Origin of the sequence: Streptomyces sp. TLI_146, from assembly GCF_002846415.1 — a bacterium.
Lineage (GTDB): Bacteria > Actinomycetota > Actinomycetes > Streptomycetales > Streptomycetaceae > Streptomyces.
The window spans coordinates 7,656,357-7,712,654 of record NZ_PJMX01000001.1; the positions used below are offsets into that span (position 1 = coordinate 7,656,357).

Consider the following 56,298-nt stretch of genomic DNA (forward strand, 5'->3'; position numbering starts at 1 on the left):
CTCCGGCCGACGACCGTGCGGCCGCGTTCACCCAGCAGGCCAAGCGCACCGATGGCGCGCTCGCTCAGCTACGCCTCGGCGACAAGAACACCGTCGCGGACGAGGGCGACCTTCCGGGCGGCGCGGCCGACCGGCTGCGGCAGTTCGTGTCCCGTGCCCAGCAACTGCCGGCCCTGCGGGCGAGTGCCCTCGGTCGCAAGGCGGGCTGGGACACCGTCTACCAGCAGTACACCGACACCATCGCGCTCGCCTCCGACGTAACCGGTGCGCTCACCGGCCTCAAGGACGGCTCACTCGGCTCCGACGCGCGCGTGGTTCACGAGTTCAGCCGCGCGGCGGAGATGCTGGCCCGTGAGGATGCCCTGCTCAGTTCGGCGCAGCTCGCGCGCACGTTCAGTTTTGCCCATCACACCGCGTTCGCCGGTGCTGTCGACTCGCGCCGCACCCTCACCGACGCCGCCACAGCCGACCTCAGCGGCGCGGAACACGATGCCTGGCGCACTCTGAGCGGGCAGCCCGCGTACACCGCGCTCCGCGCCGCCGAGGACAAGGTGCTGGCCGCGGCGCCCGGACGCGACGCGGCCCAGGCCGTACCGGAGGCTTCCTGGGACGACGCGCTCACCGCGGTTCAGAAGGGCATGCGCGACATCGAGTCCGGTGCCGCGCGCGATGTCGTGGGCCGCGCCGATCCGTTCGCCCGAGGCCTGCTCACCCCGGCCGGGTCGGCCGTCCTGTTCGGACTGGTGGCCGTGGCCGCCTCCCTGGTCATCTCCGTCCGGATCGGCCGGGGCCTCGTCGTCGAGCTGGTCAGCCTGCGCAATACGGCCCTGGAGATCGCGCGGCGCAAACTCCCGGCCGCCATGGGCCGGTTGAGGGCGGGCGAAGACTTGGACGTCGAGGCCGAGGCGCCGCAGGGCCCGGTGTCCGAGGACGAGATCGGCCAGGTCGGGGAGGCGCTCGGCACCGTCCATCGGGCGGCGCTGGCCGCCGCCGTGGAACGCGCCGAACTCGCCAGCGGCATCTCGGGGGTCTTCGTCAACCTCGCCCGCCGCAGTCAGGTCCTCGTCCACCGGCAGCTCAACCTTCTCGACAGCATGGAACGCCGTGCCGAGGACCCGGGGGAGCTTGGCGACCTGTTCCGCCTCGACCATCTCACCACCCGGATGCGCCGCCACGCGGAGAGCCTGATCATCCTGTCCGGGGCCGCCCCCGGGCGTGCCTGGAGCGTGCCCGTCCCGCTCACCAGCGTCGTACGGGCGGCGGTGTCCGAAGTCGAGGACTACGCGCGCGTAGAGGTACGCCAGCTTCCCGAAGCGGCTGTCACCGGAGGCGCGGTCGCCGACCTCACCCATCTGCTGGCCGAACTCGTCGAGAACGCCGCGCAGTTCTCGCCGCCCCACACCAAGGTGCGTGTCAGCGGCGAACCCGTCGGCAACGGCTACGCCCTGGAGATCGAGGATCGGGGGCTTGGCATGGGCAGAGAGAGCCTCGACGAGGCGAACCACCGGATCGAGCACTCCGAAGCCGTTCACCTCTTCGACACTGACCGCCTCGGCCTCTTCGTGGTGAGCCGGCTCGCCGCACGGCACGGCATCAAGGTCCAGCTGCGTACCTCGCCGTACGGCGGCACCACTGCCGTCGTCCTTCTGCCGACGGGGCTGCTGGACAGTGCCATCACCGCCGTCGCCCGACAGACAACGCGCTCCGGGCTCGACACGGAGCGGGTACCCCTTGCCAGGTCCGCCGAGCGTGATGGCAGGGCGCCCACTGCCGTGCGAGGGAAAGGACGCAGACCGCTCGCCCCGGCGCCAGGCCTTCGGCCCGAACCGGCAGACGACGATCACCTGGAGAGCCCCAGCCGGACCGAGTCCACCGCGTCGATCGCGGTGCGCCCCACCCTCGTCGCCCCGGTCGAAACTCCATCCACGCGCGCGACGACCGCGCCCGCGACGGTGCCGACATCACCGCCCGGTGTGGCCACGCTGCGTCAGCGGGCCCGGACTGTCGCCCCCGACAGCGCTCATGGCGACGGACTTCCGCGCCGCGTACGCCAGGCGAGTCTTGCCCCCCAGCTGCGCGAGGCCCCCGCCGAGCAACCGCCGACTGAGGAATCCGCCGACACGCGCACCCCGGAGCAGGTCCGGGACCGCATGACGGCCTACATGGGCGGCTGGGCCCGTGGAGGCGCCTCCCATGCCGGCGCGGCCCAGGACACAGCCATTCGCGTCCCTGAGGCCGACGCTGACACCGACCGCACCACCAGCGGCCCTTCCGCCGCCGAAGACGCCTGCGGTGGCGACCAACCGAGCGAAGGAGACCACGCATGATCGACCACCAGAGGCTCGACTCCCCGCTCCGCGCCGGGGAAGTCGACTGGCTGCTCGACGACCTGGTCCTGCGGGTCGGAGAGGTCCGGCACGCCGTCGTCCTGTCCAACGACGGACTGGCTGTCGGCTCGTCCAACGGCCTCAGCCGTGAGGATGCCGAGCATCTCGCGGCCGTCGCCTCGGGGTTCCACAGTCTCGCCAAGGGAGCCGGACGCCACTTCCACACCGGAGGTGTGCGACAGACGATGGTCGAGATGGACGAAGGTTTCCTCTTCGTCGCCGCGGCGGGGGACGGCTCCTGCCTCGCCGTGCTGAGCACCCTCACCTCGGACATCGGCCTCATCGCCTACGAGATGGCCCGCCTCGTCAGGCGTGTCGGCGAGCATCTGCACACCCCACCCCGGCACACCGCGCGGCCCCCGGCCGCTGGTTGACCGGACGACAAGGGACGTCACACCCCATGACCGAGCACGAGGAGGCCGCCCCGGCGCCGGCGGGAAGCCGCTGGTACGACGCCGACGCGGGTCCGCTCGTCCGCCCCTACGCCATGACGGGCGGCCGCACCGAGCCGGCCGCCGGCGGCATCCGGCTCGACTTCATCGCCCTGGTCTCGATGGCCGCCGACGCCCCGGGCCTCGCCGAGGAGTCGTTGCTGGGGCCCGAACACCGGTCCCTGCTCACCCTGTGCCGGACGGAGACCCAGTCGGTCGCCGAGCTGGCCGCCGACGCGGATCTGCCGGTCGGGGTCGTCCGGGTCCTCATCGGCGACCTCCTCGAAGCCGGGCACATCAGCGTGCACCGGCCCGTACCGCCCGCGCAGTTGCCCGACGAGAAGATCCTGAGAGAAGTGATCGATGGCCTCCGAGCACTCTGACCCCACTCCCGCCCTCGCGCTGAAAATACTGGTCGCGGGCGGATTCGGGGTCGGCAAGACCACCCTCGTCGGCGCCGTGAGCGAGATCCGGCCCCTGCGCACCGAAGAACTGCTCAGCGAGGCGGGCGAGAGTGTCGACGACACCGACGGCGTCGACCACAAGACGACCACCACGGTGGCCATGGACTTCGGCCGCATCACCATCCGGTCGGGGCTGTCGCTCTACCTGTTCGGCACCCCTGGGCAGGACCGCTTCTGGTTCCTGTGGGACGAGTTGTCGCAAGGCACGCTCGGCGCCGTCGTCCTGGCCGACACCCGCCGCCTTGAGGACTGCTTCCCCGCCGTCGACTACTTCGAGCACCGCCGCATTCCGTTCGTCGTCGCCGTCAACTGCTTCGCGGGCTCGCGCGCCTTCGGCGCCCACGAGGTCTCCCAGGCCCTTGACCTCGACCAGGGCACGCCCGTCGTCCTGTGCGACGCCCGCGACCGCGACTCCGGAAAGGAGGTCCTGATCCGCTTGGTCGAGTACGCCGGGCGCTTTCACACCGCCCGGCTGCTCGACTCAGTGGGCTGAGCGCTGCCGCTGCCCCCCGGAGGCCCTGCTTGCCCCCACGCGAACCATGGGTAAGGCTTGCCGCAGACCTGGGGGGAAACGGGGAACGCATGAGTGGGGTGAGGCTGTAATGGCACTGAACAAGGAACTCGACTGGCTGCTCGACGACCTGACCAAGCGGGTCGAGCACGTGCGGCACGCCATCGTCCTGTCCAACGACGGTCTGGTCACCGGCGCCAGCGCCGACCTGCCCCGCGAGGACGCGGAACACCTCGCCGCGGTGTCCTCGGGGCTGCACAGCCTGGCCAAGGGGTCAGGCCGCCACTTCCGGGCCGGCCGGGTGCGCCAGACGATGGTCGAGTTCGACGAGGCGGTGCTCTTCGTCACGGCTGCGGGCGACGGGAGCTGCTTGTGCGTGCTGGGCACCGCCGAGGCCGACATCGGCCAGATCGCGTACGAGATGACGCTGCTGGTCAATCGTGTCGGTGAGCACCTCGGCGTCGCGGCACGGCGGCCCGGCCCGCCGGTTTCCGGCCTCTGACCAGCGGTTCTCCGGCGAAGACGGTCCGATCGGCGAAAGTTATCCACAGGCCGAGCGGGATGTCTGAACGGAGGGTTACGGTCGTCACCGAGAGTATTCGCAACTCGCGGGGGAGGACCTCATGACCACCACGACCACGGCCGAAGTGACCGGAAAGACAGTCGCCTTGGGCCGGGCTGCCCAGCAACTCGAGCTGAAACGAGGAGAATTCGACCTCGCTGTGCAGCTCGGCCATGTCCGCACCGTGCGGGAAGACCTAGGTGCGCGCCCACGGGTCGCACAGGAGGAGATCGAGCGGATCCGCTCGGCCGAGGGCTTCCCGGAGGCCCTGCGTGAACGAGTCCGCGTGGTGGGTACGGCGGAGGCATCGCAACTGCTCGACGTGCCTGCCCACCGTTTCACGCGGCTCGCCCGAGGCGGCCACTTCACGCCGGTGAAGTGCTACCTCAACCGCTACAGGGCCGTCGTCTGGCTCTACCTCGCCGAAGAGCTGACCGACCTGGCCCTTCGGTATCCGGAGCTGCTCAACGACCGTCAGCTGCCCAAGGAGACGCTCGTCCGGCTGGGCGCGGGCGAGGACCGGCGCCCGCGCAACTGGCGCGGTCGGCGCGCCGCCATGCTGCTGCAGCAGACCGACGACCCCTGGGAGCGAGCCGCGGGCATCGCCTCCGCACTCGACGCCGCGCATCTGGCGGAGGTGGTCACGGACCCGTACGAGCGGGCGTATCTGAGCCGGCTCCGACCCGAACCGGCCCGGGTCGGCCCGGATTCGCCCGCCGTCCGGGAGATCATCGAGCGGCTGCAACTGGCCCAGGACCCTGACGAGGTCCTGTGGTACCGCATGGATCTCGCGCAGCACCTGAGCATCGCCCGCTCGGCCCGTCCGGCACCGAGGCCGGAGTGGGAACGCCCCGCGATCGGTGCGACGGCGACTGCGAGCGCGCTCCGGGCCCACGTGCCTGCGCCGGCTCCCTCTCTCGGGTCGTTTGGGCCCACGCCGAACGAACTCAGGCAGAGTGCCGCCGAGGGCAGGGAACTCGGGCCGGTCGTGGTCGAGCGGGCGGAGCGGGGGGACGGCCACGGAAGGCTGAGGCGCGGTCTGGCACGCTTCCGTCGGCCCAGGACGGCCACCCGCTCGTCCACCACCGCGCCCTGACGCCGGTGACAGCGATGACAAGGACAGGATTCCTCAGCGCGATCGGAGCTGCTGTCGGATCAGCTCTGCATCGAATGGTGTGCGGTGGCCGGAGGCCGTCGTCCGCGCCGCCCGTGTCCGCGCCTGCGTGTGCGGTCCCGCTGCGGCCACACCAGTACGTACGTCGTGGAGATGACCACGAACGCGAGACGTATCAGGCCGCGTGCCGAGTCGTCCGGGACGACGAAGACGCTGCCGTACAGGGCGATCAGCGCGAGCCAGCTCCACCATGGCACCAGCCGGCGCTGCCCGATCACGTCCCACAGGAGTGTGCCCAGCAGGACGGACGCCGTGTAGTACGTGTAGACGCTCGGGTCCAGGACGATGCGGGCGTTGGCGCCGAGCAGCACCACGGCCGTCCAGCGTTTGCGCCAGACCGCGATACCGCCGAGCGCGAGGCTCAGTGCTGCCTGCGCGGGCCGGTCCCAGCCGGGGGTCTCGGCGTCGCCGACGCCCAGCCAGCGCAGCGCGGAGGCGGGCTGGTTGGGTATCGCGAATCCGGTGGCGGCGAAACTGTCCGCGTTGCCGATGAAGAACGGCAGCCAGGCCAGGGCGACGAGCCCGGCGCACCACAGTCCGGCCCGCAGCCACGACTGTCGGGGAAGCGCGAAGAGCAGCATGGCGAAGCCCAGCGCGGTCGGTTTGGAGTCCATGGCCAGGGCGAGCCAGATGCCCGTTCCGGCCGCGTTGCCGCGGGTGACCGCCCGCACGGCGAGGGTTGTGAAGAACAGCGCCAGCACATCGTCGAGATGGCCGAACCGGACCGAGACCTCGATCCACATCGGGATGAAGGCCAGTCCCGCGATGAGGACGCGCTGGCGCAGCCGCTGATGGTTGGTGCCCGTGCCCAGGAAGTGCCAGGCGGCGCTGCGGCCGACCAGCACCACGATCACCAGGCCGAGCACCGACATCAGCGCCGCGGCGAGGAACTGCCCGGTCGAGTCGGGGAACGGGTTGAACAGCCCGGCGATCAGGAAGCTGACCGGCCCCATCTGGAGCTCGGGATGGTGGGCGTACAAGTTGAGCCCGCCGGTGCCGTCGCCGGACGGCCCCTGGTAGATCAGCTCCCCGCCTGTGCGCAGATAGTGCCAGGAGAAGCCGCCGTTCGGCTCCACCACGGCGAACCAGAGAGCGGTCCATGCGGTGAGCAGCACGAGGTGCATCCGCTGGCTGATGGCCGGCACGTCTGTTCAGCTCCTGTTTCCCCGCCGGGTACGTCGACAGCTCGCAGGGGCCTGCGGAGCCCGGCAGGGAAGACGGGAGTCCGGTGCGACTCGTTCATCGGGGCACGCAATTGTGCTTCCGCCCACACCCGAAGCGTGCGGAACGGGTCATCCCACACTGATCACTTTTGCGATGCTCGGTACGCCGTCTGTATTCAGGGCGAACAGCAGGTACGTGCCGGGGAGTGCGACTCCGGGGTCGCTCGGGATGGAGAGGTCGTAGGCGCCTTCGCCGCTCTGCCGGAAGGTCAGTGGCACCCGGCGCTGGTCGTTGTCGACGGAGTGGGTCGCCGCACCGGTGCGTACCAGGGCGAAGGCGCCGACGGGCGACCCGGTGGTGACCGGCAGCGTCGAGCCGAGCGCCACATGGGCGGGCGGGGTACTGGTGATCACGGGCCGGGGTCGCTCGCTGCCGTCCGGGTTCAGCAGATAGGGCGGGGTGAAGACCGCACCGTCCAGGTGGTTGGTCGCGCAGTCGCCGCAGAGCCCGCCGCCGCCCGAGAAGATCCGTCCGTCGGGCAGCAGGTTCGCGGTGCTGTGGTAGTTGCGGGGCACCGCCATCGTGGCGAGGGGTGTGAAGCGGCCGGTGGCCGGGTCCCAGATCTCCGGGGTCATGACCGACTTGGCGTCGCTGAACGGAACCGGGGTCTCCTGGCCGCCGAAGACCGCGACCTTTCCATCGGGCAGTACGACGCTGTTGCTGAACGCGCGGGCGGCGGCCATGTCTCCGGTGCGGGTGGCCGTGGGCCGACCGCCGCCGTTGAGGTCGACCGTGTAGGCACGGCGGGTGGCAGGGGTGTCCTGGTAGGCGGGCGCGCCGCCCAGGGTGAGCAGCTTGCCTATGTCGTACGAGACAGCGTTGCCGTTCATCGCGTCCGCGCTGTCGGCCCGTGGGCCGGCGGGGGTGATGCTGCCGTTGCCGTCGGTGGTGATCCAGTTCATCTGCTTGCTGGGGCCGAGTTGGAGGACGCGCCCCTGGGAGGTGGCGTGCAGCCACATGTGGTTGTCGGCGCGGTAGGCGCCCTTGGGGTCGGCGGTCATGGCGCCCTCGACCCGCACGCCCGGGAGTCTGCGCCAGGTGTGGGCGGCGGCCGACCACACTTCGCCGTCCCTGGGGCCGTCCCCGCCGCTCCAGGAGCCGCCGAGGACGAACGCGTCGCCGTTGGAGAGAAGCGTCATCGCCTGGTAGCCGCGGGCGATGTTCATGTCGGCCGTCGAGGACCAGGTGTCCGTGCGGGGGTCATAGATGCTCGCACGGGTCGCGTTGCTGCCGCCCGTGACCAGCACCCGCCCGTCGGAGAGCAGGGCTATGCCGGGGCAGAACATGTCGTGGCCCGTGTTGTCCACGCGGCGCTGGGTCACTCGGCCGGTGGTGAGGTCCATGACGGCGGTCTGGGTGTAGCCGTTGCTGCCGCCGTACCGGTCGACGGCGTACGCCGACCAGGCCAGCAGTTTGTTGCCGGGCAGGACGGCCGTGGCGACGGGCACCAGGGGGAACCCGGTGACCGGTCCCCAGGAGCCCGACACGGAGGGGTCACCGGGGCCGCTGAGCCGGATCTCGGCGGCGGAGCTCCAGGGGCCGCGCTGCCCCGCCTCGCTGAGGGCGACGAGTCGTACGTACCGCGCGGAGACGGTGCGGGTGAAGAGGGCGGTCTTGACGGTCGCGTCGTCCTTCCAGTGGCCGCTCGCGACCGGCGCGTCGAACGAGGTCCCGTCGAGGCTGGTGGAGACGGCATAGGTGCCGATGCGGCCGTTCACGCCGGTCTGGCGCGGCTGATAGGTGAGTGCGGAGACGGCGGTCGTGCGGTGCATGTCGATGACGAGGGCGTGCGGGAGCCGTACGGTCTTCGGCGACCATCTGCTGTGCCAGAGGGTGGTGGGGTCACCGTCCAGGACGTTGGCGGCGAGGCCGTTCGCCTGGGCCCTCTCCTCGTCGGTCGCGGAGACCGTCCAGCCGTCGACCGGCAGGAGGGCGGTGAACGGCGCCGCGAGGCCGGGGTCACCCAGGAGGCGGACGTCGGCTGCGGAGGCGAGGGGCGCGGGCGAGGAACTGGAGGATATTCGCTCCGTTCCGGCAGCCCAGCCGTTGTGACCGGCGGCCGGTGTCGTAGCCGAAAGCCGCACATAACGGGTGCCCTCGGCGGCGAAGTTGAGGGTCTTGGCGGTGGTGTCGTCGGCCAGGGTTCCGGTGGCGACGGGTGGGGTCCAGTGCCGCCCGTCCGTGCTGAGACGGATGGCGTACTCGGTGACGCGGCTGCCGCCGCCGGTCCTGCGCGGCTGGTAGACGAGCGCGGAGACGACGTCGGTCCGGTGCATGTCGATGGTGAGGGAGTTGCCGCTCGCCGTGACGCTCCAGCCGGCCCCGGACAGGACGGGGGCGGTGGGGCGCATGGCGTCGGCGGGTGTCACTCCGTGGTGGGGAGACATCGGAGACGCGTTGGGGTCGATCACAGGGGAGGCATGGCGGCCGGGGACGGCCGCGTCGCTGGGGGTGACCAGCGGCAGCAGTGCGGCGGTCGTCGTCGCCGTGGCGAGGAGGACGAGTGCACGTGGTCTGAGGCGGGTGAGACGGAACGATGTACGCGAGAACCTGAATGTCACCCGAGCCCCCCGGCTGAGATGTGGTGGCAATGTTCCGGCTGAACCTAGGACATGTGGGAGCCATGTCAAGGTCACCGGCCGGAAATGTCCCGGTACCGGCCGCCGCCGGGCACGCGCTCAGCGCTCGCGCTGTCCCGCCGGTGGGACACCGGTCGGCAGTCGCCCGTAGCTGGGGCCGCTGCCGACCGGATCCTCTCGCACGCCGGACGTGTGAGGCCGAGGCGGTTGAACGCGATGCCGTGCACCGTGAACGGGCCCGGGTTCCGGTGAGCCCTGTCGAGCAGTCGGGTTCATCCCCGGCATCAGCCCGCCTGCTCTCGACAGGCCCTAGCGGGCCGCCTCGTATGCCGCCACGCCTGCTCGGCGGCCGGCGAGGGCCAGCAAGGCGACGCCCGTCAGGGTTGCGGCGACGAGTACGGTTGCCCCGGTCCACGCGGCGTAGCCCACCGCGTCCGTGAAGGCCGCGCCCGGGTTCTTGGCGCCTGCTGCCAGCTGGTCCGTGAAGCGGGAGGTCATCAGGGTGCCCAGGATGCTGGTGCCCAGGACCGCGCCGACCTGGCGGGCCGCGTTGACCGTGCCGCTCGCCTCGCCCTCGCGGCCGCGCGGCACATGGCTGACGCCGAGTGCGGTGGAGGGCGCGTTGGCCAGTCCGCAGCCGAGGCCGAAGACGACGAGGGCGGCGGCGTACCCGGTGAAGGTGTCGCCCGGTTCGACGGTGGCGAACAGTGCCGCACCGAGGGCGGCCAGGAGGAGTCCCGAGATGATGAGCGGCCGGGGGCCCCACTTGCGTACGAGGATGCCTGCCGCCACCGAGGCGACGATGAACGTGCCGAACTCCGCCAGGAGTTGGACGCCCACCTCCAGGGCGCTCAGCCCGCGTACCTGTTGCAGCCACAGGACTTGCAGCAACGAGATGCCGACGAAGCCGAAGAGGACGGTGGCCGCGAGCAGGAGGGAGGCACTGTAGGACGGGTCGCGCATCAGGCGCAGATCGACCATGGGGTGGTCGCGGCGCAACTCGACGGCGACGAAGGCGCCGAGGAGGACGACTGCTCCGGCGAGGGAGGAGAGTGCGCGGGCGGAGGCGTAGCCGTGGTGGCCGCCGTCGATCAACCAGTAGATGAGCAGGGCGAGTCCGGCCGTGCCGAGTACCTGCCCGGCCCAGTCGGGTCGGCCTCCGGGGACGCGTGACTCCTCCACTCGGGTCAGCGCCACGAGGACGGCCAGGGCGGCGAGTGCGAGGTTCAGCCAGAAGGCCGCGTGCCAGGTCCACCAGCGCAGGGCGAGTCCGGCTGTGACCGGGCCGATGGCCAGGCCGAGCCCCGAGGTGGCGGCCCAGGCGGAGATGGCTCCGGCGCGGCGGCGCGGGTCGGGGAAGGCATGGCTGACCAGCGCGAGCGAGCTCGGCGTGATGAGCGCCCCGCCGAGGCCCGCGAGGGCCTGCCCGGCCAGAACCGTCGGCAGGTTGGACGCGAGGACCAGGACCAGTCCTCCCGCGCCCATCGCGACGGCACCGGCGAGGAAGATCCTTCTGCGGCCCCACCGGTCCGAGAGGGAACCAGCGCCGAGGACGAAGGAGGCGACGACGAGGGTGTACATGCTGGGCACCCAGACCAGGTCGGCGGGGGCGATGCCCAGGTCGTCCTGGACGTCGCTGAGGGTGCCGATGGTCTGGGTGGTCTGGAGGAAAACGGTGAACAGGCCGAGGCAGGCGGCCACGAGGACGGCCATGGGGCTGCCTTTGGAGCGGAGTTCAGCGCGCGGCATGCGGCACCCCCGAGAGCGCGGCCTTGACCTGGCGGGTGATCTCGTCGGCGAGCACTTCTTCCCGGCCGGCCTCGACCGCGTCGAGAACCTGGTGGGCGACGTCGACGGGGCTCGTCTTCGGCTGGTCGACACCCGCCGCCATGTCGGTGTCGATGAAGGCGGCATGTACGGCGACGGTCAACGTGCCCTGTGGGCGCAGCTCTTCGCGTATCGCGTTGGTCATCGACAGCGCGGCCGCCTTGGAGACACCGTACGAACCGATCTGCGGGAGGGTGTGCCAGGACAGTACGGAGAGCATGTTGACCACGGCGCCGCCACCGTTCCGGGCGAGTACGGGGGCGAAGGCGCGGCACATCGCGAGAGTGCCGAACAGGTTGGTCTCCAGTTCCGCCCTCGCCCCTTCGAGTGAGTCCGCACCGATCAGGGAACTGCCGCTCAGAACCCCCGCGTTGTTGAGGAGAAGGGAGGTGTCGGAGCAGAGTTCGGCGGCCGCGGCGACTTGTGCGGGATCGGTGATGTCGAGCGCGACCGGGGTGAGACCCGGGTCGGTCACCGTGCGCGGATCGCGCGCCGCCGCGTAGACGGTCTTGGCGCCCCGCTCCAGCAGGGCGAGGGCGAACGCACGCCCCAGCCCTCGGTTGGCGCCGGTCACGAGCGCCGTGGTGTTGCGCATGCGTGTCTTCCTTCGGGAGTTGTGGAAGGCCGCCCGGCTCGAAGCCGGGTGAGTAGGAAATCTGGACTCACCCTAGCGGAGTGCGTTGGATATTCAAATGGACGGGGGATGGGTGTGGGGATGGGTGCGGGGATTGGTGTGTGGGTGGGGCGACTGATGCGGGCGAGAAATGCGGGGGGGGAGGAAGGGTGAGGGGTGAGGGGCGGTCGATGAAGTGGTGTGCGGTGGCGGGGGTCAGGGCGCCGCCTCGACCTCCAGGTGGCGGCGGCGGCGCGCGCCCCGGTATTCCAGCGCCTCCCAGCCCAACGGCCGCAATGCGTCCGCACATTGGCGCAGCGCCTCGGGTTCCTCCTGGACGGCGCCGCTCCCGGCCGGGCCCAGCCACTCCACACGGACGACCCCGGGCTGGTCGGCCGGGCTCACGCGGTAGCCCGTCGCGGTTCGCTGTCCGGCGGCGTCCGTGGCCGACGGTGGAATGCCCGCGGCTTCCAGTGCCAGAGCGACCGCGCGCACCATCTGGTTCCGCTCCCAGGCTGCGGGCAGGGAGAGCGGATCGGGGTGCGCGGCGTTCATCAGGCGCCGGATCTGTCGCAGCCCCTCGAAGGCGACCCGTACCGCCGCCTCCCGCTGGGCGGGTGGGTCCGTCGGCGCGGGTCCGTCGCCGGTCGCCGCCTCGAAAGCCGCTGCCGTGGGCCGCTCGTTGTGCTCATGGGGAGGCGTCACCGTAATCCCTTCTCCGGGGCGGGCGGGGAGGGTAAGTGTCGCCGACCTTGCGGGGGAGTGAGGCCGAGGCCTGTGGCGGGCTGGGATGGTTTGGTGAGCAAAGTTTGCGCCATGTGAGACAAATTTGTATCATTCGAGACGTGAAAGGATCGCCATGCTGAAAGATGAAGCACTGCTCGACGCGGCGGCGCGTGTCCTCGCGGACAATCGCGGTGCTTCGCTGGTCCAGGTCGCCACCGGGATCGGCATCAGCCGCGCGACGCTGAGCAGGCGCTATCCGACCCGGGAAGCGCTGATCAGAGCCGTCGCGGCGCGGGCCATCGACGTCATCGACGAGCGGCTGGCCGCCACCGATCTGCCCGACGACGCGGACGCGGCGGCGTTCGATGCCTCACTCGAACGGCTGATCGCGGATCTCGCGCCCGCCGTGGACCTGTACGGCTTCACCGCCCACGACGGCCTCGTCCTCGCGGATCCCGTCTTCCGGGCCGGCCTTGAGCGCCACGACCAGCGCGCCCTGCGCTTCGTGACCCTGGGGCAGCGGCTCGGGCGTCTCCGCGGCGACCTGCCGCCGTACTGGATCTGGTACATGCTGTGGGGGCTGCTCGACGCGGCCGCCGAGGGCGTCCGTGACGGTCACCTCGGGCACCGCGAGATCCGCCGCCTGGTCGGCACCGTGTTCCGCCACGGCGCGGAACCGCCGGACGCCTCGTCCTGACAACAACGTCCTATTCGTACTGCCTGGGCGACACGTCCTGGGCCCCTACGGACCCCGAGTACACCGCTTCGAACGGAACCCCCATGTACGCCCCTGTCTCCCGGCCCGCGGCCGACCTCACCGAGCGCCTGGATCCCCGGCGTTGGATCGTCCTGACGATCCTCTCCGGGAGCCTTCTGCTGATCGCGATGGACACCACCATCCTCAACGTGGCCTTTCCGTCGCTGGTGGCGGACCTCCAGCCTGGTTCGGTCCAACAGCTGTGGATCATCGACGTCTATGCCCTGGCCCTCTCCGGCCTGCTCGTCACCGCCGGTGGCCTCGGTGACCGCTGGGGGCGCAAGCGCCTGCTTCTGCTCGGCTTCGGGATCTTCGCGCTCGCGTCGCTGCTGGCCGTGTTCGCCACCGAGGCCTGGCACGTCATCGGCGCGCGGGCGCTGCTCGGCGTCGGCGGCGCCGCGATCATGCCGTCCACCCTGTCGATCCTGCGGGACGTCTTCACGGACGTGCGTGAGAGGGCGTTCGCGTACGCCGTGTGGGCCGCGGTCCTCGGTGGCGGTATGGCCCTCGGGCCGATCATCGGCGGTCTGCTCGTCCAGGACCACGGCTGGCAGTCGGCGTTCCTGGTCAACATCCCCGTCGCCGCGCTGGTGATCGGGTTCGGCCTGCGATTCCTGCCCGAGTCGCGCTCCGCGCGGAGCGGCAAGTGGGACTGGTGGGGTGTGGGGCAGTCGATCGTCGGCATGCTCGCCCTCGCGGGCGGGATCAAGCAGCTCGGCAAGAGCGGTGTCGACGACCCGATGCCGTGGATCCTGCTGGCCGTCGCGGCGGTCGCCCTGACCGTGTTCGTACGCCGTCAGCTCCGCCTGGAGGTTCCCCTCCTCCAGGTCCGGCTCTTCGCCAACCGGTCCTTCAGCCTGGCCGCCACCGCCATCTTCCTGGGCATGGTCGGCATGGGCGCGGTGCTCTTCCTGGTGACGCAGTGGTTCCAGTACGCGCAGGGGTATACGCCGCTGCAGGCCGGTCTGCGGCTGCTGCCCGCGCCGCTCGGCCTGATCGTCACCTCGATGACCACGCCCGCGCTGATGCAGCGCTTTCCCATCCGGCATGTGATGGGCGCCGGACTGGTCGCGATGGCGGCGGGGCTCGCACTGCCCTGGGTCGTCCAGCAGTTCGCGGAGGTGGGCTACCCGGCCTTCGCCGTCGCCCTCGCGGTGCTCGGCCTCGGCGTCGGCGTGGCCACCACGGTGGCGTCCGTGACGCTGATGGCCGCGGCGCCCACGGACGACGTCGGCGGCGCGGCGGCGATCGAGGAGACCTGCTACGAACTGGGCGCCGCCATGGGCGTGGCCATCCTCGGCAGCCTCGCCACCGTCCTCTACACGGCCAACCTCCCGTCGCTCGACCTGACCGGGCAGGCCGCCGACAAGGTGTGCGACTCCGTCGGCGAGGCGGCGCACGTGGCCGACGAGATAGGCGGCCCGGCCGGCAAGGCGCTGCTCGACACCGTCTCGCACGCCTACAGCACGGCCGTGACCCCGGCCTTCCTGGTCGGCGCGGGCCTCGCGCTCGCCGCCGCCGCGATGGTGTGGGCGTGGATACCGAGGGACCTGCGTCCGACGGAGAACGCGCACTGAGGCGCACGAGCCCTGCCCGGCTCCCACCCCCTGCCCCGGCCCGGCTCCCGCTCCCGGCCCGCGGCGCCCCCCGGCCCGGTCAGTCGCCGAGGCCGGGCCGGAGGCCGTCCAGCTTGTCGGGGTTGACCTGGAAGCGCAGCTGGTGGATGCGCCCGTCCAGCAGGTCGAAGGTGAGCGCGCCCAGCGGGTGGCCGTCCACGCTGAAGAGCAGGCCCTGCTCGCCGTTGAGCGACGCGGTCCGGATCTCCAGGGGTTCGAGGTGGGGCTTGGCGAGGACGCCGACCATCCACCGCGCCACCTTGTCGGCGGTGTGCAGGGGACGACGGGCGGCGGTCACCTTGCCGCCGCCGTCCGACCAGGCGGTCACGTCGGGGGCGAGCAGTTCCATCACGGCGTTGAGGTCGCCGCCCTGGCAGGCGGCGATGAAACGCCGGGTGACCAGGGAGCGCTGCTCCGCGTCGGTGTCGTACCGGGGGCGGCGCGCCTGGACGTGCGCCCGTGCGCGGTGGGCGATCTGACGGATCGTCGGTTCGGGGCGTTCGACGACCTCGGCAATCTCGGCGTGGCTGTAGCCGAAGACCTCGCGCAGCAGGAACACGGCCCGTTCGACGGGGCTGAGGGTTTCCAGGACGACCAGCATCGCCATGGAGACGGTGTCGGCCAACTCCGCCTCCTCGGCGATGTCGGGGGTGGTGAGCCAGGGTTCGGGCAGCCAGGGGCCGACGTACGCCTCGCGGGTGACGGCGGCCGAAGTGAGCCGGTTCAGCGCCAGGTTGGTGACCGTGCGCACCAGATACGCCTTGGGGTGCCGCACCTCGCTCCGGTCGCTCTCGGACCACTTGAGCCAGGCGTCCTGGAGGATGTCCTCGGCGTCGCTGACGCTGCCGAGCATGCGGTAGGCGGTGGCGAACAGCAGCCGCCGGTGCTCGGTGAACGGGTCGGGGGCAGCGTCGTCGCCGGTCGTACTGATCATGGCGGCCAGGCTGTCAGACGCCCAGGGAGCGGGCAAGCGAGCGCACGCCTTCCACGCTGTCGGCCTGGCCCGGCTTCCAGCCCAGCTCCTCCTTGGCCTTGCTGCTGTCCAGGCGCAGATTGGTCGCCATGACGGTGTGCGCGAGCGGGGCGGGCTTGAGCAGCCACAGCGGCACCCGCAGCGGAGCCGGTGCGCCGAACGCCTCGGCGACGCGCGGACATGGCTGCCGAAGCCGGTCGGCAGGTCGTCCGCGATGTTGTACGCCTGCGAGGGGCGGCCGTGCTCGACGGCGGCCGCGACCGCGCGGCCAGCGTCGTCCACGTTCACCCACGCCAGCTCCCGGCCGTGGTCGGCGACGACCGGCAGCCTGCGCTTGCGCAGCATGGTGAGGACCGTCGTGTCGGTGACGTCCTTGCCGTAGAAGAGGCCGAAGCGCAGGCTCACCGCGTCGATCCCGTCGGCGGTGAAGGCCAGTTCCTCCTTGGCGCGCATCGCGCCGACGTGCTGCTCCAGCCAGGGGTTGGTCCCGGCCGGGCCGAACGGTGTGCCGTCCTCGGTGAGCGGCCGGTCGCCGTGGTCGCCGTATCCGTAGCCGAACATCATGTTCTCCAGGACGATCCGGCGGGCGCCGGTGGCGCGGGCGGCGGCCAGCAGGTTGGCCGTGCCCCGCACCCGCAGGGCGTTGGTGCCCGCCATCTCCTGGTGGCGGATCAGGGACGTGCCCTGGAGGGCGGTGGCCGCATGGATGACGACGTCGAACGCCATCCCGTCGACCGCGCGCAGCACCGCGTCCCCGTCCAGCAGGTCCGCCCGTACGGCGTTGGACGCGCCGCGCCCGAGTCCGGCCACCTCGTGTCCCGCGGCCGTCAGCTCCCGCACGGCCCGCCGCCCCAGCACCCCGCTCGCCCCTGCCAGCAGAATCCTCATCGCGCTTGCCTCCGTCTCGCGTCTCCGCTGTGGTGACGTCCATGGGACAGCCGGGGGAGCGTGGCCGTGACAGCCCTGAATGTGACCTACATCATACCTTTCAGGTGGTCGATGCCGATCTTGTCGGTGGTGTCCGGATCGCCGCCGAGCCGGTGGACGAGGACCCAGGCGCCGTCCGGCAGGGCGCCGGCGAAGACGGAGGCGTCCTTGGTGGCCCCGTTGTGCCAGATCAGGCGCCCGGCCCGCTGCCAGGACGGGGCGGGCTCGCCCAGCCGGTGTTCGACGAGCAGCGAGGTGACCAGCCGGGAGGCCGCGACCGGGGTGGCCCACAGGCCCCCGGCCGGGAGGATCGCACCGGTCATCGTCCACGGTCTGACGGGACGGCCGAAGACTCCGCGCGCGACCAGGCGCCGCCGCGGCGCCGGGGCGGAGGTGACGTCGGTGATGTCGAGCGGGCTCAGGACGTACTCGTCGAGCAGCTGCTCGTACGGGGCGCCGCCCGCGGCCGCCAGTGCCGAACCCAGTACCGCGTAGCCGAAGTTGGAGTACTCCTCGTCCTTTCCCGGCGGCGCGGTGGTCAGGGTGTCGAGGCGCCGGACGAGCGCGTCGAGCGCTTCGGCGTCGAACGGGGCGTACGGATCACGGCGGTTGAGGCCCGGAGGCAGCCGGGGCAGGCCGGAGGTGTGGGTGGCCAGGTGCCGCAGGGTGATGCCGGTGCCCGCCGGTACGGGCAGGAACCGCTCCAGGGGATCGTCGGGATCGAGCGCGCCGGCGACGGCGAGGCGGACCAGCAGCGTGCCGGTCAGGGGTTTCGTCAACGAACCGATCTGGACGAACAGTTCGGGGTCATGGCCGTGCTCCACCCGCGGCGGGGCGGAGCTGCTGAGGACGCAGAGGGGTACGGGGCGCACCCTTCCATGATCACCGATGCGGGTGAGCGGGTGCGCCGCGGGCCCGCCCCGACGGAGGGGAGCGGGCCCGCGCACCACTGCCCGGCGTCAGCCGCGGGGCAGCGTCAGGCTCTGGACCTGGGGAAGCGCGGTCCAGTCGTTGGAGGCGATGGTCGCGTGGGACTTCGCGAGCAGGGCGATACGGGCCTGGGCGTCGGCCGGAGGCGGGTTCTTGCTGTCCAGGGTAGGTGCGACGCTGTGGGCGTCGGTCATCACCAGCAGATAGTGGCGGGCGTCGTACCAGGCGGTGTCGATGGTGCCGTTGAGATACGTGGCGGCGTCACCGTCGAACAGGACGAACCACGGGCGCAGCGAGGCGTCCGCGTAGCGGGTGCGGGGGTCGCCCGGCTGAGCCCCGTGGACCGTGGGGAAGATCTGGGCCTGGGCGGTGCGCCCGGCGGTGTGCAGATCGCGGAGGTATGTCGCGTACTCCTTGTCCGTCCACAGGGTGTCGGTCGGATTGCCCTCCTCGACCGTGCCCGGGATGATCTCCAGGATCACCTTTCCGGCGAGCTGCGCGCGCGTCGGCCAGTTCCCGGCCGTGGCCGCCTCGTCGAGCGTGGCGTACTGGCCGCCGCCCGGCTTGGCCAGCAGATCGGCCGGGCGGAAGACGGCCGACCCGAGGTGGGCGCTGATCGCCTGGTCCAACTGGGCCGGGCCGAGGCCGAAGCGGGACTGGAACCCCGCCTTCATCTCCAGCTTGATCATGAGCGGCCCGTGCCCGGGGTGGGCCGCGAGCCAGACCCGTACGTCGTCCAGGCAGCTCTCCAGGTTCTTGTTGGCGCTGCCGGAGTAGAGCTGTGCGGGCGTGCTCGCGTTGACGCAGTTGTTGCTGTTGCCCAGGGGGTTGGAGTGACTGACCTTCCACTCCTTGGTGATGAAGTCGTCCCATACATCGAGCTCGATCATGGAGGTGCCGGTGTCGAGCGCCTGTGCCAGATACGGGAAGGCGGCCGGGTCGTAGGTGTTGTGCAGGCCCGACGAGGTGGCGCCGGACAGCGGCAGGTCCTCGGACCCGGCGGCGGAGGCGGCGCCGGTGCCGCCGCCCGCGCCGACGAGCGCCAGGCCGACGGCGACGGCGCCGGCCAGCGCGGTGCGCAGGCGGGGAACGCGGCGTCTGGGCAACGGTTCTGACAGCGGCTCTGACATGGGGACCTCCTGTGGGGGGACGACTCTCGTCGGACGGTGACAGCAGAGTGTGAATCGACGAAGTCATGACAAGCAACAGAAGCTGCATTCCGGGGGTCTCCGTGTCTCCGTGTCTGCGCAGAAACGAGCGTCAGCGGAAGGGGATTGGGCGAAGCCCCCGCTGCCCGTCGGCTCCTCGCCCCTTTTCGGCCGTTCCGGCCGCCACGGTTGTTTCCCGTGACCGGATTACGCTCTGGCCGCCCCGTGATCCGCACAGCAGGATGCTGCGGACGGTGGGCCGGGGCAGTGCCGTGACCATCGGCCCCAAGGCGCCCCATGACACCGCACGTCCCTCAACCGGCTGGGAGGCCGAGGCAATGACCCGTACGGCATTCCGCACCGCATCACGCTCCAGACGCGGACGCGCGCTCCTCGGCGTGGCCACGGCCTGTGCCGCCTTCGCGCTCGCCCTTGTCGGCGCGCAACCCGGCTCGGCCGCCTCCGCGTCCGCTTCCGACGGGCCCACCCTCAAGGTCGACCGGAGCACCGGCATCCGCGACGGCGACATCGTCAGCTTCCGGATCACCGGTGGGCCACCCAAGGAGTACGTCTGGGTCGAGCAGTGCGTGGCGGCCTCCGGCGGGGGAACGGCCTGCGACGAGAACACCGCGCGCCAGTTCCGCGTCTACCCCGACGGCACCTACCAGGCCTCGCCCAAGAAGCTCTACACGCGCCTGGCCACCCCCGCGGGCCCGGCCGACTGCCGGACCGCCACCGCCGCGAACCGGTGCCTGCTGGCGCTCACCGACAACGCGGGCACCGTGCTCACCACCGTGCCCCTGCGCTTCCTGCCGCTCGCCCCGCTCGAAGCGCCGCCGACCCTGCGCGCCACGCCGAACAGCGAGTTGACGGACGGGCAGACTGTCCACCTCGGTGGGCAGCGGTACGAGCCGCAGTACCACATCCCGATCCTGGAGTGCCTGGCCGGAGCGACCGACACGTTCGCCTGCCGCCCGGGCGGCCGCCCGCCCGCCACCACCGACCAGGGCCGGATCGACCAGGACACCACCCTCTCGGCCGCCTTCACGACGATCGACGGGCGCGCGGTCGACTGCCGCGAGGCCACCTGCGAGCTGGTCGCGTTCGCCTCCCGCTACCACGGCCCATTGACGGTCCGCACCCCGATCAGCTTCGTTCCGGTGCCGTCCGCGGCGCACTGACGCCTCCGCACGCGACGGGCCGGACACGTACGTGTCCGGCCCGCCAGGAGGTACGGGTGGGCGTCAGCCGTTGATCGAGAAGACGACCCGTATACCGGTGGTGGAGTTGATGCGCTCGTTGATGCCCCAGATCCGTCCCGTGTCCGGCGAGTAGCCGAGGTTCTGGGTGAGGACCGGGGAGGTGGTGTACACGTGCGGGGCGTCGTCGGGCAGGGCCCGGTGGATGCACGAGTAGTCGATGGCGTCGCCGGAGCCGCCGCCGGTGCCGGTGGGGCAGGTGCCGCTCATGTACCAGTACTGGCCGTTGGTCGCGGCGCCCTGCATCGCCCAGACCGGGGACGAGTAGCCGACGGTGGCGTGGCTGACGCCGTGGCCGGAGGGGTCGGTGGTGGCGGGGAGCGCGGTGAGGTAGTTCAGGGGCCAGCGCACGACGCGGCCGCCCGCGCCGCCGGGCTTGTACTCGGCGGAGACCAGGCCGTCCTGGCCGGTGCGGTCCAGGCTCAGCGAGTTCAGGCAGGGCGTGGTGCCGGTGGCCACCACGCAGGCGGTGTTGTCGTCGGCGGTGGTGCGGTAGCGGCCGATCATCGGCAGCGCGTAGGTGCTCCAGCGTGCCGAGGACGTCGTGCCGCTGATGCCGACCGACTCCTGGCTGGAGTTGACCTTCCAGATGTGCTGGAGGTCGTACACCTGGAGCCAGCGGCCGTTGGCGACGAAGACCTTGTTGCCGTACCAGACCACGCCGTCGGCGTGGGTGCCCTGGACGGCCCGGAAGTTCCCGTCGCCGCCTGCCTGGGTGCCGGTCGGCTCGACGAGCAGCAGATGGTTGTACGTGATCTTGCCGTTGTCGGCGTTGACCAGGCTGACGCGGGCGAACTCGTTCGCCACCGGGTTCGCCCCGCCCAGGCCCCGGCTGAAGTGCCAGGAGGCCAGGAACGCCTTGTGGCCGTCCACCAGGCCGCCCGGCTGGGCGTCGTACGAGCCGGTCAGGCCCTGCGGTGTCCAGCCGCCCGCGTCGGTGTACGAGTTGGACGTGTCGTCCGCCTTGTCCCAGCAGAAGCCCGAGGGGCTGAGACTCGACGCCAGGCCGGTGGTGTGGCACAGCCCGTTGATGCCGGTGCGGCCGCCCGAGGTGAGCACGCTCGTGGCGTTCACCTGGGCGACCGCACCCTTGGCCTCCACCGCCTTGATCGCCTCGTCGTAGACGTCGAAGGTGTTCTGGCGCTGCCCGCCGAAGTCCGCGACCGGGTCGAGGGCGAACTGGCCGACGACGGCGCTGTCGATCGAGCCGAACGGCGTGGCCGCCTGGGCGGGCCCGGCCGTCACCAGGGTTGCGGCGACGGCGGCGAACCCGGCGGCCAGGGCGGTGAGCCCCGTTTTCCATGATCTTGTCATGGGCAGGAAGGGTATGCCTCAGAGTGGCGGGCGCACATCCCGGGCCGGGGACGTGAAGTGATATATGGGGCCTTGTTCCGCGTGCGGGAAGGTCAGCAGGGTGATTTCCACCGTGCGGTGGTGCTGGTCGCGCACCTCGCGGTGGATCTCCAGCTGCGGGACGCCGTCGGAGCGGTCGTCGCCGGGGGCCATGGTGAGCTGCTCGTTGTGCTCCAGGCTGAGCCCCGCGTCCGCCGCCCATGCGTAGAGGCGGCGCAGATCGCTGTGGGTGTGGTGGGACAGCGTCCGCTCGTAGCGGGCAAGCAGCGGGATCTGGGCGATGAGGCTGGGGGAGAGGTAGCTGACCGCGTGCTGGATCACCCTGTCGCCGGCCGAGGCCGTGTAGTAGTGGACGAGGGTGCGGGCGCCGGACCGCAGGCCCAGCCTGCTCGCGTACGTCGCCGGGGCGGCCTCCCAGACGAGCCGGGTGGCGGCGGCGATGCCCGCCCGGGGGCTGAGTGCGCCCAGCGGGAACTGCGCCTCCGGAGGCGCCTGGAGCAGCCGTGCGTGCGCCTCGCCGGGGCGGTCGCCGCGGACGAAGGAGCCGCGCTTCTCGGTGCTGATGAGCCCCTCCTGCCGCAGGACGTCCAGGGCCTGGCGGATCGTCTGGCGGTTGCTGCGGTAGTGCTCGGCGAGCATCCGCTCGGCGGGCAGTCGGTGTCCGGGGGCCGAAGTGCCGGACTCGATCGTGGACTTGAGGTCGTGGGCGATCTCCAGGTACCGGGGAACGGGGGGCAGGGAATGACCATGTGTGCCGGGCATGTGTCTCCCTAGAGTGATCACTGCGGGTGTCTGGGCGGTTCTGTGGAGCGACTGCCTTTGTATCATTGGTCTAGACCGCCAAAGCGATCCGGAGCCTGTTCCTTGGCGAGATTGCAACACGCGGGCAAGGGGGCGCGCGGGTCACGCGGCCAGGAATGGCCGGAGCGCGTCGTTCGCGTCCGGAAATCCGCCCGGGTGTGCTCGTGCCGTGGACGCGTGCGCCGGGTGGCCGGAGGCGGGCGCGTCCGCCCCGTCGGGGACGCCCTGTGGGGCGCCGCCGACGGGGTCGTGGACCTCGCTCCGCGCGGCCGCGGGTCTTGTGCCGGGTGAACGGGGGGTGGCCGGGCGGCGGGGTGCGGGGGTCTTCCCGCAGGGCGACAGGCTGGGCGTGTGCGTGCGGAGCTGCCCGAACGGAGCGCCGTCCGCGCGGAGTTCGCCTCCGAGCCGTGCATATGGGTCCCGCATGGCGCGCACCCTTCCGATCGCCGTCACCGCCTCGCAGCCCCATAGTGGCAGGCGCGCCCCGTGCTCATGGGCCCGAGGCGCAGGTATCGGTCTGGAGGTCCTCCACCAGTGCGAACAGTCTTGCCTCGTTGCCCGCGAGGCCCGCCGCCCGCAGGGACTCCTCCGCCTCGGCCATCGGCCCGGCGAGCAGCGCCAGGGCGCGCGGGGCCGTGGCCGGGTCGGCGAGCACGGCCTGGGCGGTGCGCAGCAGCCGGACGTACGCCTTGGCGGCCGTCCGCTCCGGTTCGGTCATCTCGGCTTCTCCTCGTGTCCTTCGGATCCTTCAACAAGGTGTCGGACCGTCAAGCATCTCTCGCGGCACTGACAATGAGGGTCGCGCGGCGCGCGGGCGGGCAGGCCGCCCCTCCGTTCCGTGCGGCGCGAGTTCACCTATCCCGTCGCAGGTTCAAAGATTCCCCATGGTCTAGTCCAAGTCGTTGACGCGCCCCGGACACGGCTCGATTCTGCTGGGAACCCATCCCCCCGGGGGTCCCCTCGGGACTCCGGGGAACTCCCCCCACCCAGGAGACCTGGACATGAAGCGTCTTCGCGCTCTCCTCTGCGGTGCCGCCACCGCCGCGCTCGCCACGGCGGGCCTCTCGGCCTTCGTCGCGGGCCAGGCGTCCGGGGCGCCGGCCGCCGCAGCCGCGCTGAGCAACCGGTGGTACGCGGCGGCGCCGTATCTGATGCCGCTGGACAACAACCCGCCCGACGCGGGGGCCATCATGGACGCCACCGGCCTCAAGGCGTTCCAGCTCGCGTTCGTCCTCGCCCCCAACGGCGGCGGATGCGGCCCCACTTGGGGCGGTACGGCGCCCGTCTCCTCCGACACGGCGGTCGCCTCCGTCATCGCCTCCATCAGGGCCAAGGGCGGCGACGTGTCCGTCTCTGTCGGCGGCTACGGCGGCACCAAGCTCGGCCAGACCTGCTCCGACGCGTCGAGCACCGCGGCCGCGTACCAGCAGGTCATCACCAAGTACCAGCTGAAGGCGATCGACTTCGACCTGGAGGAGCCCGAGTACGAGAACGGCACGGCCATCGCCCATGAGATCGGCGCCGCCAAGATCCTCCAGCAGAACAACCCCGGCCTCTACGTCTCGGTGACCACGGCCGGAACCGCCGACGGCACCGGCTGGTTCGGCAAGCAGATGCTCAACGAGGCCAAGGCGCAGGGCTTTGTGCCCGACAACTTCTCGATCATGCCGTTCGACGGGGGCTTCAACGGCGCGGCCGCCCAGACGAGCGCGCTGACCAACTTCAACTCCATCCTCCGGTCGACGTTCGGCTGGAGCGCGGCGACCGCCTACGCCCACGAGGGCTTCTCCGGGATGAACGGCCGCAGCGACACCGGCGAGTACTTCCGCCAGGCCGACTTCCAGACCGTCCTCGACTACGCCACCGGCCACGGCATGGACCGCTTCACCTTCTGGTCGCTCAACCGCGACCGGCAGTGCTCGCCACCCGACAACAACGGCACCACCTCCGGCACATGCAGCAGCGTGGCCCAGGCCGACTGGGACTTCGCCAAGTACGCGGTGCGGTTCGCCGGTGCCACGCCGCCCACAGACCCGCCCACCACGCCTCCCACGACGCCGCCCGGAAGCTGCTCGGTGGCGGCGTGGAGCAGCGCCGCGATCTACACCTCGGGCAACGAGGTCTCCCACAAGGGCCACAAGTGGAAGGCCAAGTGGTGGACCCGGAACGAGGAGCCCGGGACCACCGGCGAGTGGGGTGTATGGCTGGACGAAGGGGCGTGCTGAGTCGCTCCGAGGAGCCCGTGTGTCCGGCGCGCCCCCTTGACCGGGGGCGCGCTCACATGTTTTCGGCGGGCGATGGGGGCAGTTGAGTCGGTTCTGGCGCGCGGTGCGTATGTGAGGTGGTGGAATCCGTCACTAACACCACTGTCCATTTCGTCATAGAGGACATAGAGACGACGCTGGTGCCCGTCCCGAGGGGGGAGACATGGAAGAGATCTGCGTACCGCTGTATGTGGAGCTGCTGCACGAGGGGGGTGATGCCATGACGCCGGTGGATGCCGTGATGACGTACGACTCCGACGACCCGCTCGCGGTGTCCGTGGACTTCGTGTGCGGCAACGGCACCCACACCACCTGGACGATGGGCCGGGACCTGGTGGCCGAGGGGCTGACGTCCCGCCGCCCGGTCGGCCTGGGGGATGTGCGGGTCTGGTACTGCGGCGACGGGGGGTTACGGATCAGGCTGGATTCGGACGAAGGCAGCGCCGACCTGCTCGCCGGTCTGGAGGACGTCGCGGAGTTCCTTTCCCGTACGTACCAACTCGTTCCGGAAGGGAGTGAGCTGGACGGCTACGACGTGGACGCGGTCCTGGACCTGCTGTTCGCGCCGACGTCACCGGCCCCGGCCTGCCGCTGGTGCGGCCGGGAGTGTCCGTGTCTGGACCACGGCGCTCCGTAGGCCCGACGGGGGGAACGGATTCCTGAGCCTGCCGCCCGCCCCGGTCCTCCGGAGCGGGCGCGGCTCGAAAGCATCCCGCGTGAATGCGTGTGGCTCCTGCGGCTATTGACAGTTCTGTCAATGACATGGACATTACAGTCGCTTATCCGGTTCCGCCGCGGCGCACCATCCCGCGCCGCCGCCGGACCGTGCTCCCACCCCCACCGTCGTACCCCATGACGTCCGGATCCCGGTCCGGTCTGGAGGAGCCACGTGAACAGACACACGCCCACCCGAGCGAGGTCTGCCAGATCCGCGAGAACCGCCCTCGCGGCCGCCCTGCTCGTCGCCGCCACCCTGGGCGGCGTGCACAGCGCCGGGACCGCCGCCGCCCGGCCCGCCGAACACCCCGGCGCCGCCCCCTCGCCCGACGCCCCGCACCACGGCGCCGTGGCGGGAGCCCGCACCCCCGGCCGCGACGCGGGCCGCGACCGCGCCGTCGCGGCGCTCAGGGACGGCCGTACCGCCCACCGCCACGCGCGCGCCGCCGCCCTCACCCACAACTGGTGGGGGATCTTCCCGCAGCCCGGCACCCACGACGGCATCACCGCCACCCACAGCGTCGACACCGCCTACCGCGTGAGCAACGCGGACAACTTCACCTACGCGCCCACCACCAAGGCGCAGAACTCCTGCATCGAAGTGGTCACCGCGTACTGGAACAGCGGCAACGAGCTGTGGGCCTGGGACTGGTGCTCGCGGGACGGCGGGCCCGCCAAGATCCTGCCCCTGGACGCCGACTTCCGCGCGAAGTACACCACCGCCGTCGACGGCCGCCCCGCCTTCAGCATCCAGCTCGTCAAGGACGCCGGATCCGGCAACCGCTGGTCCTCGTACCTGTACAACCACCGCACCGCCCAGTGGGAGCTGCTCTACCGCCAGTCCGGCACGGACCAGAGCGACCTGGACTACGGCTGGGACATCTTCGAGATATACGCGAGCGTCAACCCGGCCACCGGCGTGGGCTACTACTGCACCGAGGCGAGGAACACCGTCTTCGACAGCAGCACGATCCAGCTGCGCAAGAACGGCGTGTGGAAGCCCGCGCGGCCGGCCGACTCCCCGTGGACCGAGGCGAACCCGTCCGGGCGGGACTTCCTGTGCCCGCCCCTGAAGTTCCTCCAGGCGGGCGCCAACGACCACTGGACCGTGCGGCAGTGACCGCGTTCTGAACGCCCCCGTCGACGTCCGGCCGCCGCTCCTGGGCGGCCGGACGTCATGCCCGGTCGGCCGTCCACCACCGCGCCTTGTACAGGCTCGATCCCCTGAGCTCCTCCTCGCCGCCCGGGCCGTGGAAGCGGATGCGCGAGGTGCACCAGGCGCAGGGTGCGCCCGGCTCGGGGCTGACGGTCAGGATCTGCCCGGTGACCGGGTGCTGGCTGACGCTCTTGACGGTCGGGCGGTCGACGGCGCTCTGGTTCGGGTACGGCACGAACGCGCCGGTACGGGCGGCGAACTGGCGCACATGGCCGCTCGTCGACAGCCATATCGGGGTGTCCGCGCCGAGGGCCCGCGCCAGGTCGTGGCCGCCGGGCTCGGGCAGGGGATAGCTGCGTACCGCCGTCAGCCGCGGGCTCGCCGCGCCGCCCTCCACGGCGAGGCCCACGAGCAGCCCGGTGCCGAGCGCCCACAGCAGCCCGCTGCCCGCGTCCCAGAGCAGCCCGTGCGCGCCCGGCAGCGCGAACGAGGCGTGCACGCCGGAGCGCGGGCCCTGCGAGGCGGTGTAGACGCGGACGAAGCCGCCGGTGCTGGCCGCCACCGCGATATTGCCGTCCGGCAGCAGCTCGACGGTGTGCGGGTTGGTCCACGCGGGCAGCGAGGCCGCCCAGTACACCGCCGCGCCCTCATGCTGGACCGCCGCCACGAAACCGCCGGAGGCACAGGTCAGCAGGAGCGGGCCGGAGGAGGTGGAGCGGGCCTTGGCCTCGCTGACGTTGCGCCAGCCGCTCCTCGGATCGAGATCCGCGAGGCCGGGGTCGGCCACGGGCGTCCAGGACCACAGCGCCAGCAGATCGGCGGCCCGCGCCGTCCGGTCGGTCTTCCCGGAACGCCAGTAGGCGCTGGTCGCATCGAGGAGGAGCACCGACTGGGACGCCTGGTCGCAGGCGAGGATCTGGGTCGGCGGCGCCCCCGGTGCGGACGGGGCCCGCCCGGCGGCACGGGCCGTCGGCGTGGCCAGCCCGGCGAGCCCGCCCGCCACGGCGGCGCGCAGCAGGGCCCGGCGGGGAGCGCGCGAAGGGAATGCGGATCGCGTCGTGGACACGGGGCCCTAGGTTGACAGGCGCTGTCATTTCATACGGTGACGGGGCGCCGCGCCGCGCGCACTCCACCCGGACGGGCCAGCGGGCTCGGCGGGCGGGGCCGTCGCGCGCACCCGACTATGGAGCGGTGAACACCACGTCGCACATCGCACCCGGGGGGTTCCTGGCGCGGCCGATGGACAAGGCCGACGTGCCCGCCTGGCTGGACCTGCGCGTCGACGCGGAGCGGGTCGACCGGACCGGCCACCACGTCGACGCGGACGACCTCGCCGAAGAGCTGGAGAACCCCAAGCTGGACTCGGAGCGGGACACCCTGACGCTGTGGGACGGCGCGCGGATGGTCGCGTACGCCCTGGTGCACACCCCGGAGGGCGCCGTGGACGCGGCCCGCTTCCGCGGCGACGCGGCGGTCCGGCCCGAGTGGCGGCGCCAGGGGCTCGGCCGCCATCTGGTCGCCTGGATGGACTCCCGCGCCCGCGCGCTCTACGCCGAGGGCTTCACGCATTTGCCCGGCGAGCTCCTGATCAGCGGGAAGTCCCGGGACCCGAACCTGGAGGCGCTGGCGGCGAGCGCCTCCTTCACGGCCTGCCGCTGGTGGTTCGAGATGACCCACCCGCTCACCACCGGCCGCCCGATGACCGGGGGCGTGCCGCAGGGGCTGCGGCTCGTGGCGTTCGAGCCGGCGTACGACGAGGCCACCCGGCTGGCCCACAACGACGCCTTCCGGGACCACTGGGACTTCACCGAGATGGACGGGACCGACTGGCGGACCTGGGTGGTGGGCGCTCGCTCCTTCCGCCCGGCCCTGTCGCGGCTGCTCCTGGACGGGGACGAGGTGGTGGCGTATCTGATCGCCGAGGAGTACGACGCCGACACCGCCGCCGACGGCACCCGCGACTGCCACATCGGCTACCTCGCCACCCGCCGCTCGCACCGGGGCCGCGGAGCCGCCCCCGCCCTGATGGCCGCCACCCTCGACGCGGCCCTCACCCACGGCTACGACAGCGCCTCGCTCACCGTCGACACCGCCAACCCGTCCGGCGCCCTCGGCCTCTACGAACGGCTGGGCTTCACCGCCCACCGCGAGTACGTCACGTATGCCCGGCCGCTGCCCCGGGCCTGAGCGGGGCGCCCGTACGTACGGAGTTCGCGCGGTTAATCGCGATGATCTTCGGGTACCCGTGGCGGGCATGTCCGCATTCCCGGTGCTCAGGGGCCCGGAGGAGTCAGGGAGGCACGCATGGACGGTGTGACGGTGGACAGCGGGGCGCGCGGCCGGACCATCACCACCGAAGTCCCCGCGCGACTGGACCGGCTGCCCTGGTCGCGCTGGCACTGGATGATCGTCATCGGGCTCGGCACCGTCTGGATCCTCGACGGCCTCGAAGTCACCGTCGTCGGCAACATCGCCAGCCGCCTCTCCGAGGACGGCAGCGGCCTGGCCATCACCGACGCGCAGGTCACCGGCCTCGGCGCCGCGCTGTACGTGACCGGGGCCTGCTCCGGCGCGCTGTTCTTCGGCTGGCTCACCGACCGGTACGGCCGCAAGAAGCTCTTCCTGGTCACCCTCGCCGTCTATCTGGCCGCCACCGCCATGACCGCGCTGTCCTTCTCGGCCTGGTGGTTCTTCCTGTTCCGCTTCCTGACGGGATTCGGCATCGGCGGGGAGTACGCGGCCATCAACTCGGCGATCGACGAGCTCATCCCCAGCAAGTACCGCGGCCGGGTGGACCTGATCATCAACGGCAGCTACTGGCTCGGCGCGATGGGCGGCGCGCTGCTCTCCGTACTCGCCCTCAACACGGACATCTTCCCCAAGGACCTCGGCTGGCGGCTCACCTTCGGCCTCGGCGTGGTGCTCGGCCTGGTCATCCTGGTGGTGCGGCGCCATGTGCCGGAGAGCCCGCGCTGGATGTTCATCCACGGCCACGAGCAGGGCGCGGAGGAGCTCGTCGAGGGCGTGGAGCGGAAGGTCGAGGAGGAGAGGGGCGAGCCGCTGCCCGCGCCGGGGCGGCCCATCACCATCGAACAGCGCGAGAGCGTGGGGTTCGTCGAGATCGCCCGGACGCTCTTCCGCTCCTATCCCAAGCGCGCGGTGCTCGGCTTCGCGCTCTTCATCGGGCAGGCCTTCCTCTACAACGCCATCACGTTCGGCTTCAGTTCGATCCTGGTGAAGTTCTTCGACGTCTCCAGCGGAGCGACGGGCTACTTCTTCGCCGTCATCGCCTTCGGCAACTTCCTCGGGCCGCTGCTGCTCGGCCGGTTCTTCGACACCGTCGGGCGCAAGGTGATGATCGCCGGGACCTATCTGCTCTCCGGCGCCCTGCTCTTCGTCACGGCGTGGTTCTTCAGCCAGGGGTGGCTGAACGCGACCACGATGACCGCGTGCTGGTGCGTGGTGCTGTTCTTTGCGTCGGCGGGCGCCAGTTCGGCGTATCTGACGGTGAGTGAGATCTTTCCGATGGAGACGCGGGCGATGGCGATCGCGTTCTTCTACGCCATCGGCACGGCGGCCGGCGGCATCTCGGGGCCGCTGGTGTTCTCGGACCTGACGTCGAGCGGAGTGGTCGACGACGCGGTCCTGGCGTTCTGCGTCGGCGCGGCCCTGATGACGGTGGCGGGCATGGTGGCCGCGTTCTTCGCCGTCGATGCCGAGGGCAAGGCGCTGGAGGACATCGCCACGCCGCTGTCGGTGCGGGAGGCGGGCGCCGGGGGATGAGACGGGCGACACCGGTAGGCCACCCCTCGCGGGGCGGCCCCCCGGGCCGAGGTCAGTTCACGTTGACGGCGCTCCAGGCCGCCGCCACCGCCGCGTACTCGGCGCCGGTCGCCCCGTACAGATCGCGGGCGGCGGCGAGTGTGGCGGTGCGGGCGGCACGGTAGTTGGCGTTGGAGGTCAGGTACTGGGTCAGGGCGCGGTACCAGACCGCCGCCGCCTTGGTGCGGCCGATGCCGAGGAGCTTGGCGCCGTTGACGGTCGGGCTGTCGTACGAGATCCCGTTGATCACCCGGGGGCCGCTGCCCTCCGCGAGCAGGAAGAAGAAGTGGTTGGCCACACCGGAGCCGTAGTGCGGGTCCAGGGTGGGCAGCGACGGTGACCAGTAGTCCGGCGAGACGCCGTCCCGGGAGGGGCGGTCCAGGTAGCGCAGGGGTGTGCCGTTGCCGTTGAAGTCGGGCTTCTCACCGATGAAGTAGTCCGGCACATCGGCCGGGATGTCGGCGTGGAACTCGACCATGGTGGCGAAGATGTCCGAAGTGGCCTCGTTGAGGGCGCCGGGTTCGCCGCTGTAGCCGAGCCCCGCGGTGGCCGAGGTGAGGCCGTGCGTGATCTCGTGGGCGCCGATGTCGAGAGCGGTGAGCGGGTGTGCGTTGCCCGGCCCGTCACCGTAGTTGATGCACCCGCATGTGTCGCTCCAGAAGACGTTGGGGTAGTTGGAGCCGTAGTGCACGACGCTGCGCACCCCTTTGCCGTCGTTGCGTACACCCAGGCGGTTGAACGACGACTTGTAGTAGTCCCACACCGATGCCGCCGCGAACTGGGCGTCCACCCCCACGGACTGGAGGTTGGTCGGCAGCCCGTTGCCCCACACGTTGTCGGCATCGGTGAGGATGGCGTGGGTCTGTCCGTCGACGGTGTCGGTCTTGCCCCGGGTCGGGTCCTGGAGCAGGTACGACGTGGCCGTTCTGGTGGTCGTCAGCGCCACCTTGCCGTCGTGGACCCCGGTGCCGGTGCCCGGCGCGGGCGAGTCGGCGGCGGCCGGTGGGGCGCCGGTCAGGCCGGCGACTGCGGCCGACACGGCGAGTACGGCCGCCGCGAGCGCGGCCCGGCCGCGTCGGGTGGTGTGCGTGCGTCCGGCGCTGCGGTTTCCCTGTCGGTGCATCTGCTGTCCGCCCCTCGGTCGGCGACGCGGGCGCGGTGGCGCCTCGCTCTCGGGGCGCCGGGTGGGCGCCGCGTCGCAGCATGGGGGAGCGGCGCCCCGCTTGGCAGGATCCCGTCAAGAAAATGGCTCGGCTTCGCCGCTGGGACGACGGGATCCGGTCATCGAACGGCGAAGGCGCCCCCGCGGGTTCCGCGGGGGCGCCTCCTGGGAACTGTGTCGCGTGTCAGTGCTTCGGCGTGTTGGCCGCGGTGACGTTGACGGCGGCCCAGGCCTTGTCGACCGTCTTGTACTCGACGCTGCTCGCGCCGTACAGGTCGGTCGCCGCCTTCAGCGTCGCCGTGCGGGCGTCGTGGAAGTCGGTGGTGGAGACCATGTAGCGGGACAGGGCGCGGTAGAAGATCTGCGTCGCCTTGTCCCGGCCGATGCCGGTCACGGTCGAGCCGTCGTACGTCGGCGAGTCGTAGTCGACGCCGCCGATCGTCTTCTTGCCGCTGCCCTCGGCGAGCAGGTAGTACGCGTGCGAGGAGACACCGGAACCGGCGTGCACCTCGGTGTCGTACGACGCGGGCGACCAGTAGTCGACCGTGCCCTCAAGAGTGTCGAGCGACGGCTTGTCCAGACGGCGCAGGAACGTCTGGGCCAGGCCCAGCTTCTCGCCCATCAGGTAGTTCGGCGGGTTGTTCGGGTTGTTGGTCTGGAACTCGACCGCGGTGCCGAAGATGTCCGCCAGCGACTCGTTGAGCGAGCCCGCCTCACCGAACTGGTTGTCGTTCGCGTCGACCCGGGTCGGCTGGAGGTTGGCCGTGGCGTCGACGACGCCGTGGCTCAGCTCGTGGCCCGTGACGTCGAGCACGACCAGCGGCTTGGTGAAGGTCTGGCCGTCACCGTCGCCGTAGAGCATGCAGCCGCAGTCCGAGTACCAGAAGGCGTTGCCGACGTTGGTGCCGAAGTGCACCATCGCGCGGGCGCCGACGCCGTCGTTCTTGATGCCGTTGCGGCCCAGCACCTTCTTGTAGAAGTCGAGGGTGCTGGCGACGCCGAACTGGGCGTCCACGGCGGCCGTCTGACGGCTACTCAGGGCGCTGTTGCCCCAGGTGTTGTTGGTGCTGGTGAACGGCTTGCCCTGGGAGAACTGCACCACCTCGCGGCCGCCCGCGTCGCGCGTCTCGGTGTTGCCGCGCGAGGCGTCCTTGAGCAGGTACGAGCTGGAGCCGGTCTTCAGCGTGTTCAGCGGGACCTTGCCGACGAACAGCGAGTTGCCGCTGCCGAGCGAGGGGATGCCCGCGGTCTTCGGCGGGTTGAACGGCCGGGCCGGGGACGCCGTGGCGGCCGCACCGGAGGAGGCGGTCGCACCGGTCAGGGGCGCGACCTTCTCGCCGCGCTGGCGCAGCTTCGCCTTCAGCTGCGGCGAGACGAACTGGTCGTTGACCGGGGCGTTGCTGAGCACGGCACCGGTGGCGGCGTCGACGACGACCGTGCGGGCGCCGCCCGCCTCGGTGGTCTTGCTGCCGGTGACCTTGATCTGGTACGCGAGCGCCGTGCGGCCGGCGCGCGCGTCGACGACCAGCTCGGCCGAGCCGGCGTCGCCCTTCGCCACCGAGGCCGCCTTCGCCTTGGCCTGCTCGGCCGTCAGCTTCGGGGCCTTGGCGGCGACGGCGACCTGCTTGCGGGTGGCCCGGGTCACGTCCAGGTACGCGGACTTGGCGTCGAGGTGGACGACCAGGTCGCCGCCGAGGACCGGCAGGCCCTTGTGGGCGCGGACGAACCGGACGTGCTGCTTGCCGTCCGGGTCGATCAGGGTGTCGGTGGCCGTCAGGGTGTCGTCCTTGGAGACACCGGTGGCGGCCGCGTGCGCGAAGGCGGCGGCGCGCGCCGCGTCCACGGCCGACTGCGCGGACTTGACGGAGGCGACGGAGGAAGTCCCGGTGGTGGCGGAGGTCGCGACGGCGGTGCCCACGCCCCCTGCCGTGATGGTCGCGGCCGTGGTGACGGCCAGGGCGATCGCCAGTCTGCGTATGTGGGGTGTACGCACTATGGAGGGTCCTTATGTGTTGCGGGGGCGGCCGGCTACAACCGCCCGTACGCACGGTGCCCTTGAGCACCGCGGGGACTGTGTGGCCCCGAGCGAACCCTGCTACGCCTGACATGTGCATGTAAAGGTGTTTGTTCGGCTTGTGTGCCTTTGGAACTCAGATTTAACAATCGTCCCCACCCGACCGAACGGAGGGCGACGGACTGTGTGTTCTCTGTGTTCCTTCTGTGTGCCACTGGTCCAGATGCGCGCACGGCGAGGTTGGTTGCGCCGCCCGCGCACTGTGCTGGTGATCACAGCGCGGGGACGGTGCTTTTGTCGCGTAGGTGCGGTGGCTTCTCCATGTACGGGGGGAAACGTGCATGTTCCAGCAGGTCGGCCGGGGTGTGATCCTCTCACCCCGCCGGGGCCGCGGCCGGTGCGGGGGTGTCAGCGGGCCGAGGGGCCGGTCCAGTCGGCGGCGACATGGCCGATGCGCACCCGCTGCGGATGGTCACCGACCGCCACGGACACCGTCTTCTGCCCGGTCGCGAAGTCGATCGCGGTGATCCGGTCCGCCCCGGCCTCGGAGATGACACAGGACCTGCCGTCCCCGCTCACCGTCGCCCAGTACGGCTTGGAGGCGGGAACCAGCGGGCCTTCTCGCAACGTTGTACGGTCGACGACCGTCGCGTAGTCGTCCATCGTCCCGGCGACGCAGAGCTTGGCCCCGTCGGGGCTGATCGACAGCCCGTGGTGGCGGGAGTCGTTGACCCAGGTGGTGCGGTCCTCGCTGGTGGCCGGGTTCTTGGGCAGCGTCTTGGAGCGGGTGATCCGGTCGCCCGCGATGTCGTATTCGAGGAAGCCGTTGAAGAACGACACCTGGAAGTAGAGCTTCGACTCGTCGGGGGTGAAGACCACGGGCCGCACGGCGTCGGAGAGGTCCTTGCGGCCGAACGCGTCGAGCCGGTCGCGCATGTCGATGGTCCTGACGGGCTTGAAGGTGTGCGCGTCCACCACGGTGATGTGCCGGTCGCCCTTCGTCCAGTCCAGCCACGGGTCGTCGAGCGCCGTGTTGACGTCCCCGATCGCCATGTTCCACAGATACCTGCCGCCGTCGGTGAAGACGTTTTCGTGCGGTTTGTCGCCGGTCGCGAACGAGCCGAGCTGCTTGCCGCTTGCGATGTCGAGGACGTGCACGGTGTTCGAGGTGGAGGCGGAGACGGCGACCCGGGTGCCGTCGGGGGAGACGGCCATGTGGTCCGAGCGGTAACCCGACACGGGGAAGCGCCAGTTGATGTGTCCGGTGGCCAGGTCGATGGACACGACGTCGGCGAAGCTGGGCCGGGAGACCACGACGGCGGAGCCGTCGGGCGTGGAGTACATGTCGTCGACGAACTGGTCGTGGCCCTCGCCCGGTCCCTGTCTGATGCCGAGGAAGTAGGCCAGTTTGATCGGGTTGAGGTAGATCTCGGTCATCCGCTGATCCTTGTCCGGAATGACATTGATCCGCCCGATCCGGGCCAGGGCGCCGCTGGACTCGACGACGTCGGCGGTGCCGTCCCAGTTGTTGCCCACGAACAGCACCTCGCGCAGCCCGGTCGCGCCGGAGGACTTCGCCCCGGTCGCGGCGTCGGAGGCCGACGGGGGCGCGGAGGCGGTCGCGGTCGCGGCGGACCCGGCCACGGCCAGGGTCACCACGGCCGCCAGGGAGCCGAGCGTTCGGTAGAAGGACATCGTCACTCCGGATGATCTTGTGGGGGGCATGACAATCGCGGTGCGCGGTGGCTACGGGACGGTAATGAGCGGCGCCCGACAAGACAAGAGCCATGACGAGGGCGTCCGGACATGCACGAACCGCCGCCCACCCGCGAAGGGTGGACGGCGGTTCGTATGACGCGACCCCGGGGTCAGCTCACGTCGAGCGCCGTGTCGTCGATGACGAACGACGTCTGGAGCTGGGAGCCCTCGGTGCCGGTGAACTTCACGGTGACCGTCTGCCCGGCGTACGCGCCGAGGTCGAAGGTCCGCTGCGTGTAGCCACTGGCGGCGTTGAGGTTGGAGTACGTGGCGAGGGTGGACAGCACCGTTCCGCTGCCGTTGACCACCTGCGCCTTCAGTGTGTCGTAGGCCGTCGTCGTGCTCGTCTCGGCCGTGTCGACGTGCAGGTAGAAGCTGAGCTTCGCGCTGGTGCAGCCCGCCGGGATCGTCACCGACTGGGAGAGCGTGTCGGTGCGGGCCGAGCCGTAGCCGTTCAGCCATGCCTTGTACGTGCCGGTGCGCGCGGCCTCGCCGGAGTCGTCGGTGATCACACCGCTGGTGCCCGACCACGCCGAGGTGCCGGACTCGAAGCCGGGGTCGGCGAGCAGTTGGGCGGCGGTGCAGGTGCCGCCGGTCCCGCCACCGTCTCCACCGCTGCCCGAGCCCGCGGCGCCCGCGAGCCACTCCGTACCGTTAAGGGCGAGGGCCGCGTCCGTGCCGGCCGGGTCGTTCCAGCCGTCGTAGAGGGTGTTGCCCGACTGGCCGGTGCCGTCGTCGATGGGCGAGCTGTCACCCCAGAACGCCACCCGGCCGCTGCCGAAGGTGCTGGTCGCGAAGAACGCGCCGGTGTTGCCCGAGGAGCCCGTGCGGTACACCAGACCCTTGACGGCCGGGTTGTCCGCGGGCTTCAGGGTGGCCGTGGTGCCGTTGCGGATGATGCTGCCGGTGACCTTGCCGAAGGAGCCGTTGAGCACCGGGTCCGTCGTGCTGGAGACGGCCCTCGGGTTGTCGGTGCCGATGTTGAGCGAGTCGATGGAGAACCCGAACGGGTCGGTGCTGTCCACGCTGTTGTTGGTCATCAGGTCGTTGAGGACCTCGACCGCGTCGGCGCCGTCGTTGTTGCGGTCCGAGTTGATGTGGTCGGAGATCATGAAGAGACCTCCGCCGTTCTGGACGAACTTCATGACTGCGGTCTTCTCGGACGCCGAGAGCAGCACGTTGGGTTCGGGCAGCACGAACGTGTCGAAGTTCTGCAGGTCGAGCGCCGACGACGTGCCGTAGGTGATCGTGTTGCCGGAAGGCAGCGTCTTCAGCGAGTAGCCGCCGGTCTTCTGGAGCGCGACGCCCCAGGAGGACAGTGCGCCGGTCCAGTCCTTCTCGGTCGTGGGGCTGGCCTTCTGGCCCAGCGGGTCCGGCTGGCTCGTACCGATGATCCAGTCGGCGTTGCCGGCGGTCTCGGCCTTCGAGTTGTCGAACAGCACGCGGTGCGGGGTGGTGGCCGCGGCCGCCGGGGGAGCGGTGACGGCCAGCGCGGCGGTACCGGCGCCGAACACGGCGAACGCGGTGAGCGCGGTCGCGAGTCTCTGCCGTGATCTTGGGGAACTCCGGGGTCGGAGCATCCTGCTACCTCCATGAGGGGTGGGGGAGAGGCGGTGCGGGCGCCCAGTCTGCGCGCGTAGAACGGCAGTTGGGGTACCGCCGGACGACACGCATTTGAACGGTACATGGCGAGATCGCATCGGTGCAGTGTCCGGGCGGGACCGATGTGAACCGGCCACGGTCGACCGCGCCGTACCCGGGCGTGCGAAGGCCCCCGCCGGCCGTGCCGACGGGGGCCTGACGATTCGTCAAATCTACTGTTCGGTACGGAGACTGTAGAAGCCGCGGCCGAAGGTGGCCGCCACCAGGCGGTGGTGGACCTGGTCGTATGTGATGTCCGACACCGGCACCAGCGGCAGCCCGCCGCCGAGCCGCCGCCACCCGCCCCGGCCGCTCACGAACACACCCTGGTCGGTGGCGGCATAGAGCGTGTTCCGGCCGCCGATCACCACGTCGTTCACCGGGGCCTGGGGAAGGTTTCCGGACAGATCGCTCCAACTCGCGCCCGCGTCCCGGGTCCGCAGCAGATGCGGCTGCGAGGAGCCCGACCGGTACCCGGAGAGCGAGACGTACGCCGTCGACGGGTCGTCCGGGTCCACCGCGATCCGGGTCACCCACGGCTGCCCGGAGAGGACCCGGGCCCAGTGCGCGCCGAGGTCGCGGGTCACCCACACCCGCCCGTCGTCCGTGCCCGCCCAGACGGTGTGCCCGTCACGCGCGGCCGCGACCGTGGTGATCGTGCCGTAGGGGTATGTGTCGTGGCCCGGGCCGCCGGTGAGGTCGGGGCTGATGGGCTGCCAGGTGGCGCCGCCGTCGGTGGACCGGTTGAGGCGGTTGCCGCCGTAGTACAGGACGTTCGGGTCCACCGGGTCGAACTGGACGGGGGTGAGCCAGTTGCGCCGGTCGGCGGTGGTGGAGTCGGTGTACTCGGTGAGGGTGGCGCCGCCGTCCGTCGAGCGGAAGCAGTTCCCGTACTGGTAGCAGGCGTACACCCGGTTGACGTCGGTGGGATCGATCAGGTTCTGCAGCCCGTCGCCGCCCAGGTACTCGTTGAAGCGGTCGCCGCCCCAGGACCGCAGGGAGCCGTTGTCCTGGGCTCCGCCGGAGATCCGTTCGGTGTCCTGCGGGGTCGCCGCCACGGTGTAGAGCTGGGTCCACGGCTCGTACACCGCCTTGGTCCAGCCGCCGTCGCCCCGTGCGTCGGAGCGGTAGACACCGCCGTCGTTGCCGAGGTAGACGCGGCCGGGTGTGCGCGGGTCCCAGAGCATGACGTGCTGGTCGGCGTGGACGGTGTCCTGCTCCGTCCAGGTGGTCCCGCCGTCCTTGGTGGTGAGCAGGTCCACCCCGGCCACATGGACGTGCCGGGCGTCGGTGGGGTCGACCCACACCTTGCCGAACCACCACGAGTAGCTGGACTGGGACTCCTTGAGAGCCGCGTTGTCCGGCAGCCTCGCCCAGGTGTCGCCGCCGTCGGCCGAGGTGAGGAAGGAGCCGAAGGTGCCGTCGGTGGCGCCGACCATGGCGTAGAGGCGACCGGGCTCGGAGGCGGCGATGCCGAGGCCGATGCGCCCCGAGTCGGCCGTGGGCAGCCCGCCGCCGAGGCGCCGCCAGTGGGCGCCGCCGTCGTCCGAGCGGTAGACGCCGGAGCCCGTACCGCCGTAGGTGCGTCTGTCCGGCTCGCGCCGGTGGTCCCACAGCACGGCGTAGACCCGGTCGGGGTCCACCGGGTCGCGCTGGACGTCGACGGCTCCGGTGAACGCGTTGGGCACGTCGAGCACCCGCCGCCAGGAGCCGCCCGCGTTCTCCGAGAGGTACACGCCCCGGTCGCCGCCCGGGTTGTAGAGCGAGCCGGTCGCCGCGGCGAGCACCCGGCGCGGTCTGCGCGGGTCCACGGCCAGCGCGCCGACGGCCGCCGAGTCCCGCAGCCCGACCGCCCGCCAGCTGCGGCCCTGGTCGGTGGAGCGGTAGACGCCGGTGCCCTCGTACGTGACGCTGCCGCCGCCCGGGTTGGGCTCGCCGGTTCCGGCGTAGAGCGTGCCGTCGGGAGCGGCGGCGAGCGCGCCCATGGCCTGGGTGCCGCGCTCGGGCCACGCGGGGGTGAACGTCCTGCCCGCGTCGGCCGAGCGCCACACCCCGCCGCTGGCGGCGGCCGCGTACAGGGTGTCGGCGTGGTGCGGGTCGAGGGCCAGCGAGACGACCCGGCCGCCGATGTTGGTGGGCCCGACGGGCTGCCAGCCGCCGCCGGTCGCGGGCAGTGCGGCGGCCTGCGCGGCGGCGGTGTCGTAGGCGTGCCGGGGCAGCGGCTGCCCCGGTATCGCCTTCTGCAGATAGCTGTATTCGGCGGGGGCGGCCGGACCGCCCTCGTCGTCCTCCTCCTGGGCCCCGGCACCGGCGGCCGGGCCTCCCGGGACCAGCAGTCCCGCGATCGCCAGGAGGGCGACCGCGGCCGTACGCATCCCTCTCGATCTCCCTGTACGCATGGACGGCTCCTTACGCGGCCGGTGCGACCGGCGCGCGACGAGTGGAAGAGCTTTTCCGGCACGTAACAGGGGAAGAGTGTTCATCAACTGCCGCAGAGGCACCAGTAGTTGGGGCGTATGAGGGGTCTTGGCCCGCCGCCGGGCCGCCGAAGCGGAAGCCGCTTCCCGGGCCTCGCCGCCCCCCACCCGCCTCGCCGCTCATCTGAGCGCAGCTTCATCACGATCGGATCTCGGAGCGCGGGCAGGGGCTTGTCCGGGCGCCTGTAATCGATTCCAATCCTCCGTGTAATCGATTCCACGGGGCTCGTACCGGGCTCACCAGGAGGTGGTGCGGCGCATGGCGAGCATCAAGGACGTGGCGGCCCGCGCGGGTGTCTCCGTCGCCACGGTCTCCCGTGTCCTCAACAGCCACCCGTCCGTCAGCCCCGAGGCGCGCGCCCGCGTCCTCGCCGCCGTCGACGCGCTCGGCTACCGGCCCAACGCCGTGGCCAGGTCGCTGCGCACCGACCAGACCCGCACCCTCGGCCTGGTCATCAGCGATGTGCTCAACCCGTACTTCACCGAACTGGCCCGCTCCGTCGAGGAGGAGGCCCGCGCGCTCGGCTACAGCGTCATCATCGGCAACGCCGACGAGCGGCCCGAGCTCCAGGACCACCACGTCCGCACGCTCCTCGACCGCCGGATCGACGGGCTGCTCGTCTCGCCCACCGACGGCGGCTCCCCGCTGATGCTGGACGCGGCCCGCGCGGGCACCCCCATGGTCTTCGTCGACCGCTGGATCCCCGGCGTGGACGTCCCCGTCGTACGCGCCGACGGCCGCGCCGCCATCCGCGACCTGGTCGCCCATCTGTACGGCCTGGGCCACCGCAGGCTCGCCATCATCGCGGGCCCGGCCGCCACCACCACCGGCAGCGAGCGCGTCGAGGCCTTCCGGGACGCCCTGCGCGAACACCGCCTGGCGCTGCCCGAGGCCTGTATCGGCCACGGCGACTTCCAGGCCGACAGCGGCCGCCGCAGCACCGAGGCCTTCCTCGCGCTCCCCGAGCCGCCCGAAGTCGTCTTCGCCGCCGACAACCTGATGGCGCTCGGCGCGCTCGACGCGATCCGGGCGCACGGACTGCGCGTGCCGCACGACATCGGGCTCGCCGCGTTCGACGACATCCCGTGGTTCGTCCACACCGATCCGCCGATCACCGCGATCGCGCAGCCCACCAAAGAGCTGGGCCGGGCCGCCGTCCGCGCCCTGGTCGACCGGATCGAGGGGCGGCCCCCGCAGTCCGTCACCCTGCCCGCACGCCTGGTCGCCCGCAGCTCCTGCGGCGAGCACGCCCCGACCCGTAGGAGCAAGCCGTGAGCGCTTCCCCCGACCTGCTGCGCGTCGAAGGCATACGCAAGGCCTTCCCCGGCGTGGTCGCGCTCGACGGCGTCGACTTCGAGCTGCGCCGCGGCGAGGTGCACGTCCTGCTCGGCGAGAACGGCGCGGGCAAGAGCACCTTGATCAAGATGCTCTCCGGCGCCCACCGCCCCGACAGCGGCCGCATCCTCGTCGACGGGCGCGAAGTGCGCGTCCACGGCGCCCAGGACGCCGAACGCCTCGGCATCGCCACCATCCACCAGGAGTTCAACCTCGTCCCCGACCTCACGGTCGCCGAGAACATCTTCCTCGGCCGTCAGCCGCGCCGCTTCGGGCTGATCGACCGCAAGCGGATGGAGGCGGACGCCGCCGTGCTCCTGGAGCGGGTCGGCGTGGATGTCGCTCCCCACGCGCGCGTACGTGAACTGGGCATCGCCCGGCTCCAGATGGTCGAGATCGCCAAGGCGCTCAGCCTCGACGCGCGCGTGCTCGTCATGGACGAGCCGACCGCCGTCCTCACCTCCGAGGAGGTCGACAAGCTCTTCACCATCGTCCGCTCGCTGCGGGCGGACGGGGTGGGCGTCGTCTTCATCACCCACCACCTCGAAGAGATCGCCGCCCTCGGCGACCGCGTCACCGTGCTGCGCGACGGAAAGAGCGTCGGCCGGGTACCGGCCTCCACCCCCGAGGACGAACTCGTCCGGCTGATGGTGGGACGCGGCATCGACCAGCAGTACCCCCGCGAACGCCCGGATGTCGGTGCCCCGTTGCTGTCGGTGCGCGGCCTCACCCGCCACGGCGTCTTCCACGACGTCGGCTTCGAGGTGCGCGCCGGTGAGGTCGTCGGCCTCGCGGGGCTGGTCGGCGCGGGCCGCACCGAGGTCGCCCGCGCGGTCTTCGGCGCCGACCGCTACGACAGCGGAACCGTGGAGGTGCAGGGCGCACGCCTGCCCCGGCACGACGTGAACGCCGCCATGGGCGCCGGGATCGGCCTCGTCCCCGAGGACCGCAAGGGCCAGGGGCTCCTGCTGGACGCCTCCGTACAGGAGAACCTCGGCCTGGTCACCCTGCGTTCGGCCACCCGCGCCGGGCTCGTGGACCGCGAGGGACAGCGGGTGGCCGCCGCACGGATCGCCGAGCAGCTGGGCGTACGGATGGCCGGACTCGGCCAGCAGGTGCGCACCCTGTCCGGCGGCAACCAGCAGAAGGTCGTGATGGGCAAATGGCTGCTGGCCGAGACGAAGGTGCTCATCCTGGACGAGCCGACCCGTGGCATCGACGTCGGCGCCAAGGTCGAGATCTACCAGCTCATCAACGAACTGACCGCCTCCGGGCACGCCGTCCTGATGATCTCCAGCGATCTGCCGGAGGTGCTCGGCATGAGTGACCGGGTGCTGGTCATGGCCCAGGGACGGATCGCCGGTGAACTCCCGGCACACCGGGCGACCCAGGAAGCGGTCATGGAACTCGCCGTCGGCGCCGCCCCCGCGGCCGCCCCGGCACCGCACGAAGAGGAGGGCTCCCGTGGCCACTGACACGCTCCGGAACACCACGGGCGCGAGCGGCGCCCTCGCGGTCCGCCGGCTGCTGCTCGACAACGGGGCGCTGAGCGCCCTGGTGGTCCTGGCGGTGGCGATGTCGCTGCTCTCCGGCGACTTCCTGACCACGCAGAACCTGCTCAACGTCGGCGTCCAGGCCGCCGTCACCGTGATCCTCGCCTTCGGCGTCACCTTCGTCATCGTCTCGGCCGGCATCGACCTCTCCGTCGGCTCGGTCGCCGCGCTCAGCGCGACCGTGCTCGCGTGGACGGCGACGAAGCAGGGCCTGCCGGTGTGGCTCGCGGTCGTCCTCGCCATCGGTACGGGACTGGCCTGCGGCGTCGTCAACGGCGCCCTCGTCTCGTACGGCAAACTCCCGCCGTTCATCGCCACCCTGGCCATGCTCTCGGTCGGCCGCGGACTCTCCCTGGTCATCTCGCAGGGCAGCCCGATCGCCTTCCCCGAGTCCGTCTCCAAGGTCGGCGACACCCTCGGCGGCCACCTGCCGGTCCCGGTGATCGTGATGGTCGTCATGGGCCTGCTCACCGCCCTGATCCTGTCCCGTACGTACATCGGGCGCTCCATGTACGCGATCGGCGGCAACGAGGAGGCGGCCCGGCTCTCCGGGCTTCGGGTCAAGCGGCAGAAGATCGCGATCTACGCGCTCTCCGGCCTCTTCGCCGCCGTCGCGGGCATCGTGCTCGCCTCCCGGCTGGTCTCCGCGCAGCCGCAGGCCGCCCAGGGCTACGAGCTCGACGCGATCGCGGCCGTCGTCATCGGCGGCGCAAGCCTGTCCGGCGGCGTCGGCAAGGCGTCCGGCACCCTCATCGGCGCGCTGATCCTCGCCGTGCTGCGCAACGGCCTCAACCTGCTGTCGGTCTCCGCCTTCTGGCAGCAGGTCGTCATCGGTGTCGTCATCGCGCTCGCGGTGCTGCTCGACACGGCGCGCCGCCGCGCCGGGGCCGCACCGGGGGCGGCCGCGACGGGAGCGGGCGGCGGCTTCGGCGGCAGGCGGGGCGCGGCGAAACTCGCGGTCGCGGCCGTCGCGCTGGCTGCGGTCCTGGGCGCCCTGTCGTTCGTGAACACCGGCTCGTCCGGCGCGTCCACCAAGGTGGGCATGTCGCTCTCCACCCTCAACAACCCGTTCTTCGTGCAGATGGCGGCCGGGGCCAAGGCGGAGGCGAAGGCGGCCGGAGTCGACCTCACGGTCACCGACGCCCAGAACGACGCCTCCCAACAGGCCAACCAGATCCAGAACTTCACCGGCGCCGGGGTGAAGTCGATCATCGTCAACCCGGTCGACTCGGACGCCGTCGGGCCGTCCGTGCGCGGCGCCAACAAGGCGGACATCCCGGTGGTCGCCGCCGACCGGGGCGTCAACAAGGCCGAGACCGCCACCCTGGTCGCCTCCGACAACGTCGCGGGCGGCAGGCTCGCCGCCAAGACCCTCGCCGACAAGCTCGGCGGCAAGGGCAGCATCGTCGTCCTCCAGGGCACCGCGGGCACCTCCGCGAGCCGCGAGCGCGGCCAGGGCTTCGCCGAGGGCATCAAGGCGTACCCCGGCATCACGGTCGTCGCCCGCCAGCCCGCCGACTTCGACCGCACCAAGGGCCTGGACGTCATGACCAACCTGCTCCAGTCGCACGCCGACGTCACCGGAGTCTTCGCCGAGAACGACGAGATGGCACTCGGCGCGATCAAGGCGCTGGGCGCCAAGGCGGGCACATCGGTCGCCGTGGTCGGCTTCGACGGTACGCCCGATGGCCTGAAGGCGGTCGCAGCGGGCACGCTGTACGCGTCGGTCGCGCAGCAGCCCGCCGAACTCGGCCGCATCGCCGTCCGCAACGCGGTACAAGCGGCCAATGGCGACGCGGTCCAGAGCACCGTGAAGGTCCCGGTCAAGGTCGTCACCCGGCAGAACGTCGCCGACTTCTCCTGACGGTCCACCCGCCAGTCAGCCCCACCCGCCCCTCAGCGAAAGCAGGACAGGGATGTACGACTACGACCTCCTGGTCGTCGGGTCCGCCAACGCCGACCTCGTCATCGGCGTCGACCGGCGGCCCGGTCCCGGCGAGACGGTCCTCGGCTCGGACCTGGCGGTCCACCCGGGCGGCAAGGGCGCCAACCAGGCAGTGGCCGCCGCCCGCCTGGGGGCGCGCGCCGCGCTCCTCGCGCGCGTGGGCGACGACGGGTACGGACGGCTGCTGCTCGACTCCCAGCGGGCGGCGGGCGTCGACACCGTCGGCATGCTCGTCGGCGGGGCGCCCACCGGGGTCGCGCTGATCACGGTGGACCCGTCGGGCGACAACAGCATCGTGGTCTCGCCCGGCGCCAACGCCCGCCTCACCCCCCAGGACGTACGCGCCGCCGCCAGCCTCTTCCAGGCGTCGCGGGTGGTCTCCGCGCAGCTGGAGATCCCGTTGGAGACGGTGGTCGAGACGGTCCGCAGCCTCGCGTTCGACAGCCGGTTCGTCCTCAACCCGTCGCCGGCCGGGCCGCTGCCCGCCGAGGTCCTCGCGGCCTGCGACCCGCTGATCGTCAACGAGCACGAGGCACGCTTCCTGCTGGGCTCCTCGGCGGGCCCCGAACCCGAGGACTGGGCGCGGGCGCTGCTCCTGCGCGGTCCGCGCTCGGTGGTCATCACCCTGGGCGCGGCGGGCGCCCTGGTCGCGGCCGGCAGCACGAGCTCGTTCGTCCGCGTGGAGAGCCCACGGGTCGACGCGGTCGACACCACCGGCGCGGGCGACGCCTTCACCGCCGCCCTAGCGTGGCGGCTGAGCCTGCGCGAGAGCCTGGCGGAGGCCGCCGCCTTCGCCGCGCGGGTCGGCGCGGCCGCCGTCACCCGGCAGGGGGCGCAGGAGTCGTTCCCCACCGCCGAGGAGGTCTTCGCCCGGTGAAGAGGACCGGCATCCTCAACCGTCATCTGTCGGGCGCGCTGGCCGAGTTGGGGCACGGCGACGGGGTCCTGGTGTGCGACGCGGGCATGCCCATCCCGCCCGGCCCGCGCGTGGTCGACCTGGCCTTCCGGGCCGGGGTGCCGTCGTTCGCCGAGGTCCTGGACGGACTCCTCGCCGAGCTGGTGGTGGAGGGCGCGACCGCCGCGCACGAGGTCCACGAGGCGAACCCGCCCACCGCGCGCCTGCTGGCCGCGCACTTCCCCCGCCTCGAACTGGTCGCGCACGACGAGCTGAAGGCGCGTTCGTCGGGGGCGCGGCTGGTGGTGCGGACGGGGGAGGCGCGGCCGTACGCGAATGTGCTGCTGAGGTGCGGAGTGTTCTTCTAGGCGCCGGCTGCGCAGATCCCACATCGGTTATCGGCCATACGTGTACATATCCCGGAAGGCGCCCCCTCGCGCCCCTTACCGTGATCCCCGTGCGTCGACCGGCGCAGCACCACACGGCCCACGGGGGCCTCGGGCCAGGGAGTTGCGGGAATGAATCGACGGTTGGGCACCCTCGCGGCGGTCGGCGCGCTGACCCTGGGCGCGACCGGCGCGGGCACGGCGGCGGCGTCGGCCCCCTCCTCGACCGGGTCCGGCCACACCACCGCGACGGCCGAGATCTTCGCCACCGACAACACGGCCACCATCACCGACCCCGCCGACCCCCGCCTCAAGGCGCGCCTGGTCCGCTTCGACCACGAGGTCCGCGAGGTCATCCGCACCCAGGGCGCGAAGGCCGGGCGCTCGACGCTCCTGGACGGCGTCTTCTGGTCGTCCGACCTCAAGCAGGCGACGTACGAGCGCTCGCGCGAGTTCGACGTCAACCACGTCAGCGCGGCCGGGCTGCACCACATCGCGGACGTCATCCGCAAGCAGTACAAGCAGGAGTCCGTCCTGACGTTCCGCCACCTCCCGCGTACCTCGCCCGAGACCAACGCGGTCGACATCGAGGCGACCGGAGTGACCTCGCGCAAGCTGCACGACGCCCTCCTGGCGGACCCCGAGGCCCGCGACGAACTCGGCGGCGGCTCGGTGACCGCCCGCGACGGCCGCCTCATCCTGATCGCCCCCGTCGCCGACCTCCCCCTCGCCAAGAAGTTCGTGGGCGAGCTGGGCGTGGACTGGAACAAGGCGCAGGTGCGGTACGGGGCCGAGGAGTTCGTCGGGGGGTAGCGTGCCGGGGCCCTCGCCGACATCGGTCGACGAGGGCCCGGGTCATACCGGTTACGAGACGTACAGCTTCCCGGGGTGCGGGTAGTTGGACCGGTAGCCGGCCAGATCACGGGCGTCGGACGGCTTGAGCTTTATGCAGCCGTTCGACTTGTAGTCGCTGTTGCCGTCCCAGCGGTAGGGCTCGGTGCTGCCCTGCTTGCCGTTGGGGAGCATCTCGCTGTGGACGAAGAGCGCGTCCCGGTTCGTTCCACCCGGCTTGCACCGGTGCTCGCCGACGTACCAGGCGAGGCCGTGGATGCCGTGCGGCCCGCCGTCCTTGTGGGCCTCGAACGAGCGGATCTTGTAGTCGCCGCTCGGCAGCACGCCCCTGTTCTTGAGGCACGAGTTCGTGCTGCCCGTCCCCGACCCGGCGCGCCAGGTCTTCACCGTGTACGTGCGGACCTTGTCAGGGTTGATCACCTGGACGTAGACCAGGCTCAGCCGGGAGTTGGAGGTGTCCTTGCGGTTGATCTTGAAGGAGAGGTAGGTGTAGCTGCGGGACGCGGCGGCCTTGGTGGTGGCACCGGTGGCCGACACGGCCGACTGCTGCTGCGGGGCCTTGGCGGGCGTCGGCGCGGCGTGCGCCGGCAGGACGCCGATCCCGGTGACGGCCATCGCGACGACGGCGCCGTACGCGAACTTGGACTTCCCCCGTACCGTGGTCATGGAATCGTTCCTTTCCTGAGTGGTCCCCGGAGGACTCATGTCCTCGGTGTGCGGAACACCATAGGAACCACGGCCACCGCTCGGCATTCACCGTGGGATTGAACCCATATGAACTTCGGTGGCAGCTCCGGAAGGCGGCTCATACCTGGGCGGTAGGCCGCTCGCGGTAGCCGGGGCATGCCCGGCGGGCGGCGCCGTGGGGTCCGCGCCGGCCAGGAACGCCGTGGCCTGTGCCTCGATGTGGACGGCGCCCAGCGCTCCCGCCCAGCGGGCGATCTCGCGGGCCAGCGCCTCGGCGCCCGCCGTGTCGCCGGTGGTACGGGCGAGGACCGCGAGCAGCATCTGCTGCGAGAGCGTGCCCGGGACCAGACCGGCCCGCGCCCCCAACTCGGCGGCCCGCTCCCAGCGTTCGCGCGCCCGCACAGGGTCACCGGCGTCGTGGTCATGGTCGCCGAGGTGGCGCAGGGCCTCCCGGGCCAGGCGGTCGTCGCCGTGTCCGGCGGCTTTCAGGGCGGCCGCGTAATGCGCGGGCGCGGCGTCGCGCTCGGCGAACAGGTTGTCCGCGATCAGACCGAGGTACATCTCGGCCCACCCCGCCCGTACGGCATCCGGCGCCCGCTCGCGCAGCGACGCGGCCCGGCGTCGGACCTCGGCGAGCTCCTGCGCGTCCTTGCCCTCCGGTCCGAGCCGGAAGCTTCCGCCGACGAAGATCTGGCCCGCGTAGTCGTGCCGCAACCGCAGGAACGCCAGGTCCCAGCGGCCGTCGGCATCGAGGTCGGCGGCGACCTCCTCCGCGACGGCCAGCCGCTTCGCCGCCAGACCGGTCCCGCCGAACCAGTCGCTCTCCAGGGCGACTTCGACCGCCGCCAGGGCGATCCGCGCCCGGCTCTCCTCGTCCCTGGGCGCCGTCGCATCGAGGAGACCCGCCGCCCGGCGCCACCGCCCGCCCCGTGCCAGCTCCAGCGCGGCCGCGATCACCTCGTCGACCGGGACCCGACTCCTCTTGTCCATCTCGGTGTTCGTCATGGCGAGGAAGGTAGTTATCCGAAAAACTATCCACAAGAAAACTACTTGGGCGTAAAGCCGTGAAGCATCGAGACGGACGGAGGAATTGCCGTGCTGGAGGACTCGGCCGACCGGCAGGTGGCGCGCTGGGCGCGGGAGTTGGATCCGTACGACCCGGTGAAGGAGGCGATCGTGATGCGGCTGGCGATCCTGGGGCGGCACCTCGCCCGGACCCGCCGGGAGACCCTGGACTCCGACGGGCTCAGGCACGGGGAGTTCAAGATGCTCCTGATGCTCCGCCGCCAGGGCCCGCCGTACACCACGAGCCCGTCCCGGCTGGCCGATCTCCTCGGCCTCACCCGGGGCGCGCTGTCGTCCCGGCTCGGGCCGCTGGAGCAGGCCGGGCTGCTCACCCGGACGACCGACGCGACCGACCGCCGCCGCGTCCACGTACAGCTGACCGAGGCCGGGCACGAGGCGCTGCGGGGGCATCTCGACGCCGAGGGGCGGGGCGAGGACGCCCTGCTGTCGGTGCTCGACGACGAGGAGAGGCGCGCCCTCGCCGGTCTGCTGCGCAAGCTGGTCGTGGGCGTCGAGTCCGGGCCCGGGGCGGCCTGACGCGCCCCGTCACCCTGACCGAACCGGCCGGTCACGCCGTGTGACCACGTGCGCACCGCTCGCCCCGCCGCTCACAGTGCGGCCCTGGGGCCGCCGGATTGGCCACTTTAAGTGGTCGCACAACCCGTGCATTTCGCGGAAGTACGGCGCAAGCTGGAATCGGAGCCGGGCCGTCTATCCCCGAGCAGACGGCCCCGCTCTCTTTGGGGCGCCGCCGACCGCGGGAGGACGGCGCCCCGAAAACGCGCCCGCGTACGGGCTCCGCTCAGCCCACCAGCTCCGGGTGGTGCAGCCGGGCCACCTGCGGATGGGCCCGCAGCCACCCCTTCAGCTCATTGCGGCCGTACTCGGCGTGCAGCGGGTTGTCCGCGCTGTGCGCCACGCCCGGCGCGTGCGCCAGGTAGTCGCCGGGGACCGTGTCGACACGGGCGTCCAGACGCGGGTTGTAGAAGAACGGCACCGAGTACCGCTCCACCGCTCCGGGCGGCGAGACCACCCGGTGGTCGGTCGCGGAGAGGTAGCCCTGCGTCGCGATCTCCAGGAGCTCGCCGAGGTTGACGACGAAGGCGCCGGGCAGCGGCGGCACGTCCACGAAGCCGTCCCCGAGCCGGACTTGGAGCCCGCCCACGGAGTCCTGGAGCAGCAGCGTGAGGAACCCGTAGTCCTTGTGGGCGCCGACGCCCTGGCCGTCGCCCTCCGGCGCGCTGCCGGGGTAGCGGATCAGCTTGGTGTGCAGATGCGGGCGCTCGGCGAAGGCGGCGTCGAAGAAGTCGGCCGGGGCGCCGATCGAGGCGAGCAGCTCCTGGAGCAGCCGGTGCGCGACGGCCGCGAGCCGGTCCTGCCAGTCCAGCACGACGGTGCGCAGCTCGGGCAGCGCGTCGGGCCACTGGTTCGGCCCCTCCAGCCAGCGGTACGCCGGGTCGCCCGGCCCCACCTCGGGCGCGGGCCGCTCGGCCCCGACGTCCAGCTGGTCGCGCCAGTCCGAACGCCCGCCCGTCAGCTCGTGGCCGATGCGCGTGTAGCCACGGAAGTGGGGCGAGCGCAGATTGCTCAGGGCGAGCCGTTCGGCCTCGGGCAGTGCGAAGAACTCCCTGGTCAGCCGCAATATACGGGCGACCTCGGCGTCCTCGATGCCATGCCCGGTGAGATGGAAGAACCCGGTGTCGCGAGCCGCTCGGTGCAGCCCCTCGCGGAAGGCGTCACGCGTGGCCGGGTCGTCGGCCTGCGAGAGGTCGACCACGGGGAGTGAGGTGGAAAGCAGGGTGGTGCTGGACATGAGCGGGTTCCGTTTCCGTTCCGGGATGTACGGAGGTCCTGTTCCCGGGGTTGGCGGGAGGGACGGCCGGAACGGATCGGCGTATGGGTACGCCGGAACCGGAGGGACCGCGACAGGACCGTTGGCAGAAGGGCGAGGGCCGGGGCGGGCGGAAAGCCGGGCCGGGGCCGTGGCCGCGAAGGCCGCGAGGGTCAGTCCTGCGGGCGACAGCTCATGCTGGTGACGCGCACGTAGTCCACGTGTCGTCGCATCACCAGAAGAGTCATGCCATGAGGGTACGCCCCCGGCGCCCGCTCGCGGAGGAGACCTTCCCCACACCTCTGCTTCACGCCCGGTTCAGGTACCGGACGCATTGATCCCCCGGGAACGGACCCGGGTGCCCCGGACGCGCGGTCGCCCGGCTAGCGGACCATCCCCTGCTTCCTCGCCTGGCGTCCCGCCGCGCCGTCGCGGCAGCCCTCCACCCAAAGGCCGGGGTTGTAGCCCGCCTTCACCCCGCCCCGCCCGGCCGACCGCCACCGCTCGCAGCCGCCCTTGAGCAGCATGCGGGCCTCGGCGCCCGTCCGGTCGTAGTGGCGCGCGCGGGAACCCGCGATGAACCCCGACTCGTACGCGATGTCATCGGCCCACGGTGGCCGGTCGTTGTACTCCCGGATGAGGTACGAAGCCGCTGTCAGCAGCAGGGTGACGGCGGCGGCGATCGCGCCGACCCTCTTCAGCCGCGCGCGGGCCGGGGTGCGGTGCGCGCCGATGTCGTGATGCCCCAACAAGACCATGACCGCACCATGTCAGCCGGGACCTTTCCCGGATGTTTCGGCGAAGGCCACCGGCGGGATTCCGGGGGCGGGCCCGCTGATCCGATCGGGGCAACCCCCAGCCTGCCTACCGCGCCCGGCGTCCCCGGTTGGCGAGAGTCGTACGCGATCAGCCGCACACGCCGGCCCCCCCACCAGCCAAGGGACTCCCTATGCTCCGTCGCCTCGCCGTCGTCCTCGTCAGCCTCTCCGCCGCGGCCTGCCTCACCGCCGGAACGGCGGCGGCCGCCGCCCCCTCCGACGAACCCCGGGAGCTGACGCCCCGTGAGCAGGCGGGCCTCGCGTTCGCGGGCCAGGTGCTCGGCAGCTTCCTCGGTGGTTCGCCGCTGCGCGGCGCGGGCCTCTGACAGCGCGAGGCGGGCGCCCACCCCTCCAAGGGGTGGGCGCCCGCTGTCACGCGTTCCGCAGCCGGATCAGCTCACGCTGACCGCGGCCCAGGCCGCGTCGACCGCCTTGTACTCGGCGCTGCTCGCGCCGTAGAGCGCGCTCGCCGCGCTGAGCGTGGCGGTGCGGGCGCCCTTGTAGTCGGTCGTCGACGTCATGTACGTGGTGAGCGCCTTGTACCAGATCTGGACGGCCTTGTCGCGGCCGATGCCGGTGACCGTGGAGCCGTTCGCCGTGGGGGAGTTGTAGCTGACGCCGTTGATGGTCTTGGCGCCGCTGCCCTCCGAGAGCAGGTAGAAGAAGTGGTTGGCCGGGCCCGACGAGTAGTGCACGTCGAGGTTGCCGAGGCCGGAGTACCAGCTGTCCTTGGAGCCGCCGTCCTTGCTCGGCTTGTCCATGTACCGCAGCGGCGTGCCGTCGCCGTTGATGTTGATCTTCTCGCCGATGAGGTAGTCGCCGACGTCGGTGGAGTTGTTGGCGTAGAACTCCACCGAGGTGCCGAAGATGTCCGAGGTCGCCTCGTTGAGGCCGCCGGACTCACCGCTGTAGTTCAGGTTGGCGGTGGCCGCCGTCAGACCGTGCGACATCTCGTGCCCGGCCACGTCCAGCGAGGTCAGCGGGGCGGCGTTGCCGGACCCGTCGCCGTACGTCATGCAGAAGCAGCCGTCGTCCCAGAACGCGTTGACGTAGTTCTTGCCGTAGTGCACCCGGCTGTAGGACGCCACGCCGTCGTTCTTGATGCCGTTGCGGCCCAGCACGTTCTTGTAGAAGTCCCAGGTGACCCCCGCGCCGTAGTGCGCGTCGACGGCCGCGGTCTGGGTGTTGGAGGCCAGCCCGTTGCCCCACACGTCGTCCGCGTCGGTCAGGAGGGTGCCCTTGCCCGCGGTCTTGTGGGCCAGGTCGTACGTCTTGTGGGCGCCCCGGGCGGAGTCGTTGAGCTGGTAGGTCGACCCGGAGAGCGTGGTGCCGAGGGTCACCTTGCCGCTGTACTCGCTGTTGCCCGTACCGGTCTTGACGGCCTGCCACTCGGAGAGCTTCTTGCCGGTGTTGGCGTCCGTGACGACGTGCAGCTGGCTCGGCGTGCCGTCGTCCTGGAAGCCGCCGACGACCGTCTCGTAGGCGAGCACCGGGGTGCCGCTCGCGGCCCAGATCACCTTGCGGGGTGCCTGGTCGGCGGTGGGCTTCTGGGCGCCCGCTCCCTTGGCGGCGGTGAGCGCCTTCTGCTGGACGGTGGCCGCGCCGAGCGCGGGGGTCGTGGAGGCGACCTTGACGGCGGCTCTGGTCGCCCGGGTCACGCCCGCCGGCTTGCCCGCCTTGGTCTCGTGCACGACGAGGTCGCCGCCGAGGACGGGCAGTCCGGCGTAGGTGCGCTCGTAACGGGTGTGGACGGTGCCGTCGGCGTCCTTGATCACATCGCGGACGACCAGCTTCTCCTGGGCGCCGAGGCCCAGTTCACCGGCGGCCTTGGCGGTGGTGGCGTTCGCCTCGCGGATCAGCTCGGCCCGCTGGGAGGCGGAGAGGCGGAGCGGCTGCGCGGAAGGACCGTCGGCCGTGGGGGAGGCGCCGGCGGATCCGGTGGACAGGCCGGTGAGGCCTGCGGCGAGCAGCGCGGCAGCGGCGACGGAGCCGCCGACGCGCGTAGAACGCGATATACGAGAGGTCACGCGAGCGTCCCTTTCTGAGGGGGGAGGTGTGGGGGGTGCGGGTGCCACGTGCGACCACAGCGTTGCAGGTGAGACGCGTACATGTCAGGAAGGTGTCGACGGAATGACCGGAAAGCATCTTCGGGGCGGTGGGTCGAGGCGGAAGGGGAAGGTGCTTTCCGGCCAAGGAATTTCAGGAGTGCCTGGTGGTCGGGCGTCAAGCTGTGAACCGGCTGTGACTTTCCGTGGTGGCTGGAAAGTGACCTTCGATGTGAAGGCGGGTGCGGCCGTGAGGGAGGGGCCTGGACGTGCGGCCGCGCGCGTGGCTACTGTCTTCTGCACCTACTCAAAAAATTGAGTATGCAAGGGGAGAGGTGGCTGATGGCGATGAGCGCCTTCCGCAAAGCCGTGGAGTCCGGCGACCACGCCGCGATCGAGGAACTGCTCGCGGAGAACGTGGTGTTCACCAGTCCGGTGGCGTTCAAGCCGTACCCGGGCAGGGCCATCACGGCCGCAATCCTGCGGGGTGTGGGCCGGGTCTTCACCGACTTCCGCTATGTACGGGAGATCGTCGGCGCCGACGGCCGTGACCAGGCGCTGGTCTTCACGGCCAAGGTCGGCGGACTGGAGGTCAACGGCTGCGACTTCCTCCACTTCGACGAGGACGGGCTCATCGACGACTTCACGGTGATGGTCCGTCCGCTGTCCGGCGCGAACGCCCTGGCCGAGGCCATGGGGGCCCAGTTCGACCGCATCCGCGCGGAGGTGGCGGCGGGCTGAGCGCCTGTCTTCGAACGCCCGCGCCGCGCACGACGAAGCCCGGGCCCACGAGGTGTCCCTCGTGGGCCCGGGCTTTTTCGTCGCGGGAGCCGTTACTCGATGACGAGCTCGACCTCGATGTTGCCGCGCGTCGCCTTGGAGTACGGGCAGTAGGCATGGGTCGCCTCCACCAGCTGGCGGCCCGTCTCGCCCGCGAGCTCGTCCGGCAGCTCGACGCGCATGACGACCGCGAGGCCGAAGCCGGTGTCGTCCTTGCCTATGGAGACCTCGGCGGTGACGGAGACGTCCTTGGTGTCGACCTTCATCTGGCGGCCGACCGCACCCATGGCGCTGGCGAAGCACGCCGCGTACCCGGCGGCGAAGAGCTGCTCGGGGTTGGTGCCCTCGCCGTTTCCGCCGAGCGCCGGGGGCATGGCCAGCGGGAGGTCGAGCCGGCCGTCCGAGCTCACGGCCCGGCCCTCGCGCCCGTTGGCGGTCGCGGCGGCGGTGTACAGCGCGTCCATGGGATGCCTCTTCTTCCGTCCGGTGGTGAGCGGCGTCCGCTCTCCTCTGCGCTAAAGAGTTGCACACAACTAAATTGTGCGCAACTCAATGACGGGCGACAAGCTACCCTGGTGTCATGAGCTCCTCGTCGACCCCCGCCGCCGCGTCGCACCCGCCCCTGGCGTCCGACGTGGATCTGCTCCGCCTGGACCACCAGGTCTGCTTCTCCCTGCACGCCGCGTCGCGCGCCTTCGGCGGCGTCTACCGGGACGCGCTCAAGGACCTGGGCCTGACCTATCCGCAGTACCTGGTGATGCTGGTGCTGTGGGAGCACGGCCCGCAGCCCGTCAAGGTGATCGGCGAGCGGCTGCGGCTCGACTCGGGCACGCTCTCGCCTCTCCTGAAGCGGCTGGAGACGGCGGGTCTGGTGACCCGTGAGCGCAGCGCCGAGGACGAGCGCTCGGTGACGGTCCGGCTCACCGAAGAAGGCTCCGACCTGCGGGAGCGTGCGCTGCCCGTACCCCTGAAGATCCTTTCGGCCACGGGTCTGTCGGTGACGGAGGTCCTGGCGCTCCAGCAGCTCCTGGGGCGGATCACCAACGCCCTGGACCAGGCGCACTGAAAGAGCCGGGCCGCGCCCCGGCGGGGAGCGGCCCGGGCGCCGCGGCTACTTCAGGCCCATCTCGGCGCAGGCGTCCTTGACGTTGGGCGTGCAGATCTCGGAGGTCGCGTAGACGCCGTCGCGGATGACCGTCTCCTTGATGTTGGCCTTGGTGAGGGCCACGACCGGGATGATCATCGAGGGGATGGCCTTCTTCGTGGGGGAGTCGACCGTGGTCTTGGTGATGATGGTCAGCGGCTGCCCCTTGGCCAGCGCCACGGCCATCTGCGCGGCGACGGGGCCCTCTTGGACGTAGGGCTTGTAGACGCTCATGAACTGCTCGCCCATGACGATGCGCTGCACACCGGCGAGTTCGGCGTCCTGGCCGGTGACCGGGGGGATCTTGGGCAGGCCGGCGGCCTTGAGGGCGGTGATGATGCCGCCGGCCATGCCGTCGTTGGCGGAGTAGACGCCGACGATCTTGTCCTTGCCCAGGGCCGAGATCGCGCCTTCCATGTTGGCGTTGGCGTTCTCCGGCTTCCACTCCTTGGTGTCGTACTCCTTGCCGATGGTCACCTTGCCGTCGAGCTCGGCGTGCGCGCCCTTCTTGAACAGCGCGGCGTTCGGGTCGGTGATCGCACCGTTCATCATCACGATCTGGCCGTCCTTGGCCTTCGTGCCCAGCGCGTCGACCAGGGCCTTGCCCTGCACATGGCCGACCTGCTCGTTGTCGAACGAGGTGTACGCGTCGATCGGACCCTCGGCCAGACGGTCGAAGGCGACGACCGGGATGCCCCGGTCCTTGGCCTTCTTGACCGCGCCCGCGATCGCCTTCGAGTCCACCGCGTCGACGATCAGCGCGTCGACCTTGTTGGTGATCATCGTGTCGACCTGCTGGGCCTGGACCGTGGCGTCCTGCTTGGCGTTGGCGTAGATCACCTGACCCTTGCCCGCCGTGAGCTCCTTGACCATCTTCTCGATGAGCGGCTTGTCGAACTTCTCGTAACGCGCGGTCTGGTTCTCCGGGAGCAGCAGACCGATCTTGAGTGCGCCGCCCTTCCTCGCCCCCGAGACCTTGCCGGTGTCCCCGGACTCCTTGGCGCTTCCGCAGGCGGCGAGAGAGACGGCCATCGCGGTGGCGGTCACGGACACGGCGGCACGACGCATACGGGTGTTCATCGAGAGACCTCCCTGACATGGCCACGTCCTCGCGGCCGAGGTGGCTGGAAGTCAACTGGGAGGTGCAGGAGGCGTCAAGGAGTTGAGGGTGACCGAGACCGCAATGAGTCTTTCCGTTGATTAGTCGAACAGGCAACAACTCTGAGCTGCGGAAAGGTGGTTGGACCGGCCGCGCGGACGCGGCGCCTCCGGCACCCGCGGCCCGCCCTTCACGCGAGCCCTTCACGCGAGCCGGAACGCGTCCGCCAGAGCGTCGGCCTGAGCCATGAGCAGCGTCCGGGTCCGGTGGCCGATCCCGCCGTACTGGCCCGACACCGCGAGGCTCACCGTGCCGTGCAGCTGCGACCAGGCGAGCACCGCGCCCGCCAGCGCCGTCCCGGCCGCGGTGTCGCGCGCGGGGCGCCCGGTGTGCTCCCAGACCCACGCGGCCAGCGAGACGTCCTCCCGTACCCACTGGGCCATCTCCTCGACCACCGGGCGGAACGCCTCAGGGGGATCCCCGGCGGCGAAGACCGCGAGGAAGGGGCCGAGCGCGGCCCGTGCGCGCTCCAGGGTGTCCGGCGGCGCGGCATAGCCCGGCACCGGGTTCCCCTGGATCAGCAGATAGC

The 56,298-nt window shown here is 71.4% G+C and carries 49 protein-coding genes and 1 pseudogene (2 of these 50 running past the window's edge); 24 read left to right on the forward strand and 26 right to left on the reverse strand.

Going from position 1 to position 56,298, the window contains the following annotated elements; genetic code table 11:
• The 6 genes from BX283_RS34070 to BX283_RS34095 form a co-directional block, all read left to right on the forward strand.
• On the forward strand, nt 1–2,327 hold the 3' portion of the coding sequence (locus BX283_RS34070; protein ID WP_101391255.1) for a nitrate- and nitrite sensing domain-containing protein. Its footprint begins 439 nt before the window's first position; the window shows 2,327 of its 2,766 coding nt (coding positions 440–2,766); its start codon lies beyond the left edge, outside the window; the stop codon is at nt 2,325–2,327.
• On the forward strand, nt 2,324–2,761 hold the full coding sequence (locus BX283_RS34075) for a roadblock/LC7 domain-containing protein (RefSeq protein WP_101391256.1): 438 nt from the start codon (nt 2,324–2,326) through the stop codon (nt 2,759–2,761). The genes BX283_RS34070 and BX283_RS34075 overlap by 4 nt, the downstream gene beginning before the upstream one ends.
• Before the next feature lie 26 nt (nt 2,762–2,787).
• The gene (locus BX283_RS34080; protein WP_101391257.1) at nt 2,788–3,201 is read left to right on the forward strand and encodes a DUF742 domain-containing protein; all 414 of its coding nucleotides are present in this window, start codon (nt 2,788–2,790) and stop codon (nt 3,199–3,201) included.
• Nucleotides 3,182–3,775, forward strand: a complete 594-nt coding sequence (locus BX283_RS34085; protein ID WP_101391258.1) for an ATP/GTP-binding protein — start codon at nt 3,182–3,184, stop codon at nt 3,773–3,775. The genes BX283_RS34080 and BX283_RS34085 overlap by 20 nt, the downstream gene beginning before the upstream one ends.
• Before the next feature lie 109 nt (nt 3,776–3,884).
• Nucleotides 3,885–4,295, forward strand: a complete 411-nt coding sequence (locus BX283_RS34090) for a roadblock/LC7 domain-containing protein (RefSeq protein ID WP_101391259.1) — start codon at nt 3,885–3,887, stop codon at nt 4,293–4,295.
• A gap of 121 nt (nt 4,296–4,416) precedes the next feature.
• Complete coding sequence (locus tag BX283_RS34095) at nt 4,417–5,451, forward strand: DUF6397 family protein (protein WP_143676527.1); 1,035 nt, start codon at nt 4,417–4,419, stop codon at nt 5,449–5,451.
• A 59-nt stretch (nt 5,452–5,510) separates the two neighbouring features.
• Here BX283_RS34095 and BX283_RS34100 read toward each other — a convergent pair whose 3' ends face one another.
• The 5 genes from BX283_RS34100 to BX283_RS34120 form a co-directional block, all read right to left on the reverse strand.
• A complete protein-coding gene (locus tag BX283_RS34100) occupies nt 5,511–6,653 on the reverse strand; it encodes a hypothetical protein (RefSeq protein WP_101392743.1) in 1,143 nt (380 codons plus the stop codon).
• A gap of 168 nt (nt 6,654–6,821) precedes the next feature.
• Nucleotides 6,822–9,314: a discoidin domain-containing protein gene (locus tag BX283_RS34105; RefSeq protein ID WP_257584058.1), complete on the reverse strand. Its 2,493-nt coding sequence runs from the start codon at nt 9,312–9,314 to the stop codon at nt 6,822–6,824.
• Nucleotides 9,315–9,641: 327 nt separating this feature from the next.
• Nucleotides 9,642–11,045, reverse strand: coding sequence for an MFS transporter (locus tag BX283_RS34110; RefSeq protein ID WP_180357333.1), 1,404 nt, complete (start codon nt 11,043–11,045; stop codon nt 9,642–9,644).
• Between the two features lie 22 nt (nt 11,046–11,067).
• Entirely contained in the window at nt 11,068–11,754 is a 687-nt protein-coding gene (locus BX283_RS34115; RefSeq protein ID WP_101391262.1) for an SDR family oxidoreductase, read from the reverse strand.
• Nucleotides 11,755–11,988: 234 nt separating this feature from the next.
• Nucleotides 11,989–12,477, reverse strand: a complete 489-nt coding sequence (locus BX283_RS34120) for a hypothetical protein (protein ID WP_101391263.1) — start codon at nt 12,475–12,477, stop codon at nt 11,989–11,991.
• A gap of 154 nt (nt 12,478–12,631) precedes the next feature.
• On the opposite strand from BX283_RS34120, the gene BX283_RS34125 reads away from it, so the two are divergent.
• Nucleotides 12,632–13,195, forward strand: a complete 564-nt coding sequence (locus BX283_RS34125; RefSeq protein ID WP_101391264.1) for a TetR/AcrR family transcriptional regulator — start codon at nt 12,632–12,634, stop codon at nt 13,193–13,195.
• Nucleotides 13,196–13,278: 83 nt separating this feature from the next.
• Entirely contained in the window at nt 13,279–14,832 is a 1,554-nt protein-coding gene (locus tag BX283_RS34130; RefSeq protein WP_101391265.1) for an MFS transporter, read from the forward strand.
• 79 nt (nt 14,833–14,911) lie between these two features.
• Here the strand turns inward: BX283_RS34130 and BX283_RS34135 are convergent, their stop codons facing one another.
• From BX283_RS34135 to BX283_RS34150, 4 genes and pseudogenes are all read right to left on the reverse strand, one after another.
• Nucleotides 14,912–15,805 (reverse strand): RNA polymerase sigma-70 factor, encoded by an 894-nt coding sequence (locus BX283_RS34135; RefSeq protein ID WP_101392745.1) that lies wholly within the window; start codon nt 15,803–15,805, stop codon nt 14,912–14,914.
• Between the two features lie 309 nt (nt 15,806–16,114).
• Nucleotides 16,115–16,732 (reverse strand): annotated as a pseudogene (locus BX283_RS34140) (NAD-dependent epimerase/dehydratase family protein); the annotation flags it as partial.
• Between the two features lie 86 nt (nt 16,733–16,818).
• Nucleotides 16,819–17,643: a serine hydrolase gene (locus BX283_RS34145; protein ID WP_101391266.1), complete on the reverse strand. Its 825-nt coding sequence runs from the start codon at nt 17,641–17,643 to the stop codon at nt 16,819–16,821.
• A gap of 87 nt (nt 17,644–17,730) precedes the next feature.
• Nucleotides 17,731–18,831, reverse strand: a complete 1,101-nt coding sequence (locus tag BX283_RS34150; RefSeq protein WP_101391267.1) for a phosphatidylinositol-specific phospholipase C domain-containing protein — start codon at nt 18,829–18,831, stop codon at nt 17,731–17,733.
• A gap of 356 nt (nt 18,832–19,187) precedes the next feature.
• Here BX283_RS34150 and BX283_RS34155 point away from each other — a divergent pair, with 356 nt between their 5' ends.
• Nucleotides 19,188–20,030: a neocarzinostatin apoprotein domain-containing protein gene (locus BX283_RS34155; protein WP_180357334.1), complete on the forward strand. Its 843-nt coding sequence runs from the start codon at nt 19,188–19,190 to the stop codon at nt 20,028–20,030.
• A 63-nt stretch (nt 20,031–20,093) separates the two neighbouring features.
• Here the strand turns inward: BX283_RS34155 and BX283_RS34160 are convergent, their stop codons facing one another.
• The 3 genes from BX283_RS34160 to BX283_RS34170 all read right to left on the reverse strand — a co-directional run bounded on the left by BX283_RS34160 (nt 20,094) and on the right by BX283_RS34170 (nt 22,980).
• Nucleotides 20,094–21,422 carry a hypothetical protein gene (locus tag BX283_RS34160; protein ID WP_257584059.1) on the reverse strand — a complete coding sequence of 443 codons (1,329 nt, stop codon included), beginning with the start codon at nt 21,420–21,422 and terminating at the stop codon, nt 20,094–20,096.
• Between the two features lie 18 nt (nt 21,423–21,440).
• On the reverse strand, nt 21,441–22,223 hold the full coding sequence (locus BX283_RS34165) for a GntR family transcriptional regulator (protein ID WP_180357335.1): 783 nt from the start codon (nt 22,221–22,223) through the stop codon (nt 21,441–21,443).
• Nucleotides 22,224–22,752: 529 nt separating this feature from the next.
• Nucleotides 22,753–22,980 carry a hypothetical protein gene (locus BX283_RS34170; RefSeq protein WP_101391270.1) on the reverse strand — a complete coding sequence of 76 codons (228 nt, stop codon included), beginning with the start codon at nt 22,978–22,980 and terminating at the stop codon, nt 22,753–22,755.
• 283 nt (nt 22,981–23,263) lie between these two features.
• Between BX283_RS34170 and BX283_RS34175 the strand changes: the two genes are divergently transcribed.
• The 3 genes from BX283_RS34175 to BX283_RS34185 all read left to right on the forward strand — a co-directional run bounded on the left by BX283_RS34175 (nt 23,264) and on the right by BX283_RS34185 (nt 26,363).
• The gene (locus tag BX283_RS34175) at nt 23,264–24,487 is read left to right on the forward strand and encodes a carbohydrate-binding protein (RefSeq protein ID WP_101391271.1); all 1,224 of its coding nucleotides are present in this window, start codon (nt 23,264–23,266) and stop codon (nt 24,485–24,487) included.
• Nucleotides 24,488–24,689: 202 nt separating this feature from the next.
• The gene (locus BX283_RS34180; protein WP_101391272.1) at nt 24,690–25,163 is read left to right on the forward strand and encodes an SsgA family sporulation/cell division regulator; all 474 of its coding nucleotides are present in this window, start codon (nt 24,690–24,692) and stop codon (nt 25,161–25,163) included.
• 252 nt (nt 25,164–25,415) lie between these two features.
• On the forward strand, nt 25,416–26,363 hold the full coding sequence (locus tag BX283_RS34185; protein WP_101391273.1) for a carbohydrate-binding protein: 948 nt from the start codon (nt 25,416–25,418) through the stop codon (nt 26,361–26,363).
• A 55-nt stretch (nt 26,364–26,418) separates the two neighbouring features.
• Here the strand turns inward: BX283_RS34185 and BX283_RS34190 are convergent, their stop codons facing one another.
• Nucleotides 26,419–27,465 carry a DUF6528 family protein gene (locus BX283_RS34190; RefSeq protein WP_143676528.1) on the reverse strand — a complete coding sequence of 349 codons (1,047 nt, stop codon included), beginning with the start codon at nt 27,463–27,465 and terminating at the stop codon, nt 26,419–26,421.
• A 125-nt stretch (nt 27,466–27,590) separates the two neighbouring features.
• On the opposite strand from BX283_RS34190, the gene BX283_RS34195 reads away from it, so the two are divergent.
• Both BX283_RS34195 and BX283_RS34200 read left to right on the forward strand, forming a co-directional pair.
• The gene (locus BX283_RS34195; RefSeq protein ID WP_143676529.1) at nt 27,591–28,586 is read left to right on the forward strand and encodes a GNAT family N-acetyltransferase; all 996 of its coding nucleotides are present in this window, start codon (nt 27,591–27,593) and stop codon (nt 28,584–28,586) included.
• A 117-nt stretch (nt 28,587–28,703) separates the two neighbouring features.
• Entirely contained in the window at nt 28,704–30,182 is a 1,479-nt protein-coding gene (locus BX283_RS34200) for an MFS transporter (RefSeq protein ID WP_101391276.1), read from the forward strand.
• A gap of 52 nt (nt 30,183–30,234) precedes the next feature.
• Here BX283_RS34200 and BX283_RS34205 read toward each other — a convergent pair whose 3' ends face one another.
• From BX283_RS34205 to BX283_RS34225, 5 genes are all read right to left on the reverse strand, one after another.
• On the reverse strand, nt 30,235–31,344 hold the full coding sequence (locus BX283_RS34205; protein WP_101391277.1) for a M4 family metallopeptidase: 1,110 nt from the start codon (nt 31,342–31,344) through the stop codon (nt 30,235–30,237).
• Between the two features lie 223 nt (nt 31,345–31,567).
• Nucleotides 31,568–33,376 (reverse strand): M4 family metallopeptidase, encoded by a 1,809-nt coding sequence (locus BX283_RS34210; RefSeq protein ID WP_101391278.1) that lies wholly within the window; start codon nt 33,374–33,376, stop codon nt 31,568–31,570.
• Nucleotides 33,377–33,805: 429 nt separating this feature from the next.
• A complete protein-coding gene (locus BX283_RS34215) occupies nt 33,806–35,092 on the reverse strand; it encodes a YncE family protein (RefSeq protein WP_101391279.1) in 1,287 nt (428 codons plus the stop codon).
• Between the two features lie 173 nt (nt 35,093–35,265).
• On the reverse strand, nt 35,266–36,735 hold the full coding sequence (locus BX283_RS34220) for a hydrolase (protein ID WP_101391280.1): 1,470 nt from the start codon (nt 36,733–36,735) through the stop codon (nt 35,266–35,268).
• A 234-nt stretch (nt 36,736–36,969) separates the two neighbouring features.
• Nucleotides 36,970–39,195, reverse strand: coding sequence for a sialidase family protein (locus BX283_RS34225; RefSeq protein WP_218976537.1), 2,226 nt, complete (start codon nt 39,193–39,195; stop codon nt 36,970–36,972).
• A 337-nt stretch (nt 39,196–39,532) separates the two neighbouring features.
• Here BX283_RS34225 and BX283_RS34230 point away from each other — a divergent pair, with 337 nt between their 5' ends.
• The 6 genes from BX283_RS34230 to BX283_RS34255 all read left to right on the forward strand — a co-directional run bounded on the left by BX283_RS34230 (nt 39,533) and on the right by BX283_RS34255 (nt 46,201).
• Nucleotides 39,533–40,549 carry a LacI family DNA-binding transcriptional regulator gene (locus tag BX283_RS34230; RefSeq protein ID WP_101391282.1) on the forward strand — a complete coding sequence of 339 codons (1,017 nt, stop codon included), beginning with the start codon at nt 39,533–39,535 and terminating at the stop codon, nt 40,547–40,549.
• Nucleotides 40,546–42,084 carry a sugar ABC transporter ATP-binding protein gene (locus BX283_RS34235; protein WP_101391283.1) on the forward strand — a complete coding sequence of 513 codons (1,539 nt, stop codon included), beginning with the start codon at nt 40,546–40,548 and terminating at the stop codon, nt 42,082–42,084. Before BX283_RS34230 ends, BX283_RS34235 begins: the two co-directional genes overlap by 4 nt.
• Complete coding sequence (locus BX283_RS34240) at nt 42,074–44,026, forward strand: substrate-binding domain-containing protein (RefSeq protein WP_101391284.1); 1,953 nt, start codon at nt 42,074–42,076, stop codon at nt 44,024–44,026. The genes BX283_RS34235 and BX283_RS34240 overlap by 11 nt, the downstream gene beginning before the upstream one ends.
• Before the next feature lie 52 nt (nt 44,027–44,078).
• Nucleotides 44,079–44,984 (forward strand): ribokinase, encoded by a 906-nt coding sequence (locus BX283_RS34245; protein ID WP_101391285.1) that lies wholly within the window; start codon nt 44,079–44,081, stop codon nt 44,982–44,984.
• Nucleotides 44,981–45,370 (forward strand): D-ribose pyranase, encoded by a 390-nt coding sequence (gene rbsD, locus BX283_RS34250; RefSeq protein WP_101391286.1) that lies wholly within the window; start codon nt 44,981–44,983, stop codon nt 45,368–45,370. The genes BX283_RS34245 and rbsD overlap by 4 nt, the downstream gene beginning before the upstream one ends.
• Before the next feature lie 150 nt (nt 45,371–45,520).
• Nucleotides 45,521–46,201, forward strand: a complete 681-nt coding sequence (locus BX283_RS34255) for a hypothetical protein (protein ID WP_101391287.1) — start codon at nt 45,521–45,523, stop codon at nt 46,199–46,201.
• Nucleotides 46,202–46,252: 51 nt separating this feature from the next.
• On the opposite strand, the gene BX283_RS34260 is transcribed toward BX283_RS34255, so the two are convergent.
• Nucleotides 46,253–46,906: a L,D-transpeptidase family protein gene (locus BX283_RS34260; protein ID WP_101391288.1), complete on the reverse strand. Its 654-nt coding sequence runs from the start codon at nt 46,904–46,906 to the stop codon at nt 46,253–46,255.
• Nucleotides 46,907–46,993: 87 nt separating this feature from the next.
• On the reverse strand, nt 46,994–47,932 hold the full coding sequence (locus BX283_RS34265) for a hypothetical protein (protein WP_180357336.1): 939 nt from the start codon (nt 47,930–47,932) through the stop codon (nt 46,994–46,996).
• 90 nt (nt 47,933–48,022) lie between these two features.
• Between BX283_RS34265 and BX283_RS34270 the strand changes: the two genes are divergently transcribed.
• A complete protein-coding gene (locus tag BX283_RS34270; RefSeq protein WP_257584061.1) occupies nt 48,023–48,529 on the forward strand; it encodes a MarR family winged helix-turn-helix transcriptional regulator in 507 nt (168 codons plus the stop codon).
• 265 nt (nt 48,530–48,794) lie between these two features.
• Here BX283_RS34270 and BX283_RS34275 read toward each other — a convergent pair whose 3' ends face one another.
• Nucleotides 48,795–49,805: an isopenicillin N synthase family oxygenase gene (locus tag BX283_RS34275; protein WP_101391289.1), complete on the reverse strand. Its 1,011-nt coding sequence runs from the start codon at nt 49,803–49,805 to the stop codon at nt 48,795–48,797.
• A 401-nt stretch (nt 49,806–50,206) separates the two neighbouring features.
• Nucleotides 50,207–50,581: a hypothetical protein gene (locus BX283_RS34280; protein ID WP_101391290.1), complete on the reverse strand. Its 375-nt coding sequence runs from the start codon at nt 50,579–50,581 to the stop codon at nt 50,207–50,209.
• Between the two features lie 191 nt (nt 50,582–50,772).
• Here BX283_RS34280 and BX283_RS34285 point away from each other — a divergent pair, with 191 nt between their 5' ends.
• On the forward strand, nt 50,773–50,967 hold the full coding sequence (locus BX283_RS34285; RefSeq protein WP_101391291.1) for a hypothetical protein: 195 nt from the start codon (nt 50,773–50,775) through the stop codon (nt 50,965–50,967).
• A 66-nt stretch (nt 50,968–51,033) separates the two neighbouring features.
• On the opposite strand, the gene BX283_RS34290 is transcribed toward BX283_RS34285, so the two are convergent.
• The gene (locus BX283_RS34290) at nt 51,034–52,668 is read right to left on the reverse strand and encodes a M4 family metallopeptidase (RefSeq protein ID WP_101391292.1); all 1,635 of its coding nucleotides are present in this window, start codon (nt 52,666–52,668) and stop codon (nt 51,034–51,036) included.
• A 366-nt stretch (nt 52,669–53,034) separates the two neighbouring features.
• Here BX283_RS34290 and BX283_RS34295 point away from each other — a divergent pair, with 366 nt between their 5' ends.
• On the forward strand, nt 53,035–53,427 hold the full coding sequence (locus tag BX283_RS34295; protein WP_101392748.1) for a nuclear transport factor 2 family protein: 393 nt from the start codon (nt 53,035–53,037) through the stop codon (nt 53,425–53,427).
• 92 nt (nt 53,428–53,519) lie between these two features.
• Here BX283_RS34295 and BX283_RS34300 read toward each other — a convergent pair whose 3' ends face one another.
• Nucleotides 53,520–53,930, reverse strand: coding sequence for an organic hydroperoxide resistance protein (locus BX283_RS34300; protein ID WP_101391293.1), 411 nt, complete (start codon nt 53,928–53,930; stop codon nt 53,520–53,522).
• A gap of 116 nt (nt 53,931–54,046) precedes the next feature.
• Here BX283_RS34300 and BX283_RS34305 point away from each other — a divergent pair, with 116 nt between their 5' ends.
• A complete protein-coding gene (locus BX283_RS34305; RefSeq protein ID WP_101391294.1) occupies nt 54,047–54,532 on the forward strand; it encodes a MarR family winged helix-turn-helix transcriptional regulator in 486 nt (161 codons plus the stop codon).
• A gap of 45 nt (nt 54,533–54,577) precedes the next feature.
• On the opposite strand, the gene BX283_RS34310 is transcribed toward BX283_RS34305, so the two are convergent.
• Complete coding sequence (locus tag BX283_RS34310) at nt 54,578–55,690, reverse strand: sugar ABC transporter substrate-binding protein (protein WP_180357337.1); 1,113 nt, start codon at nt 55,688–55,690, stop codon at nt 54,578–54,580.
• 222 nt (nt 55,691–55,912) lie between these two features.
• Nucleotides 55,913–56,298 carry the 3' portion of a TetR/AcrR family transcriptional regulator gene (locus BX283_RS34315; RefSeq protein WP_101391295.1) on the reverse strand. The gene runs 328 nt beyond the window's last position, so 386 of the gene's 714 nt are visible here — the last part of the coding sequence; the start codon falls outside the window, past its right edge — the gene reads right to left on this strand; it ends in the stop codon at nt 55,913–55,915.

Bases quoted from the DNA above. Each gene is read 5' to 3' on its own strand.
- BX283_RS34220 (WP_101391280.1), bottom strand. From the start codon at position 36,735: ATGCTCCGACCCCGGAGTTCCCCAAGATCACGGCAGAGACTCGCGACC.
- BX283_RS34175 (WP_101391271.1), top strand. From the start codon at position 23,264: ATGAAGCGTCTTCGCGCTCTCCTCTGCGGTGCCGCCACCGCCGCGCTC.
- BX283_RS34165 (WP_180357335.1), bottom strand. From the start codon at position 22,223: ATGCCCGGCACACATGGTCATTCCCTGCCCCCCGTTCCCCGGTACCTG.
- BX283_RS34085 (WP_101391258.1), top strand. From the start codon at position 3,182: ATGGCCTCCGAGCACTCTGACCCCACTCCCGCCCTCGCGCTGAAAATA.
- BX283_RS34170 (WP_101391270.1), bottom strand. From the start codon at position 22,980: ATGACCGAACCGGAGCGGACGGCCGCCAAGGCGTACGTCCGGCTGCTG.
- BX283_RS34260 (WP_101391288.1), bottom strand. From the start codon at position 46,906: ATGACCACGGTACGGGGGAAGTCCAAGTTCGCGTACGGCGCCGTCGTC.
- BX283_RS34305 (WP_101391294.1), top strand. From the start codon at position 54,047: ATGAGCTCCTCGTCGACCCCCGCCGCCGCGTCGCACCCGCCCCTGGCG.
- BX283_RS34100 (WP_101392743.1), bottom strand. From the start codon at position 6,653: ATGCACCTCGTGCTGCTCACCGCATGGACCGCTCTCTGGTTCGCCGTG.
- BX283_RS34280 (WP_101391290.1), bottom strand. From the start codon at position 50,581: ATGGTCTTGTTGGGGCATCACGACATCGGCGCGCACCGCACCCCGGCC.
- BX283_RS34180 (WP_101391272.1), top strand. From the start codon at position 24,690: ATGGAAGAGATCTGCGTACCGCTGTATGTGGAGCTGCTGCACGAGGGG.
- BX283_RS34205 (WP_101391277.1), bottom strand. From the start codon at position 31,344: ATGCACCGACAGGGAAACCGCAGCGCCGGACGCACGCACACCACCCGA.
- BX283_RS34275 (WP_101391289.1), bottom strand. From the start codon at position 49,805: ATGTCCAGCACCACCCTGCTTTCCACCTCACTCCCCGTGGTCGACCTC.
- BX283_RS34155 (WP_180357334.1), top strand. From the start codon at position 19,188: ATGACCCGTACGGCATTCCGCACCGCATCACGCTCCAGACGCGGACGC.
- BX283_RS34115 (WP_101391262.1), bottom strand. From the start codon at position 11,754: ATGCGCAACACCACGGCGCTCGTGACCGGCGCCAACCGAGGGCTGGGG.
- BX283_RS34265 (WP_180357336.1), bottom strand. From the start codon at position 47,932: ATGACGAACACCGAGATGGACAAGAGGAGTCGGGTCCCGGTCGACGAG.
- BX283_RS34125 (WP_101391264.1), top strand. From the start codon at position 12,632: ATGCTGAAAGATGAAGCACTGCTCGACGCGGCGGCGCGTGTCCTCGCG.
- BX283_RS34130 (WP_101391265.1), top strand. From the start codon at position 13,279: ATGTACGCCCCTGTCTCCCGGCCCGCGGCCGACCTCACCGAGCGCCTG.
- BX283_RS34080 (WP_101391257.1), top strand. From the start codon at position 2,788: ATGACCGAGCACGAGGAGGCCGCCCCGGCGCCGGCGGGAAGCCGCTGG.
- BX283_RS34215 (WP_101391279.1), bottom strand. From the start codon at position 35,092: ATGTCCTTCTACCGAACGCTCGGCTCCCTGGCGGCCGTGGTGACCCTG.
- BX283_RS34135 (WP_101392745.1), bottom strand. From the start codon at position 15,805: ATGATCAGTACGACCGGCGACGACGCTGCCCCCGACCCGTTCACCGAG.
- BX283_RS34245 (WP_101391285.1), top strand. From the start codon at position 44,079: ATGTACGACTACGACCTCCTGGTCGTCGGGTCCGCCAACGCCGACCTC.
- BX283_RS34285 (WP_101391291.1), top strand. From the start codon at position 50,773: ATGCTCCGTCGCCTCGCCGTCGTCCTCGTCAGCCTCTCCGCCGCGGCC.
- BX283_RS34110 (WP_180357333.1), bottom strand. From the start codon at position 11,045: ATGGCCGTCCTCGTGGCCGCCTGCCTCGGCCTGTTCACCGTTTTCCTC.
- BX283_RS34200 (WP_101391276.1), top strand. From the start codon at position 28,704: ATGGACGGTGTGACGGTGGACAGCGGGGCGCGCGGCCGGACCATCACC.
- BX283_RS34300 (WP_101391293.1), bottom strand. From the start codon at position 53,930: ATGGACGCGCTGTACACCGCCGCCGCGACCGCCAACGGGCGCGAGGGC.
- BX283_RS34295 (WP_101392748.1), top strand. From the start codon at position 53,035: ATGAGCGCCTTCCGCAAAGCCGTGGAGTCCGGCGACCACGCCGCGATC.
- BX283_RS34230 (WP_101391282.1), top strand. From the start codon at position 39,533: ATGGCGAGCATCAAGGACGTGGCGGCCCGCGCGGGTGTCTCCGTCGCC.
- BX283_RS34075 (WP_101391256.1), top strand. From the start codon at position 2,324: ATGATCGACCACCAGAGGCTCGACTCCCCGCTCCGCGCCGGGGAAGTC.
- BX283_RS34095 (WP_143676527.1), top strand. From the start codon at position 4,417: ATGACCACCACGACCACGGCCGAAGTGACCGGAAAGACAGTCGCCTTG.
- BX283_RS34150 (WP_101391267.1), bottom strand. From the start codon at position 18,831: ATGTCAGAGCCGCTGTCAGAACCGTTGCCCAGACGCCGCGTTCCCCGC.
- BX283_RS34160 (WP_257584059.1), bottom strand. From the start codon at position 21,422: ATGACAAGATCATGGAAAACGGGGCTCACCGCCCTGGCCGCCGGGTTC.
- BX283_RS34255 (WP_101391287.1), top strand. From the start codon at position 45,521: ATGAATCGACGGTTGGGCACCCTCGCGGCGGTCGGCGCGCTGACCCTG.
- BX283_RS34310 (WP_180357337.1), bottom strand. From the start codon at position 55,690: ATGAACACCCGTATGCGTCGTGCCGCCGTGTCCGTGACCGCCACCGCG.
- BX283_RS34090 (WP_101391259.1), top strand. From the start codon at position 3,885: ATGGCACTGAACAAGGAACTCGACTGGCTGCTCGACGACCTGACCAAG.
- BX283_RS34225 (WP_218976537.1), bottom strand. From the start codon at position 39,195: ATGCGTACAGGGAGATCGAGAGGGATGCGTACGGCCGCGGTCGCCCTC.